Genomic DNA, 57,671 nt, shown 5'->3' with positions numbered 1-57,671 from the left:
GCCAACGGCTCAATAACTTGCGCGTTAATCACCTCGGCTTGTTGTCCGTTTTGCATCAAGGCATCAACAACAGCGGCCAGCTCTGCATGAGGCTTGCTTCGTCCCTGTAAGTAGCTGTAACCAAGCTCTCCACTTGTTAGCTTGATTACTGCGCGAGTTATGGTGACATCACCCATATTGAACTGGCGGCCTGTTGAGCCCATACGTGCACGCACTTGTGCTAAACCAATCTCTGGTTGGCGAACCATGGCGTATTCTGCGTCTAGCCCTAATGCTTCCCAGCGCGTTTTCAATTCTGAGAACTGGCTCTGCGCAAGTACTGACATCCACTTTTGTCGCTCTTTCAAAGCTGTCATTTAGTGCTCCATTACTATTTCGGTTGCGTCGGCACGAGTATTGGAACTTGAGAATTCCGCTATTACTTGAGTGCCTTTAATTACGTTGGTGGTTTTAATTTTGAGTAGCGGTGTACTGGTGCTGATTTGCAATAAACGACACTCTTCATTGGTTGGGATTTTCGCGCCCACTCGAGTCTCTTTTCGCTCTAAATCAGTCTCCAAACCACGCTGAATAAATTGGTGCAAAGAACCGTTGGTGAAGTTTTTGAGAATCGGCCACCACTCCAGATTCGGTAGGTAATGGTCAATAATGGTTCTCGGCGTATCTCCGGTTTTTCGCAGGGTACGGATATGAATAACCTTGCTCCCTTCCTCCACCTTCAAGTAGCCCCCAATCTTGGGCGATACATTGATAAGGCGAGACTGAAGCACCTCACATCGTGGCATCACTCCTTGCTCAATCAGGTTCTTGGTGAAATGTGCTCCCGAGTGAAGTCGATACTCACTTGGCTGACGAATCACCATGTTGCCTTTGCCTTGATGACGTTGAATCAAGCCCGTTGACACCAATTCATCGACTGCGCGGCGAAGCGTGTGACGATTCACAGCAAAGCGCTCAGCCAATTTGGATTCAGGTGGTAAGTAGTCACCCGGTACAAAGCGGTCTTTCACTTCCTTTTCCAGCTCTGAGGCAATATCTAAGTAAACGGGCATAAGGGTTTCCTTTCCTAAAATTCAATCACTTATCTAGACAAGTTCTTTTAAATAGACATCTAAGATGCCTAGATAAACTTCTTACGGATGATTTGAGAAACGAAATCGATAATGCTTACCGTCACGATAACAATCGCCATAATTGCGGCAGTTTGTTGCAACTGGAAACCTGAGATAGATTGCCAAAGTAGTACACCGATACCGCCCGCGCCAACCATGCCTACAACCGTTGCCGAGCGAATATTTGACTCTAAGCGATACAGTGAGTAAGAAATCCAAAGTGGCATCACTTGTGGAATCACACCGTAAAGAATCACCTCGATTGGGTTTGCACCTGTCGCTTTCACACCTTCCATTGGGCCGGGTTCAATCGCTTCGATGGCTTCTGCAAATAGCTTGGCAAGTACGCCTGTCGTGTGAATGAACAGCGCCATCACACCAGCAAACGGCCCTAATCCGACAACCACCACAAACAGCATCGCAAACACCATTTCGTTGATAGCGCGTAAGCAGTCCATCAAGCGACGAATTGGAAATGTCACCCAGCTCGGCATCAGGTTCTCTGCACTCAAAATACCGAATGGAATCGCTAACAAAATCGATAACACCGTTCCCCAAATACCCACTTGAATCGTCACCAGCATTTCGCTGAGGTACACGTTGCTTTCACTGAAATCAGCGGGGAAGAAGTCTTTGCCCAGCTGAACCATATTCTCTGGGTGTTCGAAAAACATCATTGGTGCCATTTCTGCGCCTTGCCACGCCCAGCTAAGGACCAGTAGCGCTATCACAGCAATCACGCCGTTTTTAATCGATAGCTTCGATGAAGGTTCGTAACTTTGAGTCATTGCAGTCATTGTTCTCATACTCTTTTATTGCGCCGCTCACAGCGGCGCAGGGGAATTGGATTAACCTTTCAGCGCATCAATTTCTGTTTGCAGCTGGTCGATTTCGGCTTGGTATTGCGCCATACGATCGGCTCTCACTTTCTCGCTTAGGTTGCTGTTGTTTTCAGCTTCAACCAGCTTCTTGAACGCTTCCATTTGACGAATAGGCAGCAGCTGGTTGTTATCGGTAGCAGCAAAGCCAGACCAAGCCAGTTGATTTAGGTTTTTAAGCTGCTCTGGCTGTTCGCCGTAACTGACGAAGAAATCACGCGCCTTTTGTTTCAAACCTTCGTCTAAATCTTTGCGGTAAGTAACTACATCAGATGGGATAAGCTCAGACTGCCAAACCACCTTCAGCTTGCTAAACAGCTCAGGATTCTGAGCTTCAATGCGAATAAGACTCATGGTGTGATTAGTTGCGACATCGACTTGGTTATTCGCTACGGCCATCACGTTAGCGCCATGGCTTGCGGTCACATTGCGGTGAAAGTCATTCGCGGAGATACCATTGGTGGCAAATGCTTCGAAGTTCGGGACGAGAAAGCCCGAAGTAGAGTTAGGATCGCCATTACCAAGCTTGAGTGTTTTGTGCTGTTCTAAAACATCTTCAAGTGTGTTGATATTGTCGTTTTCAGCATTAACAATCAGTAAGCTGTAATAACCCTGTAAACCATCCTCATCGATGTAACGAACAAAGGCTTCAGCGTTTGCACGGTCAACCGCTTCCATCGCCGCCTTATTTCCATAGTAAGCAAAATCAACCTTGCCAAAACGCTGCGCTTGAATGATGCCCGCGTAATCGGGGGCGAAATAGGCGTTCACTGGCATACCTAACGCTTTACCTAAGTCATTCAGAAGTGGCTCCCAGCGGCTACGCAAGTTTTGTTGTGCATCGGTCGCGATGATGCCAAAGTTGATCGAATCTTTAGCAACAGCATGACCTGCAGCGAGCGTGGTCATTAACACCGTCGCTAGTGTCACTGCCTTCTTAATTCCTGATTTCATTGAATGAAACATCTTAATTTCCCTGATATTTAAAAAGACGCAGCGAGCACGTCGTTAGATTGGATGTGGGGCGTGTTTGCCGATTTTTTCGAACGGTATAGGTCTTCAAGTTGAGGCTTAGTCAGTTCCGCACTCTTCCCTTCGTAGAACACTTGGCCATCTTTAAGCGCGATGATGTTTTCGCAGTACTTAAGGGCGTGGTCGACTTGGTGAAGTGTGACGATGACAGGAATGCCTTCCTTCTCATTGATATCCGTAAGCAGTTCCATCACGATGCGCGCGGATTCTGGATCAAGCGACGCGATAGGTTCATCGGCAAAAATGATTTTGGCTTTCTGCATCAGTGCGCGTGCGATAGCGACACGTTGTTGCTGACCGCCAGAGAGATTGCCAACACGTTGACCTGCGAAATCTTCCATGCCAACTCGACGCAATGCTTCAAGCGCCTCTTGCTGTTGCTCAACCGTAAAAATACCTGTCAGAGTGCGCCACTTCGGAGTAGAACTCAGTGCGCCAATCAGTACATTAGTCATCACGGATAAGCGGTTAACGAGATTGAATTGTTGAAAGATGTAACCCGCTTGCGAACGGATATTGCGGACATTGTTGTCTGCCTTACCATTCGCTTGTACCGTTTGACCAAGCACGTTGATTTGAGAGTCCGTGCTTTTGTCTCCAATGATTAGGCCGCTTAAATGGCGAAGCAGTGTAGATTTACCAGAACCCGATGGGCCAAGTAGCGCTGTCATCTTGCGACTAGTTATCGTCAAATTGATGCCATTCAGTGCCTTGTTCGAACCGAATGTTTTGTTGACCTTCTTAACTTCAATGATGTTATTCATCGTCAATGTCCCTGTTTGATTTAAGGCCACTTTGACGTCTGATTATTAAAGTTACGTGTCGGTTTATTTGCAGAAATGAAATATTTCAAAGAGTTAGCCAACTTGTCTAGACAAGCTTAACTCGCTGTTTTAAATGCAAAAAAATAAAGAGAATTGAATGGGAATATCAACTTATATACGGACGTAATTCACAGTAATTTGACAATAAAAAGCTCAATTAAAATGGCAACGTCTTGCTGTTCTCTGAACAATAGATAGGCATCTCAAATAGTTGAGAAAATCACATATAAAAAAAGCACCCCATGATGGAGTGCTCAAAGTGATTAAGTGTTTAATTTCAAAGCGATGTGAATACCGCCTCAGCACAACCTATGTCTGCGATAAACACGATTGAGTACGAGCTAGATGAAGCCTTGATACGGTGACTATCGAGACAAAACCAACAACAGCACTACCAAAGATACTCCACAGCACCCATTGATAACCGTCGATCTGCCAAATAACGGCGCCAAAGTAAGGTGACAAGGCAAACGCCAACAGATAAGGCACAGCCATGGCTCCTGCTAAAGAGCCGAAGTTAGACTCCCCCATCACCTCACGAGTCGTTAGAGGCTTCACTATACTCATCACTCCATAAGCGGAACCCTGCAAGAGCACAAAACCAAACACCAGATACAGCGCATTCTCAGACAGAATCAAACATAAGGTCGCACAACAGATACTCAGAAAGCACGCGACGGTGATTCGTATGATCGACCAGTGTTTATCAACCAACAACCACATCACACGCCCAGCAACCTGCATAGGGCCAATCAAAGAGATAACCAATATCGCTAAGTCATCAGGGACATTACGTTCATCCAACAATGGCAACAGATGGTTTAACACCACACCATGATTAAGCGCGAGCATAGAAAAGCCAAAAGCGAGTAACCAGAACATTGGATTAGCTAGGTAAGAAACAGAACTAAAACGATCGCTTGAAACTTGTGAGGCTACCGGAGGATTTTGTGGTAGAGCGTCGGCGTTGGAAGGCAAATTAGACCGAGCAAGCGCCCGGGTATTGATGAACAGTAACGGAGCGGCGGCGAACAAAACCACTCCAGCAAAAACCTGCAATGTCACCACTGGGCCGTAAAGCTGAGCTAAATAATGAACGGTTGGAAAGCTGATAGTACTCGCAAAGCCTGCTACCAAGGTGAGCATTGTGATCGCACGTTTGGCTTTCGTTCTCAAATTTCGAATCAGAAAGGCAAAGCAAGGTTCATAAAGGCAGCCCGCCATTGCGGTTCCCATCAATCCCCAGAGCACATAAAACCAAACAAGTTGCTCTACCAAACTGACTAGAAACAGCAGCACGCCGCCAATAACCGCCGAAACCGTCATCATCAGTGCACCATAACCTTTGTCAATCAGGCGCCCTGCAGGTAAAGCCGCAATGGCAGAGACGCCCACCGCTAATGTCAGCCCCAACATGAATTCAGAACGACTCCAGTCGTGTACTTGTTCCCAATGCAGAAGCATCGCAGGAAAAACGTAATAGAGACAACACCAGAGCAATGTCTGGCCGAGGGCTAACCCCCAAACCGCTTTGTTCATAAATCCACACTTCTAGAAAATTCGAATAATTTAAATACAGTGATAGTAAGGGATCACCTTATATAGCCACCCTATCGTTTAAAAATGACAAATTTAAGGCGTTAAGGTGAAGAGTCGGCGAAATTCGCTTGCAACCGAATTTAGAACTTGTCCTAGATCATTAAAGTATTCGAAAACGTAACCTGTGGTTTTAAATATGTAAACTTTGATGGAGTTTAAGAAATTAAACCATATCGAAGATGGTTTGGTGATCCTGTTCAAATTACGCTCTTAATTTAAGTTAAATTTTCGTTATTTGTTGATGTTTTGGACGTTTTTTACAGTTTACAGAAGTTTACTGCATCTTGTTCAAATACCACCAAAGGAGTAGATTTCAGTCATTGAGTTCAAAAATGTAAACCGAAATCATGAATGTAAAACAAGTTCGATTCACCGATGAAGACAGAGAATGTTTAAGCAATTACTTCCGCTTAGCGGACACAATTGCTGACTTGATTGGCCCTTACTGTGAGGTGGTTATTCACTCCTTTGAAAGCTTGGAAAACTCTGTCGTGAAGATCGTCAATGGTCATCACACAGGTCGTGAAATCGGCTCACCTATCACCGATTTAGGTTTACGCATGTGGAGTACATTCGAGAAAACTGGCGAAGTTTCTCCAAAGAGCTATTTCACCAACGCAGCAGACGGTTCCCTACTGAAATCGACCACCTGTGTACTGGCTGGTCCACAACAAAAGCCGATTGGTATGCTGTGTATCAACATGAACTTATCTTTCCCATTCCCAGAAATCGTCAAGACGCTGATGCCGCAGTGCAATGTGCCACAAACCATTGTCAGCGAGACCTTCAGCAACAATGCAAATGATGTGATTCAGCAAGCATTGAATTCAGCTATTAAAGAAGTTGACCAAGACGAGACGATTTCTTCTAAAGGTCGCAATAAAGCCATCATCCGTTGCTTATTTGATAACGGAGTATTTGAGCTAAAAGAGACGACTACACAAGTATCAGAGCAGCTTGGGATCAGCCGTCAGGCGGTTTACAAGTTTATCCGTGAATTTAAATCAGAATAAAACCAATAATTTAGGAGTTACATCGTGAAACAGATCATTGCCACTGAACAAGCACCTGCAGCTATCGGCCCTTACTCACAAGGTACGTCTTACGGCGACATGGTTTATACATCAGGCCAATTACCTCTCGTTCCAGAAACCATGCAGTTTGTTGAGGGCGGCATCAAAGAGCAGGCTCGTCAGTCTCTAGAAAACTTAAAAGCGGTATTAGAAGCGAGTAATGCGGGACTGGACACTGTGCTTAAGACAACCTGCTTCCTATCAGACATGGAGAACTTCGTAGCCTTTAACGAAGTGTACACAGAAGTGTTTGGTACAGAGAACGCGCCTGCTCGTTCTTGTGTTGAAGCAGCAAGATTACCAAAAGACGCATTGGTTGAAGTTGAAGCCATCGCATACAAAAAATAACCGACTTAGTTATTAATGGGTATCATAGGAGATTCTCATGAGCGTTTCATTTATTGGATTAAGCATACTGTTCTTTGGGTTCTACGCACTGCTGTCGAACTTCAAAAAGCAAAAGAAAAGTTTTAACTTCCGCGTACTGAGTGCACTTGCTGCTGGCTTACTGTTCGGTGGCGCGATTCAACTTGTATTCGGTGTCGGTAACGTTGCGACATCTGGCTTTGCTGAACTGATTTCAGTGTTCGGTAAAGGCTACATCAAACTTCTACAAATGATCGTTATCCCACTCGTATTCGTGGCAATGATCTCTTCGATCATGAACGTTGAAGGCGGCGGCGCGTTATCTCGTATCGCACCAAAAATCATCGGTATTCTACTTTTCACTTGTGCAATCTCAGCAGCCGTTGGTATCGCAAGTATTTACCTATTTGGTATCGATGCAAACGCACTAGTAAGCACAATTGGCACAAACAGTGCGATTGAAGCTCGCGGTGATTCATTGGTAGCAACACAAGATGCAATGGCGAGCAGCGGTCTATCTGGTATGGCTCTGTCTATCATTCCAACCAACATCTTCGACATGCTAACTGGCTCTCAACGTACTTCTACGCTATCAACAGTACTGTTCGGTATGTTCCTTGGTTACTGTATCCTTCAAGTGAAGAATCGTAAGCCTGAGAAAGTGCAAAACTTCGTTGATTTCATCAACTCTGCAAAAGAAGTGGTGCTGTCAATGGTTCGTGAAATCCTGAAGCTAACGCCTTACGGTGTATTCGCTCTTATGACCACGTTCATGATGACGAATGACCTATTCGCACTGGCTGAAATGGGCCGCTTCCTTCTAGCAAGCTACGTAGCAATTGGCGTGATGTTTGGCATCCATTTCGTGATGGTGTCTATGTTCGGCCTGTCTCCTGCTAAGTTCATGAAGAAAATCTGGCCAGTATTGGTATTCGGTTTCGGTTCTCGCTCAAGCATGGCAGCTATCCCACTAAACGTTGAAACACAAACTCAACGCCTAGGTGTCGACGAAGAAACAGCAAACATGTCAGCGACATTCGGTACCAGTATCGGTCAGAACGGTTGTGCGGGTATCTACCCTGCCATGCTAGCAATCATGGCGGCACAAGTGATGGGCATGCCAGTTGACCTAGGCTTCATCCTACAACTGATTGCAGTTATCGCGATTGCTTCATTCGGTATCGCAGGTGTGGGTGGCGGTGCAACGTTCGCAGCAGTAGCAGTACTTACCATCATGGGCCTAGACATCACAGTAGTAGCGATTCTGGTGTCTATCGAAGCGCTAATTGACATGGCTCGCACAGCGCTAAACATCTCAGGCTCTATGTTGTCTGGTGTTCTAACGGCGAAGAAAAACGGCTCACTAAACACAGAACAATACGACGCTGACGTTACAGCGACAGTATCAAAAGAAGCAGCAGTATAATTCTCAAACTTAATTAAGAGCACTCCAGGTGGGTGCTCTTCTGTTTTTCCTGAGTTCAGGTTATTTAGGTAGTAAATATGAAAGTTGTTGTTATAGGCGGTAGCGCCGCGGGTATGAGTTTCGCAGCAAAGTACAAACGTAATCAACCATCAGATGAAGTCATCGTTTTAGATAAGCGTAGTTACATCTCTTTTGGAGCCTGTGGCTTACCTTACTTTGCAGGTGGCATGTTTGATGACACAGAACGAATGATTTCTCGAACACCAGATCAAGCCATTAAGTCAGGCTTAGATGTACGTGTAGAAACCGAAATGGTGTCGTTCGACCGCAATGAAAAGCAAATTACGGTACGTCACCAGAATGAAGAAAGCGTCATCGATTACGATATGTTGGTCATTGCAACAGGTGCGCGACCAATCGTTCCATCATTCGGTGAATTCAATCCAGAACACGTACACACACTAACCAGCATGGAAGACGGCTTGGCGGTTAAAGAGGCGCTAAAGGATAGTAACAAGAAGCGTGTGTGTGTTATTGGGGCAGGCTTTATCGGTCTGGAAGTATTCGACGCTGCACACGGCTTAGACAGACACGTGACGATCATCGAACGTGAACAGCACATCATGAGCCGCCAGTTCAGCCCAGAGATCATTGAAGTCGTTGAAGGTGCGATTCGAGAATCCGGTGCTGACCTTAAAACCGGTTGTAGCGTGTCTGCTATTCGCGATGCTGAGCTAGGTGGTTACATCGTTGAAACTGATAACGGAAACGTAGAAGCCGATGTCGTGATCCTGTCACTCGGTTTCAAACCAAATACTGAAGCATTCGAACTGCCAAAAGCCGCAAACGGCGCTTTGCTAGTGAATGAGTATGGCGCAACTGAAGATGCTTACATCCACGCTGTTGGCGACTGTGCCGTTGTCCACCATATGGCACTAGGCAAGCCCGTTTATGTTCCTCTAGCAACCACCGCCAACAAACAAGCACGTATGATGGCGGACAAGCTAGCAGGTAAAGATACCTATATATCAGGCTTCTTAGGTTCATCGTGTTTGAAAGTGCTCGACTACGAACTTGCCTGCACTGGCGTGAATGAACTTCTGGCGAAAGAACACAGCTTGGATGTGAAAGTATCAACAATTTCAGATAAGAACCAAACGGATTACTACCCTGGTCAAGAAGACATCAAGGTTAAACTGGTTTATCACCCAGAGACTAACGTTCTTCTAGGTGGAGAAATCGTAGGTAAGAAAGGAGCAGTAGGCCGTATTAACGCACTAGCTGTTGCCATCACTGCAAAGATGACCACACAGCAACTTGGTTATATGGACTTCTGCTACGCGCCACCATTTTCCCGCACATGGGATGCACTGAACGTGGCAGGTAACGTCGCCAAATAGGTCTTGCTAGTCGCAAAGACATACAACTAAAACATCAAAGCAGAGCCTGAGCGCTCTGCTTTTTAATACCTAAACTCTACATAACCTAAAGCAAAATAAGATAACGACGCATCTAATAGTATTTGATCTTTCTTTTACCAAATTCAAGACGAAAAAAGCCCGCTGATTTCTCAGCGGGCTTTCTAATGGTGGTGGAGGGATAGGGATTTGAACCCTAGAACCGCTATTAACGGTTGCCGGTTTTCAAGACCGGTGCTTTCGACCACTCAGCCATCCCTCCAACAAATTGTCATCAACAGATTAGTACACTGTAGATGTTGTTACATGTATACACAGGTAACGATGTTTAAAGCCTGGCGATGTCCTACTCTCACATGGGGAAGCCCCACACTACCATCGGCGCTATTGTGTTTCACTTCTGAGTTCGGCATGGAATCAGGTGGGTCCACAATGCTATGGTCGCCAAGCAAATTTTAAAATTCGGAAAACTGTAATTTAAAAGTCTCTCTTCAAACTCATTCAAGGTCTCTTTGAGTCCACAAAACCCCTTGGGTGTTGTATGGTTAAGCCTCACGGGCAATTAGTACAGGTTAGCTCAATGCCTCGCAGCACTTACACACCCTGCCTATCAACGTTCTAGTCTTGAACAACCCTTAAGGACGCTTATAGCGTCAGGGAAAACTCATCTCAGGGCTCGCTTCCCGCTTAGATGCTTTCAGCGGTTATCGATTCCGAACTTAGCTACCGGGCAATGCCATTGGCATGACAACCCGAACACCAGAGGTTCGTCCACTCCGGTCCTCTCGTACTAGGAGCAGCCCCCTTCAATTTTCCAACGCCCACGGCAGATAGGGACCGAACTGTCTCACGACGTTCTAAACCCAGCTCGCGTACCACTTTAAATGGCGAACAGCCATACCCTTGGGACCGACTTCAGCCCCAGGATGTGATGAGCCGACATCGAGGTGCCAAACACCGCCGTCGATATGAACTCTTGGGCGGTATCAGCCTGTTATCCCCGGAGTACCTTTTATCCGTTGAGCGATGGCCCTTCCATTCAGAACCACCGGATCACTATGACCTGCTTTCGCACCTGCTCGAATTGTCATTCTCGCAGTCAAGCGGGCTTATGCCATTGCACTAACCACACGATGTCCAACCGTGTTTAGCCCACCTTCGTGCTCCTCCGTTACTCTTTGGGAGGAGACCGCCCCAGTCAAACTACCCACCAGGCACTGTCCGTAATCCCGATTCAGGGACCAACGTTAGAACATCAAAACTACAAGGGTGGTATTTCAAGGACGACTCCACCACATCTAGCGACGCGGTTTCATAGTCTCCCACCTATCCTACACATGTAGGTTCAATGTTCAGTGCCAAGCTGTAGTAAAGGTTCACGGGGTCTTTCCGTCTAGCCGCGGGTACACTGCATCTTCACAGCGATTTCAATTTCACTGAGTCTCGGGTGGAGACAGCGTGGCCATCATTACGCCATTCGTGCAGGTCGGAACTTACCCGACAAGGAATTTCGCTACCTTAGGACCGTTATAGTTACGGCCGCCGTTTACCGGGGCTTCGATCAAGAGCTTCGACCGAAGTCTAACCCCATCAATTAACCTTCCGGCACCGGGCAGGCGTCACACCGTATACGTCATCTTACGATTTTGCACAGTGCTGTGTTTTTAATAAACAGTTGCAGCCACCTGGTATCTGCGACTCTCGTCTGCTCCATCCGCAAGGGACTTCACTGATAAGAGCGTACCTTCTCCCGAAGTTACGGTACCATTTTGCCTAGTTCCTTCACCCGAGTTCTCTCAAGCGCCTTGGTATTCTCTACCCGACCACCTGTGTCGGTTTGGGGTACGATTCCTTACAATCTGAAGCTTAGAGGCTTTTCCTGGAAGCATGGCATCAATGACTTCACTACCGTAGTAGCTCGACATCGTATCTCAGCGTTAAGAAAGTCCGGATTTACCTAAACTTTCCGCCTACATACTTGAACCTGGACAACCGTCGCCAGGCCCACCTAGCCTTCTCCGTCCCCCCATCGCAATTGTAAGAAGTACGGGAATATTAACCCGTTTCCCATCGACTACGCCTTTCGGCCTCGCCTTAGGAGTCGACTTACCCTGCCCCGATTAACGTTGGACAGGAACCCTTGGTCTTCCGGCGAGGGAGTTTTTCACTCCCTTTATCGTTACTCATGTCAGCATTCGCACTTCTGATACCTCCAGCAGCCCTTACAGACCACCTTCAACGGCTTACAGAACGCTCCCCTACCCCACGCACCCTAAGGTACGTAGCCGCAGCTTCGGTGTATAGCTTAGCCCCGTTACATCTTCCGCGCAGGCCGACTCGACCAGTGAGCTATTACGCTTTCTTTAAATGATGGCTGCTTCTAAGCCAACATCCTGGCTGTCTGAGCCTTCCCACATCGTTTCCCACTTAGCTATACTTTGGGACCTTAGCTGGCGGTCTGGGTTGTTTCCCTCTCCACGACGGACGTTAGCACCCGCCGTGTGTCTCCCGGATAGTACTTACTGGTATTCGGAGTTTGCAAAGGGTTGGTAAGTCGGGATGACCCCCTAGCCTTAACAGTGCTCTACCCCCAGTAGTATTCGTCCGAGGCGCTACCTAAATAGCTTTCGGGGAGAACCAGCTATCTCCAGGTTTGATTGGCCTTTCACCCCTAGCCACAAGTCATCCGCTAATTTTTCAACATTAGTCGGTTCGGTCCTCCAGTTGATGTTACTCAACCTTCAACCTGCCCATGGCTAGATCACCTGGTTTCGGGTCTAATCCTAGCAACTGTACGCCCAGTTAAGACTCGGTTTCCCTACGGCTCCCCTAAACGGTTAACCTTGCTACTAAAATTAAGTCGCTGACCCATTATACAAAAGGTACGCAGTCACACCACGAAGGTGCTCCTACTGCTTGTACGTACACGGTTTCAGGTTCTATTTCACTCCCCTCACAGGGGTTCTTTTCGCCTTTCCCTCACGGTACTGGTTCACTATCGGTCAGTCAGTAGTATTTAGCCTTGGAGGATGGTCCCCCCATATTCAGACAGGATATCACGTGTCCCGCCCTACTCGTTTTCACTGATGATGAGATGTCGATTACGGGGCTATCACCCTTTATTGCGGCACTTTCCAGAGCCTTCATCTGTCTCATTAAAAGCTTAAGGGCTAATCCAATTTCGCTCGCCGCTACTTTCGGAATCTCGGTTGATTTCTCTTCCTCGGGGTACTTAGATGTTTCAGTTCCCCCGGTTTGCCTCCTGTTGCTATGTATTCACAACAGGATACTTACTTATGTAAGTGGGTTTCCCCATTCAGGAATCCCAGACTTAAAGGTTATTACTACCTAATCTGGGCTTATCGCAAGTTATTACGCCTTTCATCGCCTCTGACTGCCAAGGCATCCACCGTGTACGCTTAGTCACTTAACCATACAACCCGAAAGGGTCTCTGTTTTACTTTCACTTTTGAAAAGTGAAAACAAACTAGTATGGCAACTAACCAAGGTTTTTGGTTGTCATTAAGAAGGGTTAATTCTCAATGACTGTTTGCCGGACTCAATGTGAATCAAACTAAGTTTGATTCGAATACAAGACACTTGAATGTGTTTGTTGTGTTTACCATAAAGGTAAACATTGAGAACTTTTAAATTTGATTAACTTAATCACAGCCTTGAGCTGTTTGATTTCACTTTTTAAAGTGAAAACCAATTAAGTAATCAGTCAGCTTTCCAAATTGTTAAAGAGCAAGAGTTTCAAAGTATTAAACTTTTAACCCATTTTTAAAAACTCTCCGAGGAGAATGCTTAAAGATGGTGGGCGATACCGGGCTCGAACCAGTGACCCCCTGCTTGTAAGGCAGGTGCTCTCCCAACTGAGCTAATCGCCCATAAAGTTTTCTTTTGTCTTCACTTTTAAAAAAGTGAAAATAAAAGCCATTCTTATGGAAGGAATGGTGGAGCTATGCGGGATCGAACCGCAGACCTCCTGCGTGCAAGGCAGGCGCTCTCCCAGCTGAGCTATAGCCCCATATTTTTATTTCCTTGGGAGGAAATGGTGGGCGATACCGGGCTCGAACCAGTGACCCCCTGCTTGTAAGGCAGGTGCTCTCCCAACTGAGCTAATCGCCCACGATAGTTTTAATTCCTTCGCGGAGAAAGAATGGTGGGTCGTGCAGGATTCGAACCTGCGACCAATTGATTAAAAGTCAACTGCTCTACCAACTGAGCTAACGACCCAATGGTATCCCGTAGGGGAGTCGAACCCCTGTTACCGCCGTGAAAGGGCGGTGTCCTAGGCCTCTAGACGAACGGGACACTGGATTGAAGAACTTGGGAGTTCTTCGTCTCTTTTACTTTCTAAACCTAATCAATCTGTGTGGACACTTATCGTGAGTATCTTCGTATAAGGAGGTGATCCAGCCCCAGGTTCCCCTAGGGCTACCTTGTTACGACTTCACCCCAGTCATGAACCACAAAGTGGTGAGCGTCCTCCCCGAAAGGTTAAACTACCCACTTCTTTTGCAGCCCACTCCCATGGTGTGACGGGCGGTGTGTACAAGGCCCGGGAACGTATTCACCGTAGCATTCTGATCTACGATTACTAGCGATTCCGACTTCATGGAGTCGAGTTGCAGACTCCAATCCGGACTACGACGCACTTTTTGGGATTCGCTCACTATCGCTAGCTTGCTGCCCTCTGTATGCGCCATTGTAGCACGTGTGTAGCCCTACTCGTAAGGGCCATGATGACTTGACGTCGTCCCCACCTTCCTCCGGTTTATCACCGGCAGTCTCCCTGGAGTTCCCGACATTACTCGCTGGCAAACAAGGATAAGGGTTGCGCTCGTTGCGGGACTTAACCCAACATTTCACAACACGAGCTGACGACAGCCATGCAGCACCTGTCTCAGAGCTCCCGAAGGCACACCTGCGTCTCCGCTGGCTTCTCTGGATGTCAAGAGTAGGTAAGGTTCTTCGCGTTGCATCGAATTAAACCACATGCTCCACCGCTTGTGCGGGCCCCCGTCAATTCATTTGAGTTTTAATCTTGCGACCGTACTCCCCAGGCGGTCTACTTAACGCGTTAGCTCCGAAAGCCACGGCTCAAGGCCACAACCTCCAAGTAGACATCGTTTACGGCGTGGACTACCAGGGTATCTAATCCTGTTTGCTCCCCACGCTTTCGCATCTGAGTGTCAGTATCTGTCCAGGGGGCCGCCTTCGCCACTGGTATTCCTTCAGATCTCTACGCATTTCACCGCTACACCTGAAATTCTACCCCCCTCTACAGTACTCTAGTTCACCAGTTTCAAATGCAGTTCCGAGGTTGAGCCCCGGGCTTTCACATCTGACTTAATGAACCACCTGCATGCGCTTTACGCCCAGTAATTCCGATTAACGCTCGCACCCTCCGTATTACCGCGGCTGCTGGCACGGAGTTAGCCGGTGCTTCTTCTGTTGCTAACGTCAAGAGATGCAGCTATTAACTACACCCCCTTCCTCACAACTGAAAGTACTTTACAACCCGAAGGCCTTCTTCATACACGCGGCATGGCTGCATCAGGCTTTCGCCCATTGTGCAATATTCCCCACTGCTGCCTCCCGTAGGAGTCTGGACCGTGTCTCAGTTCCAGTGTGGCTGATCATCCTCTCAGACCAGCTAGGGATCGTCGCCTTGGTGAGCCATTACCTCACCAACTAGCTAATCCCACCTAGGCATATCTTGACGCGAGAGGCCCGAAGGTCCCCCTCTTTGGCCCGTAGGCATTATGCGGTATTAGCCATCGTTTCCAATGGTTATCCCCCACATCAAGGCAATTTCCTAGGCATTACTCACCCGTCCGCCGCTCGACGCCCATTAACGCACCCGAAGGATTGTTAGTGTCGTTTCCGCTCGACTTGCATGTGTTAGGCCTGCCGCCAGCGTTCAATCTGAGCCATGATCAAACTCTTCAATTTAAAGTTTTGATTACCTAAATTAATAGGTGTGACTCAACGAATACTGACTTCAAAACTAATATTCATTCGAAAATGAACATGTAATTCTAAAGCTATTACCATTCCAACAGAATGGTAATGAATTGACTGTGCCAAATAACCGAAGTTATTTGTATTGGTCACTCAGTTCATTGAAATCATTTTGATTCCGAAGAATCTGTTTTATCTAACGATAAAACGTTTTGATATTCATCAACGAGTGCCCACACAGATTGATAGGTTTAAATTGTTAAAGAGCTTTGCTTATCGAAACTTTCTTTTTACAAAGAAACCCTTGAAAGCGGACATGAATTCTAGCGATTTAATCTTAAGTGTCAAACACTTTTTAAAATTAATTTCTTTTGAACTTTCCGTCTTACTGATTACTGCTGAAGCCTTGTGGCGTCTGCCGTGTCAGTGAGGCGGCATTATAGAGATCATCGAAAACATGGCAACCCCTTTTTTGATAAAAATTCAAAAAACTTGCTTAAGTGGCTACTTTTACGTCAAAAGGTTCTTTCGTAGCTCAAAGCTCATACAATAATGGGCATATTACTTAAAATCTTGCGATTAGATCTTTCGAAAAAGCCTCTATATCTAGCTCAATACTCCATTTCTCACTCAGTTCTAGGATGTTATCTAGCGATTGCTGAACTGTTTTTATCGTCAATGTGTTGTTGTCTAGGTCGTATACCAGTTTTTGCGTGGTGTAATAGAAGTAAAGGACGGTCAGCGCGTCTCGGTCGCCTTGCTCAGCTTTAGGTTGAATACGCTTGATCTTACGATAAATTTGATTATGGATTTGTTTAAGGTTCCATACATAGAGCGCTTCTTTGAAGTAATCATGCCCTTTTACACGACTCGCGATAAATGCATTCAATGCGACTGATAAGATCACACCTAATACGTTTAAGTGGAAATTACCTGTCGATTCGCCTGCGATTGATTGTCCTGAACCGAATAGCTCGATCAGTATGGTTCCGAATACAATGGCGAACACGGCGAGTGAACCAACCAACGAAACCAACAGCAGGTTCATCTTCTTTCTATATTCTTCTTTATTGATCTTCTGTAACTTCATCGACTACTTCCTTCTGCAAGCCACCTAATAATTTGCGCATACTATCTACGTAAACATTGGGTCGCTTCAACCCTTACCATCTTGTAATGTGGTCATTCTCTATTTAATACGCAGAGTTTTTCTGGTTGGCGCTATACGCAACTCTATTTGACTTCATTAATAGAAAAGAGTTACATACCGCCACAATTTTGGTTATTCATCAATTCATGTTGATAAAGCCCGTTTCGCTTTATCACATACTGACAAGGTACATTCCATGCGTTCATTTGTATTACGCGCTCGCGCAGCCCCTACAGAGAGCAAACTTATCTTAGAAGGTGTTGGGCAAGATGCTCATACTGAGATTCTGGCTCATACTCTGATGAACACGATCTTCGTTGCTCAATCTCACCGTGAGAATGTCACAGTACACCTTGTACTAGAAAGTACTAAAGACTTTTCACGTACGATTACATTTGATTCAAACGAGATCACCAACATTGGTGGTTTCCACGAGTCTGCATTGTTATCAGCGGTAGTAAGAGCGGTTGACGCTTCTCAAGGTATGACAAAAGAGCAGACGCGTCAGGTTGAACCGGGCATCATTGTTCGTACGATGAGTTTTGAAAAGCTGGTTAAAGAGCTAGCTGAAGACCACCAGCTGTACATGATGGATAAGAAAGGTGACTTTATCCGTGATGCAGAGATCGCTGAAAACCCATGTTTCCTTCTAACTGACCACATCCCTATGCCGAAGAAGAGCTACAACAGCTTAAAACGTCTGGGAACAGAGAAAATCAGTTTAGGTCCAAACATGTTGTTCGCTTCTCAGTGTGTCGTGTTGATCAACAATGAGCTTGATATTCGCGGTTTCTAACTCGAAAGACACAATCACATTTAACAAAACACAGTGAACAAAGCCCGGTTATGCGCCGGGCTTTTGATTTTTTGGATACAGAGAATCACTTCTAGTTTATCGCTGGCTTGACCCGTCACATCAGATCTCGCATTAACGTCTCATATTGTTCAGACACCAATACCACCAGATGATTAAGCTCTTTTGCATCTTCCTCTGCCAATAAAAGTTGCCAATCTGTCTGTTGACCACTTTCATCTCGTCCAAGCACTTTAGTCTTCCCTTTTTCAGCTTCAAAGGACAAGTGATTAAAGTCCGTATCATGATGTTCATGAGACTCTAAAATCTCAAACTCTAAATTTCCGGTTGGCTTTACTTGAATGTGGGCATGAAAATGTTGCTGATTCTGTAACTCATATTCCCTATGTATTGCGAACATACTCCCTCCTATAAACTTCAATCTAAGCTCGTAAGCGATCTGTTATAAATTACCCGCAATTCAAAGGTTGCCACTGAACAGCAAGTATCTATACAAAGTGTAGGCTTCAGATTTCGGTACTAGAGCAAAATCAGCCTGCTGTTTGATACTAGACAAAATAGTGTTGAGTATTGTGACACTTCGATTGATCTTTCTTGACGGGTATAACCGAGAGCCAGAGCTCAATAGAACTAACCAAACAACTAATTTATAAAACTTGCGCTTCGTTCCATTTCTATTGCCTGTTGGTCTGACCTTTGCGAATAAATAGACATTTCTCTCCAACCTTTTGATTCGACAGTTATACTTCCGATAAATCCGGTGAATTAATTTAAGGGAATGTATGTCAATTTTTACCGTATTCTTCTGTGGAACAGGATCCAACTCAGAAGACAACAATCACAAAAACTATGTGTCTGGCGAATTGATTTCGACGTTAGCAAAGAATGCAACGGGCAGAGACATGATTGACTACATTCAAGTGGATGGGGTTGGTAGTGGCAATCAGAACGAGTGGTTGAAGCAAGGCAAAGATGACACCTACTCAGCAGTGAGAGGAACGCTGCAGGGCAAAGGCATTGATAGCAATATGCGCCATGTTCTGAATATTTTGCGTGGAAACCAACAAGATAAGAATGACTATATGAAGCGAGCGAAAGGATTGCTCAGTGAATCTCGACCTGCAAAATCGGCTTGGCCTTTTGCAACCAACCAGAAATACCAAGATTGGTTGAAAGATTCGCAAGAATTAGCGGCTGACCTAAAACACGGTATCGCTGCGCGCCAACAGAACATTGCGATTGAGCGCCAAAGTAAACCGATTAGCCAAGTGAACATCGTGGGCTGGAGCCGAGGTGGTGTAAGTTGCTTTGAATTGGCGAACCGTATGCTCAAAGATCCCGAACTTAGCCACATCCCAGTTAACATCTTTGCGTGTGATCCCGTACCCGGAGGAATGAACGCATTCAAGGATTACAAATCACTCGGTAAAAACGTTAAACAGATCGTGTGTGTTTTCGCGGAAGACGAACGCTCACTGGCTTTTAAAGCAAGAATGCCCCGCTTGTCCCCTTCAACTAAATACTACACAACCTACATGCCTGGTCGACACGGCACCTTGGTCGGCAATGCCAATACCTCAGGCGGGAGCAAAGGGGCAGGATTACTCACTGGTCCTGGTCTCGTCACACGAGACTTCATGGAGAAGGTGTTAACCGGTTGGGGAACCCAGCTTAAAGCGAGTACGACATTAAACTTCTCCCGACAACGCATCATCGAGTTATACGAGCAGATGCGCAGTCACGAAGAATACTTCAATAAAATGCACGGCATGACTTATACCGCGAAAAACAGACTACTTTGGACAAGCAAAGACCGAATCGGTCAGCAGAGAGAACGCCGCTATGGCATTCCAATGTATCGTTTTCAGTTCCCCGGAATCACTAACAATTATGGCGATGCAATTAATCGTCACCACTGCGATGTGTTGGCGACTAATGCTTTCGCAGCACACGGTACTTCCGCGGCAATACCAAACCCAGTCTGATACGTATGGTTTGTTAAACTCATTTCAGGACGGGACAACCCAAACAAAAAAAGAGCTCAACTAAGTGAGTAATGCCGATCAGTTAAGAAATTTGTGAGATCATTTGACCGATCCTCAAAAGGCTTCAGAATCCGATATTAGGAAACTAATATCGGATTTTTTTATGTCTTTAGAAAGCCAACTTGCCAATACTTTTCAGTCATGTAATACCTTTCACCACTTTGAAAAATACTCTGAAATTCTTAGTCCAGAGCTTATCCAGCAGGGTTTTGAGCAAGCTGGCGTCGCAACCGTTAGAAGAAGACGGTTACCTTTGGAGGCTGTACTTTGGTCCGTTGTTGGAATGAGTCTCTTTCGTCAACAATCTGTTTGGGATATCGCTAACCAACTCGATTTTGTTCTGCCAGACAAACAGCGCTTTGTTGCCCCAAGTGCTGTTGTTCAAGCGAGACAGAGATTAGGCGAAGAAGGTGTTAAGCAAGTCTTTAAGAAGATGGCTGCGCATAGCTATCAATCGTCTAACTTCGAAACTTGGTGTGGACTAAACCTTCTATCCGTCGATGGTGTCGTTTGGAGAACGACAGATACACCTGAAAATCATCAAGAGTTTAAAGCACAAAGCAATCAATCATCTGAGAATATTTACCCTAAGGTACGTATGGTTTGCTTGATGGAGCTTACAAGTCATCAACTAATCGATAGTACATTCTCTGACTATCGCACCAGCGAAATGCGCCTTGCAGAAGAACTCATTGAACAAACCCCCGATCATTCGTTGACTATTTTTGACAAAGGATACTACTCTCTAGGGCTACTTAATCGCTGGAATAAGGTAGGCAAAGAAAGGCATTGGATGCTCCCTGTGAAAAAAGACTTCCAGTATGAAGTCGTTCATAAATACAGTCAGAGTGACGCTATCGTTGATATAAAAACGACACATCAGGCAAGAAAGAAGTTCAGTGATCTCCCTGAGACAATAGAAGCAAGGTTAGTGTCGAAAATTATCAAAGGAAAGACATATCAGGTGCTTACATCAATGCGTGATGGGTTGCGCTTTCCTGGTGAAGACATCGTAGAGCTTTATCGCTATCGTTGGGAAATCGAATTAGGCTATCGGGAAATGAAGCAAACCTTGCTTGATAGTGAGTATACATTACGCAGTAAGCGCCCAGATATGGTCAAGCAGGAGCTCTGGGGAATTTTGCTCGCCTATAACCTTATAAGACAAGTCATGACAAAGGCTGCGAGTCAATTAGATAGCGTTTGGCCAAATCAATTAAGCTTTACGAGTAGTGCTATGGCTGTGACTCAATACTTCGCGGCTTTACCTTTAACGAGTCCTGGAAAACTTCCTAAACATTATGAAGTACTACTCAAGCAAATATCCATGTTTACCCTGCCACCTCGAAGAGAAGATAGAAGTTACCCTCGTTGGGTGAAACTGAAACCCAAGAAATATGCAACGAACAGAAAAAATGCCAGTCAGCTTAACTGACTGGCATTACTCAACTAAGTGAGCTCTTTTTTATTATCTATATCTTGTTATCAATCGGGTTATCTAGGAATCAGACCTGATTAACCAAAGATGAAGCTGTATAGGAAGCCTGCACCCATCGCCATGCTTAGGATAACGAATAGGAATGCTGCAATCATTTGGTTTTTGAAGATTGATTTAAGCAGGATAACTTCAGTCAAACTTGCACCCGCACTACCAATGATCAGTGCCATTACCGAACCTAACGCCATACCTTTTTGCACTAGAGCAGCACTTAGTGGAATTACCGCTTCAGCACGAATGTACAGTGGAATACCAATCACAGCCGCTACGGGAATCGCATACCACATACCTTCACCAGCGTACTCTGCAATTAGATCTGTAGGAATAAAGCCGTAGATGAATGAACCAATCGCGATACCCATCATTAGGTAAGGGAAAACTTGTTTGAAGTCTTTCCAAGTTGAGAACCAAATTCTCATCCAACGGCTAGGCTCTTTCTTCTCTACGATTTCAGCAGTCGCGCTTCCATCCGCTGAACAGCATGAAACAGAAACTTGTGGCTCTTCTTTTTTAGAATCGCAGCAAGATGTCTCTTTCGCCATTACTGGTGCAGGTTCACCACATGCACTTGTGCCACATGAAGATTCAGCTTTTACTGGTGCTGCTTTCTTAGGAGCAGAGTCACCACAGCTAGTACCACAGCTTGAAGAAGAACCAGTTGATTCATACGCTTCTGCTTTTACGTAACGCTCGAAGCCTAGTTTCTCTAGTGCGTAACCTGCCACTACAGATACTGTCATTGCTACTAGGAAGTAGAACACCGCTACTTGCCAGCCGAACGTAATCACGAACAAACCAATGATCACTGGGTTCAATAGTGGGCTACCGAATAAGAACACCATCATTGGACCGAAACCCGCTCGTGCACGCAGCAATCCTTTTAAGAAAGGAATAGTCGAACATGAACAGAAAGGCGTAATCGCACCCAGTAGCGCTGCAACCACATAACCCTTACCGTTACGCGAGCTCAGAATAGATTGAATCTTCTCTGGTGTAAGAAACTCTTGCAGAATCCCAACAATGTAGCTGATCGCTAAGAAAAGGATGATTAGCTCTACTGCTAAGAAAGCGAACATATCAAGTGCGTCTTTTAGCATTGTTAACATTTCATTGCTCATAATTAACTCCAAACTGGATTGAAGGCCGGACTCTATGAGGAAAGTAACCAACCCTTAATTTCGAATATTCTCGAATTATAGAAATATTTAGTAACAGATCAAGCTTTATTTCGACAAAAATCGAATTGAATTTCAAAAGAACTAATTTTCAATGACTTACATAATCATGCTTTTTACATTTGTATTTGGATTACATTTCGACTATTATCGAAATTAAATCTTGAGGAGTTAATATGAACTTAGAAGTCGTTGCGAAAGCACTTAAAGAGTTGGGGCACCCTATCCGCCTGACTATCTATAAAAGTGTCGTTAAAGCTGGCTACCAAGGCATTGCAGTTGGCGACCTACAAGAAGAACTCGGTATCCCCGGTTCTACCTTGTCTCACCACATTTCAAGCCTAGCGTCGGCGGGGCTAATCAGCCAAAGACGTGAGGGAAGAACCTTATTCTGCGTGGCAGAGTATGAATGCCTAGAAGGCGTGATTGATTTCTTACAAGACGAGTGTTGCGTGAATGAACAGTGCAACTAAAGCACCTTTGAATAAAGTACCTTTGAATAGGGCTTCTTTGGACTTAGAACAGGTTTGGGCTGAGTACCAACAAGCGTTAAAGTCTTTTTTGCACTCTAAGGTCGACAACGCCGCTGATGTCGACGACTTGCTTCAAGAGATCTTGATTAAGACGTATCAGAATTTAGACAAAGTCCAAGATGCAAGCAGTGTGAAATCGTGGCTATTCCAATTAGCGAATCACACGATCATCGACTTCTACCGTAAACATGCTCGCCAACAGCGTGACAGCCAAATTGATGCTGAAGATCTTTGGTTTGCCGATTTAGACCATGACTCTGAGTTTAAACAGAAGCTTTCGTTGTGTATTGAGCCGTTTATTCAGGCATTACCAGAACAAAGTTCATCGCTACTGCTTGCTGTTGATATCAAAGGCCAAAGCCAGAAAGAGATCGCAGAGGCACAAAACATAAGCTATTCAACGGTGAAGTCTCGCGTTCAGAAAAGTCGTGGGGATCTTAAGAACCTATTCGAACAGTGCTGCAATTTGTCACTGGATAAGCAAGGTAATGTGATTGATTGTGAGCTCAAGTCGGACGCCGATTGCGGTAAGTGTCAATAGAAGTACAGATAGTAACTAGCTCAAACCCGTTATTTAAATAGAACAAAGCCAGCAATTGATGCTGGCTTTGTTGTTTTCATAATCCGTAAATCACTTTGCTTAAGCTAGCTTGTTACTTGAGCGAACCAAAAGCTTGAGCGAACCTAGTGCATGTGCGAACTTAGCTACGCGACTTCCGCTTTTACGACTGGTTGATAGCGGCCCGGTTTATGGTTCATCGCCAAAATCAAGTTGGTGACTATCGCGCCCAGTACAGACAACAGAACCAATGACACATCAACGATAAACAGTGACAGCACAACAATCGTACAGTCTAGTGCCATCTGAACCTTACCCGCTCGAATTCCAAAACGTTCTTGTAGGAACAACGCCAGAATGTTGAAGCCACCTAGGCTCATCTTGTGACGGAAGATCACCAGCATGCCGGTACCAATTAAACCACCGCCAAGCAAGGCTGCATACAATGCATGGATTTCGGCAATCTGAATCACGTGATACAAATGATCCACGGCGAACGAGACAATCGAAACTGCAATAAAGGTGTTGATAGTGAAGCGCCACCCCATACGAGCGACCGACAAAATATAGAAAGGTAAGTTAAGTGCGAAGAACACTTGGCCAAAGCTCAAGTCTGTCACTTTGGTAATGAAGATAGCTAGACCAGCCGTACCTCCGGTGAGTAAACCGACCTGATTGAAAAAGATAACGCCGAGTGATACTAATGCGCTACCTAAGATCAGCGCCAGTAAGTTTTCGCGAAGGTTATGATCTTTATCCATGTGAATGACTCTCCCTGAATCTTTTAACATCGCGTTTCAGTCAGTTGAAACGATTTACGCCCAAATTTACGATGTTTAGCAGATAAGTCGAGCGAATAGCCGATCTTGCGAGGTGATTAGTTTGTATATTAGTTTTTACAGTTTTGTGAAATATCTCAATAAAGCAATCAGTTACGAACATGAAATTAAGTATCTATTCTGAATTATAGGCTTCTATCGCTGAATCAGTGAGCTTAGCGTTTTCCTATTTATTGGTCATGTTTCATCCCAATTCCAGCGACACATAAAACCATGCATATATCTATGCATAAAACGCATAGACTAAATCACAAATGGTCATTTGATACATACCTCACTCGTCATTATGATGCGCGACTTCTTACAACATAGAGCGCATGTAAACACCTTATGTTTTCACAATCTCTTTTTGCCCAACTGGCCAGAATGACGTTATTCCTCGTCATTAGTTTGGTTATTGTGCATCACAGTCAGCCATTGATTGATCTCTTGGCTCAGCATGCCGTAAGCAGTGGTTGCCACCAGCAATCAGGGCATGATCATTCTGGGCACGAACATCACCATGAGATGACTGACCAACACATGTCAGCGCAAGACCACTCACATCACCACCATTAATTTAAGAGTATTAGAATGAGCATTTTCCGTTTTCCTTTACTGGTATGGCTTGGGATCGGCACACTTATTATCAGTCTAGGGATCAGACAATCATTCGGCATTTTCATGATGCCAATTTCAGAGCATTTCGGCACGGGTCGAGAGTTTTTCAGCTTCGCTATTGCTCTACAAAACCTGTTGTTCGGTGTATTCCAACCTTTTGTTGGTATGGCCGCTGACAAATGGGGAGCAAGACGCATCATTATTGCTGGCGCATGTGCTTACGGTTTGGGTTTACTTCTTACCTCAATTTCTACCGAATCAAGCATGCTTTACGTTTCATTGGGCGCACTGGTTGGCCTTGGATTAAGTGCGACAAGTTACGTGATCGTGCTTGGCGCAGTGGCGAAAGTTGTGCCAGCAGAACACGCGGCTAAAGCGTTTGGCTTAACCACAGCTGCCGGTTCATTTGGTATGTTTGCGGTAATTCCGGGCGCACAATACATGTTGAACGAGTTTGACTGGCAGAGCGCAATGCAAGTGTTTGGCGTATTGTGCTGCTTGATGATCTCTTTTGCACTGTTCATGCGTGCGCCAAAAGCGGCATCAAACAAACAGGCACAAGCAGAAGACAATCAAACATTGAAAGAAGCGCTGTCTGAAGCGTTCTCGAACAAGAGTTACTGGCTGATTCATGCAGGCTTCTTCGTGTGTGGTTTCCACGTAATGTTTATCGCAACGCACTTACCAAGTTACTTAGCAGACAAGAATTTACCTGCGAGCAGCGCTGCGATGGCACTGGCTTATGTTGGTATCTTCAACATCTTCGGATCTTACTTCTGGGGTGTAATGGGCGATAAGTTCAGCAAGCGTCATGTAATGTCAGCACTGTATTTAGTACGCACTGTGGTTATTGGCGCGTTTGTCACTCTGCCAGTAACGGAATCAACCGCAGCTATCTTCGGTGCAGCCATTGGTTTCTGTTGGCTAGGTACGGTTCCACTCACTTCGGGTTTAGTTCGCCAAATCTTTGGTGCTCGTTACCTATCTACTCTATATGGCTTGGTGTTCTTCACTCACCAAGTAGGTAGTTTCTTAGGCGCTTGGGTTGGTGGTCGTATTTACGATTACTACGGATCTTACGAGCCAATTTGGTGGTCAACGGTGGTATTGGCATTTGCAGCAGCGCTTATCCATTTACCAATCAATGACAAGCCGATTGAGCGCATCAAATTGGTAATGGCTTAACATTTAACGCTGACTCCCCCAGCAGCGAAAAATGATAAGCAATCCAATAAGAGAGTGGATATTGAAAGGAGCACATCCTGAGATATTCACTCTCTTTTTTATTGGGCGTTGAAATCGAAATTATAACTAGCGAAACTTGCATAAAGCTCACTGAATAATAAGACTATTCCTGCCGTTTTACTTTATAGTATTCGTTCTCCCCTTTTGAACTTATTCGCAGGCTTATGGAATACCTAGATCAGACCGCTCTTATCGCGATGGCACTCATTTTTGTCGGCTCGTTTGTACAAACCGCAATCGGCTTCGGCTTGGCTATTGTGGCTGCCCCGTTGTTGTTTTTGGTCTCGCCTGACTATGTACCCGCGCCTATCTGCCTTGTTGGTCTGTTCATTTCTGTATTCAACGCGTTTAAACACCGAGCAAACATCTCTATTGGCGGATTAAAAATCGCACTATTAGGCCGTATTCCAGGCTCACTGGCAGGCGGTGCTTTGTTGGTGATGGTTTCAACGAGTGTGCTGTCACTGTGGTTAGGCTTATTGGTAGTATTCGCCGTGATTGTTAGCTTACTTCCGTTTAGGTTAGAACCGACGCCGGCCAAAATGGGCATCGCGGGGTTCTTCTCAGGCTTCTTCGGTACCAGTTCAGGCATTGGTGGTCCACCTATGGCACTTCTTCTTCAACACCAAGATGCCAATCAGCTTCGTGGCAACCTTTCTGCATTCTTTGTGTTTAGTTCTATCATTTCATTACTGGTACAGATCCCAATTGGCTTCTTCACCATGCACCATTTGATCATCACAATCCCGCTGCTTCCTGCCGCTTGGTTGGGTTACAAAGTGGCGTTATTGACGACGCAAAGCATTCCCAAAGAGAAAATACGTATCGGCTCTTTGTTGCTATGTTCTATAAGCGGCTTTACTGCCATTTGGCAAGGCTTAGCTGGCTAGTTCGAAGCAGAAGCTCGAAGAAGAAACATCGATAAAACAACAAACACACAGATCCAAGACCAAACGATGAAAGGACGTTCTATGACATACGATGAGTTCAATGCATTCTGTGAATCACAAGCAGCCACTAGCTATGTGATGCAGTGGAATAACTCTCACGTTTGGAAAGTGGGAGGGAAGGTGTTTGCGATTGGAGGTTGGGGGCCGAACGACGAACCTGCATTTATCTTCAAAGCGTCCGATCAGAATTTCGATTTTCTCAAAGAAGAGCCAGGGTATAAACCCGCACCCTACTTTGCTTCGCGCGGAATGAAGTGGATTCAGCTGTTTGAGAGCACGCCAGAAAGGGATGAGGAATTGAGATACTACCTCACTGAATCACACCGAATTGTGTCTTTAGGGCTAACCAAAAAGAAACAAGCAGAACTCGGGCTCAATCAGTAGCTAGAATTTCTGCTTGTTAATAGGCCACCCAATACTAGATAACCTTTCAAAACTTTGCCGGCTATTAAAAGCTTAAGTCGCTCTTAAAAACTTAGGTCGTTCTAAGTAACTTGGGCAATAGAGGTTCTATTTTTTGCGTTGGCACCAGTGGCACCAATAAATAGATTAAACCCGCAAAAGCAATAGACGCCGCTAAGTCTTCAGGGCGATGCATGCCAAGCCAAACTCGGCTATAAGCAACGCCGCCAGCCCAAACCAACAAACCACCCACTAAATAAAAGCGCTTCGCCTCTAAGAACAAGCCACCAAAGAACGCCAAACACACACCAACGAAAATCATGTGCCCAGACGGGAAAGAATAATCGGTTTCACCAAGCCAATGACGCGTTCGCCACTCACTGACCTTATCTTGCACAGATTCAATCGCTGCATTCTTTTCTACCAATGGCAGCTCATAAAACAGCTCTGGCATTTCAACCACTTCCTGAGTAACCAAATATTCAGAGTAAGGACGTGGACTCTCTGTTGAATGCTTTAAGAAGGTCTTTGCTGCAAAGCTAAGCACCAACAAAATGCCTAGCTGCAGACCAAGGCTGACCAGTTTTGCTTTGGAAAACTTCATCGTGAGCACGACTAAAGACAAAACAGCGAGCGTTACTAAGAATCCTTGATTACCTGCTGAGTAAGTCACGAAAGTCATGAGGGCGCCATAGAAAGGCAGAACCGCACTTCCAAGGTCGAAATCAGATCCAAAGATCAAAAAGGGTACGAGAGAATACAAACTTAAAACGAGCAGTAATAAGCCTTTGGATTTGTTAGAGAACAGAGAGGTCATGGCTAAGATCTTTTGGATAAAGTGGTCGGATGCTATCGCAGCTTAGCATCGCCAATATCAATTTTATGTCAAAACGGTCAGTGAGCCGTCATGGTGTAACAATATTCGATTAATGCGGTGCTTGAGTATTGATTCGGTGAACCATCACTTCACAATCAATAATCTTTACCATCCACTCATACGCATACCGACAGTAAAACCGACCAAAGACCAGCTGTACCTTACTAAAGACAACGGCATTGTGTTCTGCTGATAAAGTGAACACTCACCGGATTATCAGGCCAGAATCTGAAAAACTTTGCTGTCAGTCCTTTAAATCCACTATTGAAAGGATTACCATCTGGTCTGTTTTCAAAGCAAAACAGATTATTAATTTTTATTCTCAGGGCGGGGCGAAATTCCCCACCGGCGGTATGTCCTTAGCAAAATCTAAAGATAAGCCCGCGAGCGCTCGATTCGTCGAGGTCAGCAGATCTGGTGAGATGCCAGAGCCGACGGTTATAGTCCGGATGAGAGAGAATGGAAACACACTCGTTTAAGTTTGAAAGGCGTACCTATTTATTGGGTTCATGCCCCCAACTCGAACGGGTGCATTTCGTTTTGGATAAAACCATAATGAGCTAATACCAATCACAGTAAATAAATGATCAGAGATAGCGCAGGAAAAACGCTTGAGAACAAGGCAAAATTTTTCGATAAGTAGTTACTCTACAGTCAAAAATTTTAACGCCGTTATCAAGGGTTTTAACCAGCTAGAATGACCAGTTGTTTACTACGATTGGTACAAGTCGACTTGTAATGAGTTGGCTTTGTCGTGCTCGGTTGAGATCCCTCATACAGCCCTGATTCTGGTGATATTTTAGGAGTTTAACCATGAATCAGTCTTCACTACTTGCCGAATTTGGCGAACCAATCACTCGCGTTGAAAACGCACTGCAAGCTCTGCGCGAAGGTCGTGGCGTACTTTTACTTGACGATGAAGATCGCGAAAACGAAGGCGACATCATCTACTCAGTAGAACACCTAACCAATGCTCAAATGGCGTTAATGATCCGCGAATGCAGCGGCATCGTGTGCCTGTGTCTAACTGACGAGCAAGCAAACCAACTTGAACTTCCACCTATGGTTGTTGATAACAACAGCGCAAACCAAACTGCGTTTACCGTAACTATCGAAGCAAAAGTGGGCGTAACAACAGGTGTTTCTGCCGCTGACCGTGTAACAACGATCAAGACAGCTGCAAACCCAACAGCTAAGCCGACTGACCTTGCTCGCCCTGGCCACGTATTCCCACTACGTGCTCGCAAAGGTGGTGTACTTGCTCGCCGCGGCCATACAGAAGGTACTGTGGATCTGATGCAAATGGCAAGTCTTCAGTCGGCAGGTGTACTGTGTGAAGTAACCAACCCAGACGGTACAATGGCAAAAGCGCCAGAGATCGTTGCTTTCGGTAAACTACACAACATGCCAGTACTGACCATTGAAGATATGGTGATGTACCGCACTGAGTTCGATCTTAAGCTTGCATAACGTTTAGCCTTCAATGCTAAACACTTAGCATTGAAGCCAACTACACTGCGAAATGAATATTGAAAGGCCTCACTCTTACTGCTTTTGAAGTTAAAGCATATAAGGGGTGAGGCCTTTTTAATTGCTGCAGCTTGAAACGAGCCAAAAATGGATCGCCAAAGTGACTGTACTTACCGAAACCTCCCTAACCGATCGTTAGAAAAGCGTAACCTCTCAAAAAATCCTGCAAAATATGAGAAATATTCACTCGAATGGTGAAGTCATGCACCATGATTGATCATCCATAATTAGAGTAAAAACATAACTTAATGAAATATAACACTTATTTATTTTGGCACGGTGTCTGCACTACCACTAAGTAGGTATACAAATATTAGGAGTTGAATATGTTTGTAGTTATTTCAGTGGGTTTATCTCTATTAGTACTTGCAGCCCTGTTTCATTTCTCAAGGAAGAGACAAACAGCGCTATCACACAGGTTTGAAACCTTAGTTCTGCTTAGAGAGTTATTGTTGTTATCACGCAAACACCGCGCAGCAACGCATTACGCTCTGGCATATAAATTGTCTAGCGACTCGATTCGTAAAGTGAACGAGATTTACGACAACATACTTGAGGTATCTGAGCTGCTTCAATCCCATGTGTCGTTTGATAGCCGCCCTATGTATCGCATCTATCACCTTAAGCTCATCGCCATGCACAGCGACTGGCAAAACCGTAGCTTGGTGCGTAACCAATCGATTCATGGCAAAACGATTCGTCACAGCATGTTCTTGATGGATGAAGTGATGATCATCTGGCTAATTCAGTCTGAACGCGAAGACATGAGCCGTGAGTACCACATGAATTGGCAACAGATCTTGGATTGCATGGAGATCCTGACCAAGCTCAGAATGTGCATCCCAGATATGGAGAAGCCTGAGGAGTATTTAAGATTCAAATTCTACGCGTCTCAGACACACAGAAAACTCAACCAATTATCGATTATCTGCCCGATTAGCAGTGGGTCACCGGTTTGTACACGAGCGATGCATGCACTTACAGAGATTGCATCAAGTAACGAAGCGACCCAACCGGCAGATAGCATGTACGAATTAACCAGTGATATCTCTAGCGTCGTGTCGCAAGTCTACGACCAAGTATTATCCGACATTACGAGAAGCTTGTATCAGCCTTTACCAAACATCAACGAAAAGGTGATAAACACTCGATTATCCGTACATCATTATATGTAAAGACTTCGTGAGAGGAGAGCGTGCTGGAACTCAGAATTATTGAGTTCAAATCCGATATCACCATTGATATCGGATTTTTGTATTTATGGACTTTTAAATTTCTATCGCTATGTATCATTGCCTATGAAGTTTCAAACAACCCCAGACTTGATATCGTTAGTCAAAGGTGAATTAGCCGATCACTATTTGGAAAAATCGACACTGTCACTGGGCGAGATATCCTTCTTACTGGGATTCAAAGAAGCCAACTCATTTATTCGTGCGTACAGCAATTGGAAAGGGGTATCACCAGGTATCTACAGAGAACAAGTTCATTGATTTGTTCTCTGAGATTCATTCCAAACCAAAACAATGGAAACCAAAACAATGGCTCAGCTATGGCGCGAGCTAGTCGATCGGCAGGTGACCTGTTTTCACTAAGATGACTGTCTCTTCTTCCACATAAGGGAAATGCTCGCTCATGTGAGGGCTGCGCATCCATGTGTGTTTCGGATACTCGCCGTGTTCATCTTTGAAAGTGCCCGACAATACAAAGATCTCTTCACCACCAAAGTGACGATGTGGCTGAAAGCGTTCGCCGACAGGCCACTTCACTAACGCGACATGTTCGTGCTCAAACTCGTGCAGTGGCATGACTTGTAAGCCACCAATGCCCGGAAGCCATTCCGTTTCTAGTGTATTGATACGGACTTGAGTTAAGTCTCTCGCATCAAACTGATTAAGCTTAACCAAGATCGTGCAGCCGTCTTTACTCGATGGAGAGTGCGCACTACCCGGTGGATTACGGATATAAGTGCCCGCTGGGAAATCTCCGGTTTCATCGGAGAAGATACCCTCTAATACGAAGATCTCTTCACCTTGCGGGTGCGGGTGCTCAGAAAATGAAGATTGAGGATCGTACTTAACCACACTGGTTGTGTGACCTGATTCTTTCTCTTCCCTTTCTAACGGCTTACGCCACACTCCTTTTGCAGGGCTAGCGACCCAATCTAGTGGTTCGGTTTCTATAACCAATCTCTTTGAAAAGTCCATGTTGAACATAGTGGCGACCTTACTCTTGTTATCGTTTTAATTATTATTGTCTTTCTAGCTTCTATTCTACGCGAATACTCATCAAGGAGACCATCTCGTTGCTATTTACCTACGCGACAGCCACCTAAAGAGAATCCTGATTAATTGCGACCAGCGATCACACCACCATCAACATCCCAGATTGCGCCTGTTACCCAATCTGCACTGTCTGACAATAAGAAAGAGATGCTGTTTGCGATGTCTTTCGGCAAACCCACTCGACCAATCGGGTGGAATGCATTGAAACCTTCTAGTGCTTGGTCCACTTCTTCTGGCTTAATGAATGATTCGTAGATCGGCGTTTTAACGACGGCTGGAGACACCGCATTCACGCGAATGTTGTACTCTGCAAGCTCCATCGCCATATGCTGTGTTAAAGCGTGCAAGCCAGCTTTTGCCATTGAATACGCAGAAGATGGGGTCGCCTTAATAGCTTGCTTCGCCCACATAGAACCAACGTTAACCACACTGCCGCCGCCGCTCTTGATCATCAACTTGCTTATCGCTTGAGTGATGAAGAAGGTTGCTTTATTAAGCTGCATGTATTGCTCGTAATCAGATTCTTGGTGCTCAATAAACGCTTTAGGATTGAAGTAGCCAGCCGTATTAACAAGGTAACCAATGCCCTCTTTAAGTGACTCTAGATGCGCAATAAGGTTCGACACACTTGCATCATCATAAAGGTTAGCTTGCCAACCAGAAGCGTGGCCTAGTGATTGAAGTTCTGACACCGCTTTATCTAACTTAGTTGGGTTATTGCCGACAACCAACACATGGATGTTTTGAGCGACTAACTGCTTCGCTGTTTCAAAGCCCATACCACTTGTGCCACCGATTACTACCGCAATACCATTTTTAGTGAAGTTCATTTTGTTATCTCCTAAGTCATGTGAACGTGGTAATCTTAGGCTTTGAACTAACACTATGAATAGTAAGTACAAATCGGTTAGGTAGGTACTTATTGGTACATCTTTATGAAAAATCAGGAAAACTTTTTTTCAAGAAAATCGGCACCAGAGCGTTCCGCTCGTATGGTCGAAACCATCTACGGCTGTAAATGGTCGCTAACGGTTTACCAATTACTGGCAAATGGCATTAATCGCCCCGGTGAAATGGTGCGCTCGGTCGAAGGGTTATCGACCAAGGTACTAAATGAATGTTTGAAGCGAAATGTGGAGTTTGGGATTTTAGATAAGCAAATGTTCAACGAACTCCCACCAAGAGTTGAGTATCAGGTAACGCCCTTTGGTGAGAAGTTTTTACTGATTCTGGATCAGCTGGAAAGCCTACAAAACGAAATCGACGAAATGTAGCCCAAACCAGTCAAATGAATAGCAGGAACAGCAAACACACTTAGCTCACTGGCATTTGTTCAAAGCGACCTTTCACAAAATCAATGAAGGTTCGAATTCGACTGGGTTGATAGCGGTCTCGATGGTAGATCGCTGAAAAGTCCACTTTAGGTACTACCCACTCATCAAACACCTGCTCTAGCTGTCCGTCATTGAGTTCTTGTAAGCAATAGATGGTGGGTACGCGAATAATCCCGTTGCCCGACTTCGCGCCTTGCACCAACACTCGGCCATTTTTACATTGCAACCTGCCCGTCACATGCACATCGGCCGTTTTCTTGGTGTCGTCCAACGCTTGAAAGCTCCACTTACGCACAGAGCCCGTTAAGCAATCATGGTGAATGAGATCTTTAGGGTGATTAGGCTTTCCTTTACGAACGAAATACTCTGGGCTCGCGAGTGTTCCCATCTCTATGTCCAAAAGCTTTCTTGCTATAAAACCCGCGTCTTCTAGGCTTCCCATGCGAAAAGCGATATCGAAAGCGTCTTCAATCAAATCAACTCGGTTACTGCTGAAATCAAGGCTAATGCTGATGTCTGGGTAGAGCTGCATGAACTCATTGACCAGATCCGCGATGATCACCTCACCCAAATAACCGCCAACACAGTTTACTTTTATGTCACCGCGCACTTCTTCGACATCGTCCACGGCAGCAATCAAGGCTTGGTCTATATTATCTAAGGCCTGTTCGCATCTCGCGTACAGATCTTGCCCTGCGTGAGTCAGCCTCAAGGTTCGTGTGGTGCGGATAAACAGCGTCACGCCCATCTGCTTTTCTAAACTACTCACTTGGCGTGACACGTGGGAGCGAGACACATCAAGCTCCTCCGCTGCTTTAGTGAAGTTACCTAAACGAGCGATAAGCACGAAAGAACGAATATCAGATAGGTTAATTTGATTGAGCATAGTCGCCAACTTACTTGTGAAATTTGAAGATGATGAAGCTATAGAGTTATGACGCTATAAAGCTATAGAGTGAATGCTTTTATTGTTGCACCACAGCAACAGTGTTTCAAGTAAAGCGCTATATATCAACAATGCTATTTTCCTTAATATACCTCCATCGCAACGAAACAAGACAACAAGCACTTGATTCGAATGCACTTAAACAATACGTCGTAGCCAACCGACGCAATTAAAGTACAGAGGAAATAAAATGAAAAAACTAATTGTAATTACAGGTGCAAGCTCTGGTATTGGTGAAGCAATCGCTCGTCGTCTAAGCGATGAAGGTCACCCTCTGCTACTTCTAGCTCGTCGTGTTGACCGCCTTGAAGCGCTTAACCTACCAAACTCTCTATCTGTAAAAGTAGACGTAACAGATAAAGCGTCTTTTGATGCGGCAATCGCACAAGGTGAAGAGAAATTTGGTCCTGTAGATGCACTTATCAACAATGCTGGTGCAATGCTTCTTGGCCAAATCGATACTCAAGATGCTCAAGAGTGGAAGACAATGTTCGATGTGAACGTAATTGGTCTTCTAAACGGCATGCAGTCTGTACTTGCTCCGATGATGGAACGTAACACAGGTACTATCATCAACATCAGCTCAATTGCGGGTAAGAAAACATTCCCAAGCCACGCTGCTTACTGTGGTACTAAGTTCGCGGTACACGCAATCTCTGAGAACGTTCGTGAAGAAGTAGCAGCTTCAAATGTTCGTGTTACTACTATCGCACCGGGTGCTGTTGAGACTGAGCTTCTGTCTCACACTACATCTCAAGAGATCAAAGACGGTTACGATTCTTGGAAAGAAGACATGGGCGGTGTATTGGCAGCTGACGACATTGCTCGCGCTGTATCATTCGCTTACCAACAGCCACAGAACGTTTGTATCCGTGAAATCGCTCTAGCTCCGACTAAGCAACAGCCATAGGCCTTTGCTATCGCGACTAAATCAGCGATGAAATAAAGAAGCGCCACAACTTAACAAGTCGTGGCGCTTTTGTTTTGATTCAATCTAATTGCTAGCAATAAGCGAGATTAGAACTCAACGCGGTAAACTGATGTGCTACCACTCACTTCGTTGCCAACCGCAATAAAGTGGTTACCAGAGCGAGTGAAATACTTGATTGATTCTGGGCCTAAGTCACCTGCTTTCGAGTTATAGGTATCGTTGTCGCAATCACCATCTTCATCAACCTTGGTACACACTGGCTGAGTAAAGTCGCGGTTGTTTAGATAGCTGATGAAACTTGCATTCTTAGGCTGCGTTACGTCGTAAACCATGATGCCACCTTGGCGCTCAAGTCCAATAAAGGCATAGTGCTTGCCGTTAATCTCAGCGACTTCGATGGCTTCAGGTTCTACCCCTTTATCATCGCTGCGATCGTCACCACTTTGGTTGTTATCATTGGTGCTGTTGAAGTTTGCAGGATCTTGATCAAGAACGATTCGAGCAAAGTCATCACCACTATCAAACACTAACTCGCCAGACTCATCCCAAATAGAGAAAGAACGGCTACCGAATGCTTGAACCTTTTGGTCAGCAGCAAGTGTTACTTGTGGCTTAATCACTTTAAGACGAGCAAGTTGTTTGTTGTCTTTCAATGCACCAGCTAATGGGTGGTTAACATCAACATCTAGCTTCTTGCCACGTACTTCATCAACATAAGCGATACAAAAGTCTTTTTCTGTTGTGTAGTTTTCAGTGCCTTGGTAGTCGTCACCATCCCACTCAAACCCTTTATCATCACACACTTTTTGCATCGTCTTGATGCCATACTCACGACCATCACCTTCATTCGCAGTTACGATGTAGGTGTTGCCATCAACACTATAGCTAGTGATGCTGTCTGGCATGTAAAGCCCTTCTAACATTGCGTAGCTTTGTAGGTTGCCGATATTTTTGTCTTTATTCGACGCATCCAACTGAGCGGTATCCCAAGGCTTGCCGCCTAGTCCAAGAATCGCATCGACTTTTGCACTTGCCACGTCAATTGCTGCCAAGGCATTGTTCTCTTGCAAGGCAACGTAGAGTTTACCGTTATCTGCAAACGTTAGGTATTCAGGCTCTAGGTCTTGGGCAACGGTCGCATTCGGAGCTGAGATTCGAACCTTGTCGGTTAGTTCTGCATGGCGAGGCTGACCTTGATTGAATGCCTTGAAATCAATTTGAGTCACTTTTGCTTGTAAAGGACCATTAGTTAAATCAACCAGCGTCACAGAGCCTTCAGGATCAATGCTGTAATCCGCATTCGGCTCACCTTCGTTTGCTGATGCGATGTAACGGCCGTCTTTGGAAAAGCTCACCATGTCTGGTAATGCGCCAGCAGTGTAAGTGGTGATCAGCTCTAATGTATCTGAGCGATACAGAGCAATAATGCCATTCTGTTGTTTGTCAGCATTTTCAATCGCAACAGCAACTAGGCCTTGATGAGTCGATACACTGTTCGCGGCACCGATATTAATACCCGAAGCTACAGCTGCAGATTGAAGATCAATAGAGCCTTTGGAGTTTGGCAAACTGTCAGCGTTCATCGACAACACATCGACTTTCTGCGCTTGAGCGTTAACCACATAAAGCTTATCGGTACATGAATCGTAGCTGACGATTTCGGCTGCAGAAGTATCAAACGGGGCGTCTGCAATAGAGCTGCCCACCAAAGTAAGCCCACTTACCACAGCATCGCTCGCGATTGGTTCTTGGATGGATTGGCATTGAAGGCTAAAAGCATCGAGTGATGTTTGAGATGATGTTGTCGGTTTTGAAGTTGATTGAGAACAACCAACGAGAGCCGAGCTTACTGCGATAGGTAGTAATAAAGTCAGCTTATTAAATTTACGATTCATATATCCTCCATAATTTGAATCGCGATCATAGAGGCCGCTTATGACAGTTATCTTTCCCTTTTGTTAACAATAGGTGACGACAATCGGTTTCTCTTACCCATAACAACAGAGAGTTAAAATGAGCATTCCATTAACAAGCAAGCAAAAAAAAGCGCCCAAGCTGGCTGGTGCTTGAGCGCCTTTAGAAAACTGAATAGGTAGATTAGAAGTTGTAACCACCACCGATCATGAATACCCATGGGTCGATATCAACGTCTGTTTTGAACGTGTCTGTAGCCGTTTTGTATGTCGCTGTAGTACCGATGTCTGCGTACCAAACCGATGCGTTGAGGAACCAGTCCTCATTGATCATGTAGTCAATACCAATGTTTGCAGCAAGGCCCCATGAATCATCCAAAGACACATCCGTTAGGCCTGCATTTTTGCCGTTAGCATTTAATCCTTCGTCAAAGAACACAGTGTAGTTGATGCCCGCACCTACGTAAGGACGGAAGTCGCTGTTCGCTTCACCAAAGTAATATTGAACCATGAACGTTGGCGGAAGGTGTTTAGTATCAGCAATTTTGCCTAGACCGTTAACAGAAATGCTGTGAGAAAATGGGCTTGCTGCTAGGACTTCAAAACTGATGTTGTCAGTGAACATGTAACCGAAAGTAAGACCAAGTTGAGTATCAGAATCAACTGAGAATTCTAGGTCAGGATTGTTAAGTACAGCGTCACTGCTGTCGTTTGGAGATACCGTTGCTGCGCCTGCACGGATGATGAAATCACCTTCTTTATGAGCAAGAACATTCGTTGACATAAGAGCCGCAATAACCGCAATTCCACATACTGTTTTTTTCATTATTATTTCCTTTTGAGGGCTTATTCTTTATTGGTGAATGAGTAATCATTTCTTATTTTGCGTGCAAGGTAACATACAATAACCCTACTTTATTGATGGAAATCAATTTGTGAAAGGTTATGATTATTTGTGTAAATTTATATCGACCCGATCACTTTATTCCTTCATTTTATTGACAGTTTTGTAATGCGACTTTTCCGTGCATCATTTTGTTAATTCTGCCTTTTCATTTTGCTCTGATCTCTTTGGATCAAAATAGAGCAATCCAACATCCCGTACGCATCAATTTGGTGCAGCCTCGCAGAGTTCATTGTCACCTCGTTTAATATTCAATGAGTTACATTTGGCGTGGTGCTTGCAAGTCTATGTTCATAATCATAAATACATTGAGGTTCTGACTATGCAAGACACTCTAACAATCGTTCTGGCCGGCGGTGTTGGCTCTCGGCTTTCTCCCCTCACCGATAACCGCGCAAAACCTGCGGTACCCTTTGGTGGCAAATATCGAATCATCGATTTCACACTCGCGAACTGCCTGCACTCAGGGCTTCGCCAAATTCTGGTACTGACTCAGTACAAGTCTCACTCTTTGCAAAAACACTTACGTGATGGTTGGTCGGTGCTTAACCCCGAGCTCGGCGAATACATCACCAATGTTCCCCCGCAAATGCGCACAGGTGACAGCTGGTATAGCGGTACGGCCGATGCGATTTATCAAAACTTATATTTGCTGTCGCGTAGTGAAGCCAAACATGTAGTGGTCTTATCCGGCGACCACATCTATCGCATGGATTACGCCCCAATGCTCAAGCAACATAAGCAGAATGAAGCTGACTTGACGGTCGCCTGTATGGAAGTGTCGATTGATGAGGCCAAAGAGTTTGGTGTGATGGAGATAGACGAATCTCTACAAATCAATAACTTTACCGAGAAGCCACGTTACCCCGCGTGCGTACCCGGTAGACCGACCCGAAGCATGGCTTCAATGGGGATTTACATCTTTGATAAGGAAGTACTGACACAGGCATTATTAGCAGACGCAGAAGATCCAGAATCAAGCCACGATTTCGGTAAGGACATCATTCCGAAGTTGGTCGGCAATAACAGTGTTTACGCATATAAGTTTGGTGACGAAGAAGGACGCGTAACTCAAGACGCTTACTGGAGAGATGTGGGTACGATCGACTCTTATTACCAATCGAATATGGACCTGTTGAAACCGGCCTCACCTATCGATTTGTACCAACCAGATTGGGCAATTCGTACCTATGAGCCGCAACTGCCGCCCGCACGAACCATTGCTTCGGTCGAAGGTAACCAAGGGATCTTTATCAACTCGATGATCGCGAATGGCGTAGTGATTGAAGGTGGTTCAGCGCAAAACTCTATCTTCTTCCCTAAGGTGAAAGTCAGCAATGCCGCGATTGTGATTGATAGTATTCTGTTTGAAGACGTGGAGATCGGGCGAAACTGCCACATTCAAAACTGCATCATAGATAAGAACGTTAAAGTGCCAGACGGGACTCAAATTGGCATAGATAGTCTTGCGGATGCCAAGCGCTTCCACATATCAAAACAAGGCGTAATAGTGGTGCCCTCTTCTTATCAGTTTGAAGAGTGATGCTTCACTTGAAATAGCTTCTCTCTAAAACGACAAAGGCAGCGAATTCGCTGCCTTTTTATTTGGTTAGATGCTCTCAAGCCAAGCTTATTTTATCAGAGCGAACTCTTTAAAAGGGACCTAACTCAATCATTTGAGCAATCACAACCGAAACCAACGCACCCACTGACCAGAACAAGAATAACGGTAAGAAGAAGCGAACCCACTTGGTGTAAGGCACTTTTGCAATCGCTAGTACAGCCAGCAAGCCACCATTGGTTGGGTAAATGTAGTTAGAGATACCGTCACCCAATTGAGAAGCCAACGCGGCAACTTGACGAGTTACTTCACCAATGTCCGCCAATGGAATGATGATTGGCATGGTGATAACCGCTTGACCACTGCCCGACGGAATAAACAGGTTAATTGCAGCTTGCGAGAAGTAGATACCCGCCGCAGCAACAAGCTTAGAACTTCCTGAAATGATCTGCGCAAGATAGTAGATGATCGAGTCGACAATCTTCGCGTCTTCCATAATGGTCAACACTGAGCGTGCGAAGAAGATGATTAATACAGCAACCAATACATCGCTGACACCTTTGGTCCAGTATTCACAAATCTTGTTAGGAGACAAACCCGCTACCAAGCCCGGAATGATCGCCATCGCCACAAACGCACCCGCAATCTCAGTAAAGCCAAAGCCCATAGTCAGGGTACCGAAGATCATGTAGGCAAACACGCCTAAGAATGCGATACCCGCGAACTTTTCACGCGTGGTCAGTGTTTTCGCTTCAACATTTGATTCATAGTGGTACCCCGTGCCGTGTAACAAGCCTTTGGTTGGGTCTTGCTTTACTTTGCGTGCGTAACTCAACACATACCAAGCACCCGTCAATAGCATGAACATGCCGACAATAAAGCGGTACCACATGCCCGAATACATAGGCAGTTCAGCAATAGTGTGTGCAATACCCGTGAAGAATGGGTTTGCCAACGCGGCCGCGAAACCTGCGCAACTCGCGAGTAGGACTACACCAAGAGCCGTGATCGCATCATAGCCAAGCTTGATACAGATAGGGATCATCAGCGAGATGAAAATGACATCAAGCTCACGCATCCCCGTGAAGGTTACGTTGAAGAAGATCGCTGTCATGATCACAGGTGCAATCACGTACAAGCCTTGTTTCTTAAGCTTAGTGGTGAGCGCAACAACCGATGCGTCTAGCAAACCCATGTGTTTGATAATACCGAAAGCACCACCAACAAATACCACAACACCCATCACGCCAGAAGCGGATTTGAAGCCTTTAAAAAATGATTCGAAAAAAGAGGCTAATGTTGTTGGATTGCTCGCTAATAGTGTGTAGCTGTCTGGGTCGATAACCGTGCGACCATTCATGACCACTCGTTCAAATTCACCAGCAGGGATAAAGTAGGTTGCGATTGCTGCAACAATTACCATGATGACCAAAGAAAGAAACGGGTGGTTTACTTCTTTCTCTGTCGAAGCTGTATTACCAGCTGGAGATGTAGGTACGGACGTAGATACCGTAGACGTCATATAGACTCCTTACTTGTCAGCAACCAAGAAGTACTTGGCCGCCAAGGGGGATTTTTGGGAAAACGAAACCCTTCACGCTGAACTAAGTTCGCGCTAACTAGGCTGTTTCTAAAAGGCCTTTGATAGATGGTGCTCTCAAATGTACATAGTGAAGTAGCGAGAACTACTCTCTTTGCGTCCGAGCAAAATGCAGATGTTCAGCCAAGTCAGGCCAAACTGAATGAGGTCATTACAAGCAGATAAACAGAAAAAGACTGTTTGGGTAATGCGTTTTTTATCAATTACAAAGACAAGCGGCGCATACTAGCACAACAGGCGGTAAAATGTCAGGAAAGCGTGATTTTTGTCACATTTTGTTGAGCCATAAAAAAGCGCCCTGTAAAACAGCGCGCTTTTATAAATATATCGAGAGACAGATCTAATCTGTTATTTAGTTGCTAGCTCGTAGTTCTCTTGCATTTCATGAGGGGCAATCCCGTACTCATAATCCGCTAAGTAACCGTCCTTATAAACCTTCATTCCCTTTTCATCCCAGCTCACTTTAATCACCGCAGTTTTGCCATCTTCACTACCCATCAGCTCTAACATCTCAGCATCGATCTTAATCGCTTTGATGGTTTTAATGCGCTTAAACGGCTTAAATTCTGTGGTCGATGTTGGCAGTGAACCATAGCTGCTGATCCACGTCTCTTTTGGCACCAACCATTGGTTGAAAACATCATCAACAATCGCTTTCGGCATGCTTGCAATAACCACATCGTCTGACATTACATTATTGGTTTCTAAGCTATAACCACCCTTTCCATCTGAAACGTAGGTAGGAAAATCAACGCCAATTTCAGATTCAGCAGGCAAACGGCCTAACGTCACCGACTTCTTAACGTAAAGTTCTGCAGTTTCAAATTGCTGCATGATCTCTGGAATTTTCTGGAACTCAACAGGCGCAGCAAAAGCATTAAAAGCGAAAGAAAGTGAAGCTGCGATGGCAGCCAATTTAACAGGCATTTTCATGGTAACGGATCCAAGTTTAACGAAGTTGTTATGGTATCCCGTACTAACAAATACCTCAATAAACTGCAGCGGCTTATATTGCTAATTGTGATATTGAGTGACGAAATCATCAGTAGTTAGTGTGTTACTCGGATCTATCTGAGTTTGGAGACAAACTTCAATATGGAGTGGGCAATTGAGTGTCTATAAATTCACAACTTGAGCACAGCTTTTTATCAAAACCAAAGATATTCACTAAGTGACAAGTTCGGAATTATAAAACTGATAAAGAGAGATTCACTGGGATTGGGCTCTGAGTTAGAGCAAATTATCAAGGATGGGGTATTTTTGAACATGTCTTTAAAACACGAAACATAATATGCGATCAGTTATTCGGACTTTCAAGGGAGGAAGGAGAGATTATTTGATAACACTGAAGTCAATCACACATGTGTACTTTCTCTATTGGTTAATCTATCCGATGTTTGCTACGTTTAAATGACACAGTCATTGGAAAGGTATGATTTATGAAAATAAACGTTCAAACACATCACGTATCAATTAACGACGACTCACGTAAAGACATCGAAGGTAAATTCGAAAAGATATCTAACCATTTTCCATCACTGATTAGCTGCGACATCATCATTACAAAAGAACATGGTCAACATCAGGTTGAAGTGTTCACCAACTACGAAGGTGTACGTGTAAACGCAAAAGCTACAGATGACGTTATGTATCCGGCTATCGCATCAGCGATTAAGAAGCTAGAAGCAGGCCTAAGTAACCGTAAGGGACAATTAAAAGCAGACCTACACGAGAAACCAACAAGTACCAAGCCAGAGATTGCTTCGGACATCATCCAAGAGATGAAACTGGTATAATTCCTCAAGTAGCTCGAGCTTACTAACGAATAGAAGCTTATAAAGAATTGCAAAGCCAGCACACGTTGCTGGCTTTTTCGATCTTGGGACTCAATCATCCCCTCTCGTGACCAAATCGCTATTTCAGCTCAAATCCATATCGTCTTAAATCTCTTAAGCCTCTGGTTGCTATAACAATCATCAATGGTATTTGATACAGTGATAAGCATAAATCTAGACCAAAACGGAATATTTGTTATGAAGAAAGTCGCGTTGATCCTTTTCCTAGCCACTCAATTAATGGCTTGTACTGAGGTTGGTAGTGAAGCTTGGTGTGCGGATATGAAAGAAAAGCCTAAGGGTGACTGGACGGCGAATGAAGCGGGTGATTTTGCGAAACACTGTATTTTCTAAGCGCTAGCTTTCCGTTGAATACAGTTAAATACAGAACACACCGCATAAAAAAACGACCGCTAGGTAGAACGAATTACCTAGGGTCGTTTGAGCTTTAAAATGCTAGATAGACAAGCTCTCAACTTTCACACGAAACACATGCCATAAAAAACATAGTAAACACAACACACCGATTAGATCAGTTTGTTACGGATATGGATAACCACCGCTTCTGCAACGATAACCACGGCGAAGATACTCACTAATACCATTGAAACTTTTTGCCATTCAAAAAGGTTTTGCGCATCATTTAGCACAACACCAATACCACCAGCGCCTACCAAACCTAGTACCGCAGATTCACGCACGTTGATGTCCCAACGGAATAACACTATTGAGTAGAACGCAGGCATCACTTGTGGCCAATACCCTTTCAGTAAGATACTCATCCACGAAGCACCCGTTGCGCGTAAAGCTTCAATAGGCCCCATGTTCACTTCGGCAATGGCTTCCGCTAACAGCTTCCCTACAAAGCCGATACTGCGAATTGCAATTGCCATGATGCCTGCGAGAACACCGGGGCCAAACAATGCGATAAACAGTAATGCCCAAACCAGCGAGTTCACTGACCGTGAAGACACGAGGAAGAATTGAGCGATCCAGTTCAACGCTTTATTCGGTGTAATGTTTGGTGCGTTCAACAACGCCAAAGGAATCGCAAATACCAAAGTAAACAGTGTCCCCAACGTCGCGATGTGTAATGTTTCTATCATCGCCGCATGGATCGATTCTGGGTAGAAACCATAGTCCATTGGCACCATTCGCTCGAACATATCCGCAAACTGAGCGGGCGCGTCATAAAGGAACTCAGGGATCACTTCTACTGTCTGCCAAGACCACACGATGGCACACACTAGGCTGAGGTAAACGGCGAATCGAGCCACACGTTCGTTGGGTGTAAAGCGCTGCCACTCTCTATCGATAGATGCTGTTGTCATTAGAAGATTCTCCTAACAATGTTGGAAAGAAATTCACCGACAAGAATCAGTGCGATAATGGTGATCAAAATAGCGGCGACGAAGTCGTAATCGAAACGTTGGAAGGCAGAGAAAAGTGTCCCGCCAAGGCCGCCCGCACCTACGATGCCAACCATAGTTGAGTTGCGAAGATTGGAATCCAACTGATAGCTTGCAAAACCAATGAAGCGCGTGAAAACCTGTGGCATAACGGCATACAAAATCACACTGATGAAGCTAGCGCCGGTCGCTTTAATTGCTTCAACCGGTTTAAAAGAGATCTCTTCAATCGCTTCTGCAAACAACTTGGCGATAAAGCCAATCGATGCAAACACCAAGGTCAAAATCCCAGCCAGCGCACCAAAGCCCACTGCTTTAACAAACAAGATAGCGATAATCACTGGGTGGAAAGAACGGCACAAGGCAATAAAACCACGTATAGGCGTTGATACGATTGACGGCATCATGTTTCTCGCGGCAAGCAAGCCTAAAAATAGCGAGATAACGATGCCGAAGAAGCTCGAGATGATCGCGATCTGTAAGCTCTCTGCTAAACCACTTAACAACAAGCTGGTACGCGAAAAGTCAGGCGGAAACATTCGAGATAGTAATCGCTCACTTTCACCGAAGCCGATGATCAAACGATCAAACGTCAGCCCTAGTGTCGAAAAGCTATAGAACAGGTAAGCGATAATGCCAGCGATGATCGCACGATTCGTCCATGACACCTTGAATGGATTTTCATGGTTCGCTGGCGATGTGTTTGACGAAACGCTTGGCGATGAGCTTGGGTTTAGTCTAGCCATGACTCACCCCCATAGATAATTTTCAGGTCTTCCTCTGAAATGCCTTCAGGACTGCCATCGTAATGCACCTTGCCATTACACATGCCGATGATGCGTTTGGCATAACGCTTGGCTAAGTTCACATCGTGGATATTCACCAACACTGGGATGTTTTTCTGTTCGGCAAAGGTTTCCATCAACTCCATGATCTCAACCGCGGTTTTCGGGTCAAGTGATGAGGTTGGTTCATCAGCAAGAAGAATATAAGGGTCTTGCATTACTGCACGAGCAATACCAACACGCTGCCTTTGACCGCCAGATAAGCTGTCGGCACGTTGGTTTGCAAAGTCTTGTAGGCCAACAAATTCCAGTAACTCAAACGCTTTTGCTAAGTCTTGCGCTGAATAGTTACGACGCCACGCGTTCCAAGCGGTCATGTAGCCTAAGCGACCACTCAACACGTTTTCGATAACCGTTAAACGCTCTACCAAGTTGTACTCTTGAAATACCATGCCGATATGACGGCGCTGTTTACGAAGTGCTTGACCTTTTAGTTGAGTCAGGTCGGCACCATCAAAAATGATCTCTCCTTGGCTTGGGTCATTAAGGCGGTTAATACAACGCAGAAGCGTACTTTTACCGGTACCCGACGGGCCTATAATCGCGATGATTCCTGGTTCGTCGATATCAATATTAATGCCTTTAAGGATTGGCTTGCCTGCCACATATTCATGAAATAGGTTGTTGATCTTTATTCCGTCATAGCTTGCTACGGCCATACTGCATTTCCTTGTGCGAATTTTAGAATGATCTATGCCCTACCCGCGAGGGCATAGATATTTAATTGAAGTAAGTGTTCTGGGAGACCTAGGCTTTATATGAAGCCTAAGTCTTCTTTGGAGCTAAGAGTTAGCCGTTGTTTGCTTGTTTCGCTAACTCAGCGGCTTTTTTCTTTGCACGTTTAGCGGCGTCTTTTTCAGCCAGTTTTTTCAGACCTGCTTTGGTGTAAGCCGTGCCTGTCGCGTGGGCGATATCACGAATCACGTCCCACTCTTCTTTGTAGCTGATTGGCGAGAAACGGTCTGCACCTTTGAATGATGCACTCATCTCTGGTGTGAAGCGATAGCTGAAGAAAGCTTCGTTGATCTTCTCAACTAGCTCTGGTTTTAAGTTGTAAGCGTAACCAAAAGCAGACGTTGGGAAGCGTGGACTGCGGTAGATAATCTTAAGCTCAGAATCATCAACACGGCCTGCTGCCACCATACGGTCGTACACATCAGATGCCACAGGTGCTGCATCATAGTCTCCATTGAAGACACCTAAAATCGATTGGTCATGCTTACCTGAGTAAAGCACTTTGTAGTCTTCATCTGGCACTAACCCTTTCGCTGGAAATAACGCACGAGGAGCTAGGTTGCCAGAGTTTGATGATGCAGAAGTATGTGCAACCTTTTTGCCTTTCAGATCAGCCATGGTGTTGATGCCACTGTCTTTACGCACAATGGTGATCAGATTGTAGCCTTGGAAACCAGACTCATCGCCTTTTACTGCAATTGGAACGTAACCCGCTAGGTTAACCGCATAGCCAGTTGGGCCCGTAGAGAAACCAGCAACATGCAAACGACCAGAACGCATCGCTTCTACTTGTGCAGAGTTCGAGTGCACTGTGTAATAGATCACTCGCTTGCCCGTGATTTTACTTAGGTGAGCTTGGAAGTCGGCAAACGCATCTTTGTACAGCGCAGGGTCCTCTACTGGTGTGTAGGTGAACACAAGCGTACTTGGGTCATTCCACTCATCTGGATTCTTTGGTGAATCTGCCACCAAGTCTTGGTTTTCATCACAGTATCGATCGTCTAACACACCACGGCTAGAGCAGTCGCTTGCCATAGCCATTGAAGGAAGTAGTAATGAGCTAGCGATTAACAGTCCTTTAACACTGATTTCCATATTCAAACCTTACTTTTACTTATTGTTGAAAGTCACCTTCACCATTGCAGCCTTTGTGCCATGTTTTTATTTATTTAAATTCAACAACTTAAATTAAAACTCAAATCCAACAATCTATTTTGAGTCATTCATGTCCAACCCAAAAGCTTGCATTTGGGTCATTTATGTCCCATCGATTTTGATGGTAAAAAAAGAGCCCGAAGGCCCTTTGGTTCACTGCTTTTTCTCTTATTATTCTTCAATAATCCAGATAACTTAGGCGTCGCTGTCCATGCAGTTTGCGTAGTAAGTTACCGTTGCTGGCCAGTCACTGAATACGCCCATCACGCCAACATCTTGTGCCAACACATCGAGCATTTTCATCATGTCACCATCATTGTTGATGCCATCTTTTACGCTCTTGTAGTACCAACCACCACCTTGCGCTAATGGGCCTGAACGCTCCAGAGTCCATGCGATGATGTCGAGGTCTGCACCTTTGGCGAGCTTGGCGTAATTAGACGCAACCATTTCGTTGTTCTCATCTAAATCAACCAACGCAAACAGAGGTGGCGCTATAATGTTTACACCCACATCGTGCAGCTCTTTCATGTTCTCAACAGACGCGACAAAGTCCGCTTGCTCGTAAACACGGTCATCAAGATACACGGCTTGTTTGCCGAATTTTGGTGCTGATTTAATCCAGTACTTCACATCATCCAAGTTGAACGATTGCAAGTAAGTCTCTGAAGGTGCAAAGCCCGCTTCTTTTAGTTCATCCACCAGCTTTTGCGCGTACATCTCTTGGCTGAAGCCATTGAAAGGCATTATAACCGCTGCCGATTTCAATTCAGGTGTCACTTTTACACCATGCTCTTTAAACAGTGCCGCACTTTCTGCGTGTGTCATCAACGTTCCACTCTGGCTGTAAAGATCAGTTCTCCAACCCGGAGTGCCGTTCATGTACTCTTCAACTGTGGTGGCTTTCGGGTTCGCCCCGTCCATTTTGCCTTTTAACGTCTTAAACTCCGCTAGCGTAAAATCGGAAGTACGACACTCAACCTGAGCATCTTCACCTGTCGCTAAGTTCGCAGGTTTAAATGGAACCGAACACTTCTTAGCAAGCTCTGGGTGAGCCAACACATCAGTTGTGGTATGCAGGTCACTTTGAGAATGTCGACACACCAATTCCTTATCTTTAGTGAAGGTCACATCACACTCTACGACACCGGCTCCCATTTGAATCGCCGCTAAGTAAGATTCTTTTGTGTGCTCCGGAAACTGCATTGCAGCTCCACGATGCCCAATAGAAAAATCGCTACGGTGAAAAGGCCCTTCGCTACAACTCAGCAGCTTGGTTTTCAAAGGGCTCTCGTCCATATTGTTGACTAAAAAGAGGGGACGAGGTCCTAGGTTTGCTGACTCTGTCGCCGCCCATGCGGTCATTGAGCTAACGCCGAGTATCAGAGCAATCGAACCTTTCAGTATTTGCTTCATGTTTGTATCTCCTTGCAACAAGCAATTATTTTTCTAATTTCCTTAATCCGGTCATTTCTACTTTCTGTGAGATGACCTCATGTGGGCTGATGCCACAATGTAGGGATTGCACGCTTTGTGCCAAATGTTAAAATTCTTTTATTACAATCACTTGAAACAGTTAATCATTCGACTGAATGATAAATGGGTCATTGTTGTCTTGTGCTTTTGTCTTCTGCTTTGTCTTCTGGTTCAGGTTTGCTATTTGATAACCAACTTAGCGGGCTAAGCTTTAAAACTCTCTTTGTCCAACTGGTGTTTCTTCATTTTTCGATAAAGCGTTTTGCGGGGCAGATTAAGCTTACTCGAGACCTCATTGATATTCCCTGCGCTCTCTATCAAGGCTTCGGTTAATACATTTCTCTCGTACTGCTCCATCTGCTTTTCAAAGGCGAAGTCTTCCCCGGTTGATTCACAAATGGGTGATTGAAGATCAAAGCCATCGCCGACAATACCGAGTACAAATCGATCGGCAACATTACGTAACTCACGCACGTTTCCAGGCCATTCATGTCGGCACAACTGCTGTATCTGTTCGGGATAAATCGTCGAAGGACGCGTCTTGTACTTTTGGCTCGCTTGAATTACAAAGTGGCGGAACAACACCTGAATGTCCTCTTTGCGTTGGCGCAGTGCTGGAAGGTTTAAGCTGGCGATATTTAAGCGATAGAAGAGGTCGGCTCTGAATTCACCAGATTCACTGAGGCTTGCGAGGTCAACTTTACTCGCGGCAACCACCACTATATCGACAGGTATCAATTCATTACCGCCAACACGCTCGATCACTCGTTCTTGAATCACGCGTAGCAACTTAATCTGCACTGCAATCGGCATGCTTTCAATTTCATCAAGAAACAGAGTGCCGCCATTGGCTTGTTCTATTTTTCCGATGCGTTTCTTATTGGCACTGGTAAACGAGCCCGCTTCATGACCAAACAGCTCACTCTCAATAATGCTCTCTGTCATGCCACCACAGTTTATTGCGACAAACGGCTTTGCCTTACGACGACTAAATTGATGCAAGGCGCGAGCAATCACCTCTTTGCCAGTGCCTGTCTCACCGTTAATGATGGTGTCGACGCCAGTATGAGAGAGCGCAAGCACTTGCTTACGTATGGTGTCCATCGCTTGGGATTGCCCGATAACCACAGATTCAATCGGTAGTTCTGTATCCTGATCGTCGTCTAACGTTGCAGGGCTACTGTGCTGACATTGTGCCAACGCCAAATCGAGTTTTTCTACCAACTCACTGGCATTGAGTGGCTTTTCTAGAAAGTCGAACGCACCCAACTTCATCGCCTCTATCGCCATCGGAATATCACCATGCCCGCTCATCAGTAACACCGGAACATTGGCTGCGCGATGTTGGATTGAACTCAACAACGTAAGCCCATCCACTTGTGGCATCCGAACATCACACAACACCACCGACTGACTGTTTGCGTTCAGGGACTTTAGACCAAGGTTTGGGTCGGTAAAGCTAGTGACACGAAAACCCTCGAGCTCCAACATTTCGCTCACGGCTTCAACGACGTCTGTTTCATCGTCGATAAGAACTATGTGTTTTTCTGAAGTCATGAGTCTGTGCCTTTTGGTAGAGTGACGATAAAAGTGGTGCCTTGGTGTTCAACCGATTCGACGTGAATCGAGCCGCCAAAGTCTTTAATTATGTTGTATGCGATAGACAAACCGAGTCCGAGCCCTTTGCCTGTGGTCTTGCGGGTATAAAACGGGTCAAACAGATAAGGAATGTCCTCTTCGGGTATCCCTAATCCATTGTCTTTAACTGATATCTGAATGGTGTTCTGGTGTTCTTGAGTGGAGATGTTGAGCTGAGGCAGCTCCCTGTGTTCAACGGCATCCAACGCATTGCTGATCAAGTTCACCAGCACCTGCTCTAAGCGAATACTGTTGGCTCGCACCATTTGATCGCTTTGTGGGGAATAATGAATCAACACCCTACTCTGTCTAGTTTCAAAGAGATCGATCGCATCACCAATCACCTTATCAAGCTCGACATTATCAATTTTGCCATCGCTCTTGCGCGAAAATGCCTTCAAGTGACGTGTAATCGCAGCCACTTTATCTAATAGGATCTCGATCTTTTTCAGATTCTCTTCTGCCCTATCTGGCCTTTGTTTACCTAACCACAGTTGCGCGCTTCGAACGTGACTGTTTACTGCGGTCAGAGGTTGATTGATCTCGTGAGTAATGCCGACACTTAACTGCCCCAACGCGGCCAGTTTTCCAGCTTGAACGAGCTCATCCTGAGTAACACGCAGCTTGGCCTCGGCTAAGGTACGTTCTTCCACCTCTGCCTCCAATTTGCGGTTGGTTTGCTTGACGACTTTGGCTGTCGTTTGAAATACCTTTAGGTACTTCGCCATTTGCGTCACTTCATCTTTGCCACGAATCGCGACTTCGGTATCTAAGTGGCCAGTCGAGATCGCGAACATGTTGTCTTTAAGCTGTAATAGCCGTTCTAAAATACTCTTGCGCACATAGAACCATGAGATAGCCGCGGCAGCTAACACACTGAACAGTGAAAGGAAAAGTGATAAACGTTGGTTCGATTGCAAAGAGTGTTGCGCCTGCTGAATCGACTGATCAATATTGCGGTTCACTTGGCTGGTATTACGTTCGATTTGCACTGTTAACTGATTCAAATGCTCACGGCTGTTTTGTAAGAAATACTGCTCTTGATAGAGATGGTCGAGCGCTTTGTTTTTCAGCCCATACAAGCTGCTATCACTTGAGGCCAGGTTGTAAATTACGGTGAGCTGATGGTCTAGTGTTGGAAATTCACTTCTTAGATCGCCACTTACCCAAAGCTGCCACCACTCTTCTCCAACCTGCTCGAGTCGTAAGCTGGTGTAATCCAGCTCATTAAAGCTCGAGTCGTTATACAGTTTTTCTACCAAGCCTAATTGGTAGTACAGCAGAGACTTTAATTGCGTGTATTGAACCTGCTCTTTGGCTGAATTAGGCAAGCTATCGAGTGAATCACTGGCTTGCTGCAATAAGGGGTAAAAGCCTTCGAGTAGATTACGAAGTTCTTGGTTGAGCTGTTCAGATTCAATCTCACTTTGGTACAACAGACTGAGGCTATTGTTAACTTGAGCAATAAGATCTTTAAAATAGGAGTGATAATCCGGGAATTGCACCATAACGCTATTCATGACTGAAATAGCGTCTTCAATTTTGAGCATCGCTTGTTTACGCTCTAAATTGGATTCCGCATCACTAAGTTGTGATGAGGTGGTGATAATCACTCGCACCATGTCATTGAGGCGAGCTGCGTTATCTAAAGCGGGGATTTCACTCTCTTTGAGCTCAACAAGGCGTTGATTTAGGTTATCAAAGGTGAAACTGGAAACGACTGAGAGGAAGATGGTGGTCATGGATAACATGGCTAGCGCTAACACCAAACGCAGCTCTATGCCTTTCCAGCCAAACCACTTACGATGCGGAATCTTGATCGGAAATGGACGTTCAAAACGGTCCTTGTTGTCTATCATCTCTGAGACACGACTACTCACTCGCCCTACCCTCTTCTCATCAAAAACCAACAGTAAAGGTCAATGATTCAATCAGTTAGGTGGTTAGCCTGACTTAAAGCCACTTCAAATAGTTTTAGTGAAACTATGAAAATAAGAGTAATCATTAACATTTCACATAAAACACCATAACAATTATTTTATAAACCCCAGACTGTCTGTTTTGAGAGAGAAGAAAGTGACTTCACCGACAGAAACGTGATTACTCTATCAATAAAAAAATCGCATAGGCTTTCACCTATGCGATTTCATTAGTATTACTTCAATTTAATGGTCGAGACTCAACGAGTTAAAGAATGATCATCCCATCTTGATAAGTCAGTGCTGGCGACACGTCTTGACCAAGTAATACAGGACCATCGAGGTCGACGATTTCTGATTGCACAGCGATAGGCAGCGCTGCACGCATGGCCAGTGAAGTACCGAGCATACAGCCCGACATAAGGGTAAAACCAAGCCTTTTCGCTTCTTCGGCAAGTGCTAATGCTTCTGTCAAACCACCGGTTTTATCAAGCTTGATGTTGACCATTTCATACTTACCCAACAACGAAGACAGTTGAGAAGTGGTATGGCAGCTTTCATCAGCACACAGTGGGATAGGATGCTTGATGTGTGCCAACGAGGCATCATGCTGTTGTGGTAAAGGTTGCTCAATCATCGCGATATCAAACTCAGTCAGCTGATTGAACAGCTCTTCAAGGTTCAGCCCAGTCCACGCTTCATTGGCATCCAGTACAATTTTAACTTCGGGAGCTGCTTCTCGGACAGCGCGTACACGCTCTACCACTTGCTCACCATCAAGCTTCACTTTTAGAAGTTTCGCACCATTCGCCACATAATCACGAGCTTGTGTTGCCATCGCATCTGGTGTGCCAATCGAGACTGTCATTGCGGTAACAATCTGCTTAGGTAACTCGAACAAGCTATTCGGAAAGGTCTGCTCGTTCTGCTGCGCTTGATAATCCCAAAGCGCACAATCGATAGCATTACGCGCAGCGCCTCCAGTCAATGAAGACTGAAGATGATCTCGTAACTCTTCAGGATCGGTCATGCCACGCTCAAAGGCCGTTTCGAGAGAGCTCGAAGCTTGTTGAATTTGCGCCAACACAGACTCGGATGACTCACCATAACGCGGGTAAGGCGTGCACTCGCCTTGAGCTTGTTTACCATTATGCTCAATGTAAACGCGAACAACATGACACTCTGTTCGGCTGCCTCGGGAGATGCGAAAAGGCGTTTGCATCGCGATAGTAATAGGTTCTGCAGTAATCTTCATAATTTCACTCGGTTGATGTTCGCTTTAACAAATGGAAGCGTAGAAATGATGAAATCGTTAAAGTGAATGTCGCAAATGATCAGTAATGTGTTGTACACCAAATCGCACAGGATCCGTCACTGGCACTTGATAAAGTGTGGTCCATTCTTGGCACAATATCTCAGCCTCTTCAATGCTAATCGCCGATGTGTTCAGGCAGATACCCACTAGCTTCACATCTGGATTTGTTAATCGCGCGGCTTGTAAATTTGCATCAATCGTCTGTTCTATCGTTGGTAATTTGGCATGCGGAAGGTTACGAATATGTGCTCGCCCTACTTCATGACATAACACCAACGCGTCAGCTTGTGCGCCATGCAACAAACCCAAACTTACGCCAGCAAAAGACGGATTGAACAAAGAACCTTGCCCTTCAATGATGTCCCATTCGTGGTCGGTAAATTCAGGGCTGATCGCTTCAACCGCTCCCGAAATGAAATCCGCAACTACAGCATCAATCGAAATACCGCTGCCTTCAATCAAGATACCTGTCTGCCCTGTCGCTTTAAACTGAGCAGATGTTCCCGCTTCTTTAAGCGATTTTTCAATCGCCAACGCCGAAAACATCTTTCCTACCGAGCAATCGGTTCCGACCGTGAGCAGGCGTTTACCTTGACGAGGCTTGCCAGTACCAACGTTTAGGACACCATCAAAATGGCGTACATCATGAAGCTTAGTCAATCCTCGCTGCTGCATGTCAGCAAGCGGTGAAAATTCGTTCAAGCGCTGGTGCATGCCGGATGCAATCTCAAATCCCATTTCTGCAGCGGCTAATATCGTAGGTTGCCATGAGTCAGGAATAACGCCGCCTGGGTTTGCAGTGCCAATCACTAGCGTCTTCGAACCCTGTGCTTGTGCCTGTTGTAGGGTCATGTCGGTTAAGCCTAGTGAAACGGTATCGCTAGTTAAACGTAATTGCCCGAGACAGATTTCTGGTCGCCATTGGTGAATCCCGCGAGCGGTTTTTGCGGCCAGAGGGTCAGTAACATCCCCAAGAAAAAGAAGGTAAAGTTGAGCGATAGACATGAGCATTCCTAATTAATAAGTCCTTGTATGGATTTACTTTAATTAAGAAGCTGAGCACTGCCGAATGCCTATTTATCACGAGCCTATAACATGATGTTATAGGTAGCTGATGTTATGGGTAGCAATCGGAGACAGTAAACTTATGAGCGAACGGCTCTTAGCTAATAACATGAGTGCTGTAGTGCTGAAATGAACTGTTTAGCTGCAATCGACTGTGGCGTGTGTTCAGCGCATAAAGTCGATACTGAAAATGGAATAGCTGGCTGCAGTGGCAATACACAAACTGAATCGTCATTTTGGTATTGCTCTGCTGTCCACGGGTCAACAATCGCAAAACCTGCTTGGTGCTTAACCAGCTCCGCCGCAGCGCTGTATCCACGTACCGATATCGGATGATGATAATGCTCATCTCGCGCAATCAAGCTTTGATGGAGCAGTAAACCCAGTGGGTCACGACTATCAAGCCCAATGATTGGCAACGAATAATTTATCAGGTCATCAAGGATTAATTCTGTCGGTAACTGATCAACAGTGTGGGATGGAACCAGAACCTTGAGTGATTCGGTTAATAGCGTTTCAGACAATATTGCTGGCGGTGCCTCGTCTCCAAATGCGATAGCAATATCGAGCTCATGCTTCAATAAACCAGCACACAGTTCGTCGCGATTAGCAGTCAACAACTCAAAAGAGAGCTCTTGTTTATTGGAATATTGCTCACGAGACAATTGGGCGATCACTGGAGTCAGCAATTTGGTCGCTAGAATCGGCGGCGCACCAATACGTAAATGCTGATGCCCTTGCTTCACTTTGTTAGTCAAAGAACGAAATTGGTCCAATTGCTGATACACCTTCTCGGCTTCTGGTAGCAAGGTTTTCGCTTCAATCGTTGGCACCAGTCGTCCTTTGACACGCTCGAACAAACCAAATCCCAACTGCTGCTCGGTGTGCGCCAAAATGCGCGTCACATTAGGCTGGGACACATGTAAGCTACGTGCGGCTCCAGATACGGTTCCGGTCTGCATTATGGCGTAAAAGACTTCCAGTTGTCTTAGGTTCAAATTGATGTCCTTTGGTTCACCGAACAGGTTTAGTGCTTAGATTCCGTTGTATTAACTAAACTGTCTATCTATCAACTTAGTTGTCTACATGAATTTAGCTATCTACGTGAATTTATTTTAGTAACTCAGCTATCGTAGGTTGAAGCACCCCAGCCCAAGCTTGGTAAGCTTTAGCATTCAAGTGCAAGTCATCGCACGAGTACTCATTCGACAAAAGTTTGTTAGGTGACAATACTGAATTCACATCTAAGAACGCAATGCCTTGTTGAGAACAGTACTCGCTTATTTTGCTATTGAGCAGTTCTACCGAAGGGTTCAAGCTTTGCAGTTTAGCCCCTACATAAAGCGTTGATTGCACCAAGATTCGAATATCGTTTTCTTGCCACACCTTAAGCATATCAATGTAGTTCTGGTAGATATGCTCGACATCGTAACCTTGCGCTAAATCGTTTATCCCTGCCATAAAACACACCAGTTTTGGATTCACATTCAACGTGGTATCAATGCGGCGCAGCATGCCGGTTGTGGTATCCCCTGCTAGGCCGCGATTGACCATAGAGATATCACGGAAAATATCCGCCCACGGTGCCCATTCAGTGATCGAATCACCAAACATGACTAAGTCTGCATTCGGAGAAAAATGACGATGATTATCTGATGTCATGATGTAACGGCTCATGCTATGGCCTCGTTGCTGGATCTCAGACTGAAGAGCAACCGCCTTGAGGATTTCACTGTCCGATGTGGAGCTGTCGAACTGAGCCAGTAACCCTTCGATGTGAGGCTTAAAAGGACTGAGACGAGTGCTCAGTTGATGGTGTTCTTTAAGGGAAGATAACCTCTCTAACAATACGTACAGAGAGCTGTTTTGACCAACTTCTTGGAATAACTGATATAGATCGAGGACAGGCTGTTGTTGTAGCGCAGCAAGTAATTGCTTGTCTTCCATAGTGTTATCTAACCCTTCAATTATCTGGTGATGAACTCAAGATAATATCCGATCGCGTACGGGATAGATAACATTAGAAGCAGAGATTTACTTTTCTTTGATCAGCAGATGATTACGGTTATCACGGCTTTTCTTAATAAGCTCGTTGCTCTCATCCATTTCATCAGATTTAGCAAGACGATCGTAAAGTAGCACATTCACGGTTGCAGCCAAGTTCATGCAACCTACCGTTGGAACGTACACAACGTGATCAGCTCTATCGGCAACGTCTTGAGAAATAGAACCATCTTCCGGACCAAAGATATAGATAGCGTTTTCTGGGTGTTTAAAACGCGGCAGTGGCGTAGCACCTTCTGCGAGTTCTACACAAACGATCTTAGTTTCTGAATCAAGATTGTCTAAAAACGACTCGACACCGGTCAGCGGGATGGTACGTGCAACACTCTTTGTATCGGTGTGAAATTTCGCGGCTTTTTCGTAGCGTTGCCCTGTGTATTTAACTTCGTCGACTTGGTAACAACCAGCCGCACGCATAACAGCACCAACGTTTGTCGGGCTCTTTGGGTTAGTTAAACCAATAGTCACATGGCTTTTGTTCATGAATCTTTCTCACTTAACGAATAGACATAGCAGGGTGCTACAAAGCGTCGCATTCTAACAAAGCAGCGTCGAATTCAAAAGCATCGATACACACTCACTTTTTCGCGCTTAAGCCTCTAGTTGCAAGGCTTCTCACCCAAAAAATCTAACCGCCATCATATTTATAAAACAAAAACACTCTAGGGTAACAATTAAACAACAAGCCCATTTACATTTTGAAACCACATTAATAATGTGTTGAAAATTGCATGAGACAATCACACAGGAAGCGTGACATGACCCTAACCATCAAAAACCGCCTTTATATTCTCTCTTTCATTCCACTGCTACTGATGGCAATTGG

The 57,671-nt window shown here is 45.1% G+C and carries 52 protein-coding genes, 6 tRNA genes, 3 rRNA genes and 1 riboswitch (2 of these 62 running past the window's edge); of the genes, 22 read left to right on the top strand and 39 right to left on the bottom strand.

The window, feature by feature from the left end:
- From phnG to L0992_23035, 6 genes are all read right to left on the bottom strand, one after another.
- Positions 1–356, bottom strand: partial view of a phosphonate C-P lyase system protein PhnG gene (phnG, locus tag L0992_23060; GenBank protein XGB69263.1) — the 5' portion only. The gene continues 91 nt to the left of window position 1, outside the view; the window shows 356 of its 447 coding nt (coding positions 1–356); it begins with the start codon at positions 354–356; the stop codon falls past the left edge of the window.
- The gene (gene phnF / locus L0992_23055) at positions 357–1,052 is read right to left on the bottom strand and encodes a phosphonate metabolism transcriptional regulator PhnF (protein XGB69262.1); all 696 of its coding nucleotides are present in this window, start codon (positions 1,050–1,052) and stop codon (positions 357–359) included. It lies immediately after the preceding gene.
- A 68-nt stretch (positions 1,053–1,120) separates the two neighbouring features.
- The gene (gene phnE / locus L0992_23050; GenBank protein ID XGB69261.1) at positions 1,121–1,909 is read right to left on the bottom strand and encodes a phosphonate ABC transporter, permease protein PhnE; all 789 of its coding nucleotides are present in this window, start codon (positions 1,907–1,909) and stop codon (positions 1,121–1,123) included.
- Positions 1,910–1,960: 51 nt separating this feature from the next.
- Entirely contained in the window at positions 1,961–2,956 is a 996-nt protein-coding gene (gene phnD, locus L0992_23045; protein XGB69260.1) for a phosphonate ABC transporter substrate-binding protein, read from the bottom strand.
- A gap of 17 nt (positions 2,957–2,973) precedes the next feature.
- Positions 2,974–3,786: a phosphonate ABC transporter ATP-binding protein gene (gene phnC / locus L0992_23040; GenBank protein ID XGB69259.1), complete on the bottom strand. Its 813-nt coding sequence runs from the start codon at positions 3,784–3,786 to the stop codon at positions 2,974–2,976.
- Positions 3,787–4,155: 369 nt separating this feature from the next.
- Positions 4,156–5,385, bottom strand: coding sequence for an MFS transporter (locus L0992_23035; protein ID XGB69258.1), 1,230 nt, complete (start codon positions 5,383–5,385; stop codon positions 4,156–4,158).
- A 407-nt stretch (positions 5,386–5,792) separates the two neighbouring features.
- On the opposite strand from L0992_23035, the gene L0992_23030 reads away from it, so the two are divergent.
- From L0992_23030 to L0992_23015, 4 genes are all read left to right on the top strand, one after another.
- A complete protein-coding gene (locus L0992_23030; GenBank protein XGB69257.1) occupies positions 5,793–6,458 on the top strand; it encodes a PAS domain-containing protein in 666 nt (221 codons plus the stop codon).
- 24 nt (positions 6,459–6,482) lie between these two features.
- Positions 6,483–6,866: a RidA family protein gene (locus L0992_23025; GenBank protein XGB69256.1), complete on the top strand. Its 384-nt coding sequence runs from the start codon at positions 6,483–6,485 to the stop codon at positions 6,864–6,866.
- Positions 6,867–6,903: 37 nt separating this feature from the next.
- Positions 6,904–8,310 carry a cation:dicarboxylase symporter family transporter gene (locus L0992_23020; protein ID XGB69255.1) on the top strand — a complete coding sequence of 469 codons (1,407 nt, stop codon included), beginning with the start codon at positions 6,904–6,906 and terminating at the stop codon, positions 8,308–8,310.
- Positions 8,311–8,387: 77 nt separating this feature from the next.
- Entirely contained in the window at positions 8,388–9,710 is a 1,323-nt protein-coding gene (locus tag L0992_23015; GenBank protein ID XGB69254.1) for a CoA-disulfide reductase, read from the top strand.
- 189 nt (positions 9,711–9,899) lie between these two features.
- On the opposite strand, the gene L0992_23010 is transcribed toward L0992_23015, so the two are convergent.
- From L0992_23010 to L0992_22965, 10 genes are all read right to left on the bottom strand, one after another.
- A tRNA-Ser gene (locus tag L0992_23010) sits at positions 9,900–9,990 on the bottom strand.
- Positions 9,991–10,061: 71 nt separating this feature from the next.
- A 5S ribosomal RNA gene (rrf, locus tag L0992_23005) occupies positions 10,062–10,177 on the bottom strand.
- Between the two features lie 92 nt (positions 10,178–10,269).
- Positions 10,270–13,161 (bottom strand): 23S ribosomal RNA (locus L0992_23000).
- Between the two features lie 381 nt (positions 13,162–13,542).
- Positions 13,543–13,618: transfer RNA gene (locus tag L0992_22995), tRNA-Val, on the bottom strand.
- A 64-nt stretch (positions 13,619–13,682) separates the two neighbouring features.
- Positions 13,683–13,758, bottom strand: a tRNA-Ala gene (locus L0992_22990).
- A gap of 25 nt (positions 13,759–13,783) precedes the next feature.
- Positions 13,784–13,859 (bottom strand) — tRNA-Val (locus L0992_22985).
- Between the two features lie 32 nt (positions 13,860–13,891).
- Positions 13,892–13,967 (bottom strand) — tRNA-Lys (locus L0992_22980).
- A 2-nt stretch (positions 13,968–13,969) separates the two neighbouring features.
- Positions 13,970–14,045, bottom strand: a tRNA-Glu gene (locus L0992_22975).
- 89 nt (positions 14,046–14,134) lie between these two features.
- A 16S ribosomal RNA gene (locus L0992_22970) occupies positions 14,135–15,689 on the bottom strand.
- The 16S, 23S and 5S rRNA genes sit together here with 6 tRNA genes alongside, the layout of an rRNA operon.
- Positions 15,690–16,263: 574 nt before the next feature.
- Complete coding sequence (locus tag L0992_22965) at positions 16,264–16,788, bottom strand: DUF3087 domain-containing protein (protein ID XGB69253.1); 525 nt, start codon at positions 16,786–16,788, stop codon at positions 16,264–16,266.
- Positions 16,789–17,044: 256 nt separating this feature from the next.
- On the opposite strand from L0992_22965, the gene trmY reads away from it, so the two are divergent.
- Positions 17,045–17,644 carry a tRNA (pseudouridine(54)-N(1))-methyltransferase TrmY gene (gene trmY, locus L0992_22960; protein XGB69252.1) on the top strand — a complete coding sequence of 200 codons (600 nt, stop codon included), beginning with the start codon at positions 17,045–17,047 and terminating at the stop codon, positions 17,642–17,644.
- Between the two features lie 115 nt (positions 17,645–17,759).
- Here trmY and L0992_22955 read toward each other — a convergent pair whose 3' ends face one another.
- Positions 17,760–18,062 carry a hypothetical protein gene (locus L0992_22955; protein ID XGB69251.1) on the bottom strand — a complete coding sequence of 101 codons (303 nt, stop codon included), beginning with the start codon at positions 18,060–18,062 and terminating at the stop codon, positions 17,760–17,762.
- Positions 18,063–18,444: 382 nt separating this feature from the next.
- Here L0992_22955 and L0992_22950 point away from each other — a divergent pair, with 382 nt between their 5' ends.
- Both L0992_22950 and L0992_22945 read left to right on the top strand, forming a co-directional pair.
- Complete coding sequence (locus tag L0992_22950; protein XGB69250.1) at positions 18,445–19,647, top strand: hypothetical protein; 1,203 nt, start codon at positions 18,445–18,447, stop codon at positions 19,645–19,647.
- A 163-nt stretch (positions 19,648–19,810) separates the two neighbouring features.
- Entirely contained in the window at positions 19,811–21,142 is a 1,332-nt protein-coding gene (locus tag L0992_22945) for an IS4 family transposase (protein XGB69249.1), read from the top strand.
- A gap of 80 nt (positions 21,143–21,222) precedes the next feature.
- On the opposite strand, the gene L0992_22940 is transcribed toward L0992_22945, so the two are convergent.
- On the bottom strand, positions 21,223–22,323 hold the full coding sequence (locus L0992_22940; GenBank protein ID XGB69248.1) for a permease: 1,101 nt from the start codon (positions 22,321–22,323) through the stop codon (positions 21,223–21,225).
- A gap of 233 nt (positions 22,324–22,556) precedes the next feature.
- Here L0992_22940 and L0992_22935 point away from each other — a divergent pair, with 233 nt between their 5' ends.
- Both L0992_22935 and sigZ read left to right on the top strand, forming a co-directional pair.
- Positions 22,557–22,853: a metalloregulator ArsR/SmtB family transcription factor gene (locus L0992_22935; protein XGB69247.1), complete on the top strand. Its 297-nt coding sequence runs from the start codon at positions 22,557–22,559 to the stop codon at positions 22,851–22,853.
- Entirely contained in the window at positions 22,837–23,454 is a 618-nt protein-coding gene (gene sigZ, locus L0992_22930) for an RNA polymerase sigma factor SigZ (GenBank protein ID XGB69246.1), read from the top strand. The genes L0992_22935 and sigZ overlap by 17 nt, the downstream gene beginning before the upstream one ends.
- 164 nt (positions 23,455–23,618) lie before the next feature.
- On the opposite strand, the gene L0992_22925 is transcribed toward sigZ, so the two are convergent.
- Positions 23,619–24,233 carry a YitT family protein gene (locus L0992_22925; GenBank protein ID XGB69245.1) on the bottom strand — a complete coding sequence of 205 codons (615 nt, stop codon included), beginning with the start codon at positions 24,231–24,233 and terminating at the stop codon, positions 23,619–23,621.
- 408 nt (positions 24,234–24,641) lie between these two features.
- Between L0992_22925 and L0992_22920 the strand changes: the two genes are divergently transcribed.
- The 4 genes from L0992_22920 (at position 24,642) to L0992_22905 (ending at position 27,490) form a co-directional block, all read left to right on the top strand.
- Complete coding sequence (locus L0992_22920; GenBank protein ID XGB69244.1) at positions 24,642–24,869, top strand: hypothetical protein; 228 nt, start codon at positions 24,642–24,644, stop codon at positions 24,867–24,869.
- Positions 24,870–24,884: 15 nt separating this feature from the next.
- On the top strand, positions 24,885–26,096 hold the full coding sequence (locus L0992_22915) for an MFS transporter (protein ID XGB69243.1): 1,212 nt from the start codon (positions 24,885–24,887) through the stop codon (positions 26,094–26,096).
- Between the two features lie 224 nt (positions 26,097–26,320).
- Positions 26,321–27,046, top strand: a complete 726-nt coding sequence (locus L0992_22910) for a sulfite exporter TauE/SafE family protein (protein ID XGB69242.1) — start codon at positions 26,321–26,323, stop codon at positions 27,044–27,046.
- Positions 27,047–27,127: 81 nt separating this feature from the next.
- Complete coding sequence (locus tag L0992_22905) at positions 27,128–27,490, top strand: MmcQ/YjbR family DNA-binding protein (protein XGB69241.1); 363 nt, start codon at positions 27,128–27,130, stop codon at positions 27,488–27,490.
- 91 nt (positions 27,491–27,581) lie between these two features.
- Here the strand turns inward: L0992_22905 and L0992_22900 are convergent, their stop codons facing one another.
- Positions 27,582–28,325 carry a phosphatase PAP2 family protein gene (locus L0992_22900; protein ID XGB69240.1) on the bottom strand — a complete coding sequence of 248 codons (744 nt, stop codon included), beginning with the start codon at positions 28,323–28,325 and terminating at the stop codon, positions 27,582–27,584.
- A 374-nt stretch (positions 28,326–28,699) separates the two neighbouring features.
- Positions 28,700–28,850: riboswitch (FMN riboswitch) on the top strand.
- Positions 28,851–29,198: 348 nt separating this feature from the next.
- Between L0992_22900 and ribB the strand changes: the two genes are divergently transcribed.
- From ribB to L0992_22885, 3 genes are all read left to right on the top strand, one after another.
- Positions 29,199–29,855, top strand: coding sequence for a 3,4-dihydroxy-2-butanone-4-phosphate synthase (gene ribB / locus L0992_22895; GenBank protein XGB69239.1), 657 nt, complete (start codon positions 29,199–29,201; stop codon positions 29,853–29,855).
- A 386-nt stretch (positions 29,856–30,241) separates the two neighbouring features.
- A complete protein-coding gene (locus L0992_22890; GenBank protein XGB69238.1) occupies positions 30,242–31,090 on the top strand; it encodes a hypothetical protein in 849 nt (282 codons plus the stop codon).
- 123 nt (positions 31,091–31,213) lie between these two features.
- On the top strand, positions 31,214–31,408 hold the full coding sequence (locus tag L0992_22885) for a helix-turn-helix domain-containing protein (GenBank protein ID XGB69237.1): 195 nt from the start codon (positions 31,214–31,216) through the stop codon (positions 31,406–31,408).
- 69 nt (positions 31,409–31,477) lie between these two features.
- On the opposite strand, the gene L0992_22880 is transcribed toward L0992_22885, so the two are convergent.
- Together L0992_22880 and L0992_22875 are read right to left on the bottom strand one after the other, a co-directional pair.
- A complete protein-coding gene (locus L0992_22880) occupies positions 31,478–32,131 on the bottom strand; it encodes a cupin domain-containing protein (protein ID XGB69236.1) in 654 nt (217 codons plus the stop codon).
- 131 nt (positions 32,132–32,262) lie between these two features.
- Entirely contained in the window at positions 32,263–33,030 is a 768-nt protein-coding gene (locus tag L0992_22875; GenBank protein XGB69235.1) for an SDR family oxidoreductase, read from the bottom strand.
- 105 nt (positions 33,031–33,135) lie between these two features.
- Here L0992_22875 and L0992_22870 point away from each other — a divergent pair, with 105 nt between their 5' ends.
- On the top strand, positions 33,136–33,474 hold the full coding sequence (locus L0992_22870) for a helix-turn-helix transcriptional regulator (GenBank protein ID XGB69234.1): 339 nt from the start codon (positions 33,136–33,138) through the stop codon (positions 33,472–33,474).
- 40 nt (positions 33,475–33,514) lie between these two features.
- Here L0992_22870 and L0992_22865 read toward each other — a convergent pair whose 3' ends face one another.
- The gene (locus tag L0992_22865; GenBank protein XGB69233.1) at positions 33,515–34,420 is read right to left on the bottom strand and encodes a LysR family transcriptional regulator; all 906 of its coding nucleotides are present in this window, start codon (positions 34,418–34,420) and stop codon (positions 33,515–33,517) included.
- A 250-nt stretch (positions 34,421–34,670) separates the two neighbouring features.
- Between L0992_22865 and L0992_22860 the strand changes: the two genes are divergently transcribed.
- Entirely contained in the window at positions 34,671–35,390 is a 720-nt protein-coding gene (locus tag L0992_22860; GenBank protein ID XGB69232.1) for an SDR family oxidoreductase, read from the top strand.
- A 107-nt stretch (positions 35,391–35,497) separates the two neighbouring features.
- On the opposite strand, the gene L0992_22855 is transcribed toward L0992_22860, so the two are convergent.
- Complete coding sequence (locus L0992_22855; GenBank protein XGB69231.1) at positions 35,498–37,306, bottom strand: choice-of-anchor I family protein; 1,809 nt, start codon at positions 37,304–37,306, stop codon at positions 35,498–35,500.
- A gap of 202 nt (positions 37,307–37,508) precedes the next feature.
- Positions 37,509–38,150: an outer membrane protein OmpW gene (gene ompW, locus L0992_22850; protein ID XGB69230.1), complete on the bottom strand. Its 642-nt coding sequence runs from the start codon at positions 38,148–38,150 to the stop codon at positions 37,509–37,511.
- Between the two features lie 400 nt (positions 38,151–38,550).
- Here ompW and glgC point away from each other — a divergent pair, with 400 nt between their 5' ends.
- Positions 38,551–39,771, top strand: coding sequence for a glucose-1-phosphate adenylyltransferase (gene glgC / locus L0992_22845; GenBank protein XGB69229.1), 1,221 nt, complete (start codon positions 38,551–38,553; stop codon positions 39,769–39,771).
- 109 nt (positions 39,772–39,880) lie between these two features.
- On the opposite strand, the gene L0992_22840 is transcribed toward glgC, so the two are convergent.
- Together L0992_22840 and L0992_22835 are read right to left on the bottom strand one after the other, a co-directional pair.
- Positions 39,881–41,311: an AbgT family transporter gene (locus L0992_22840; protein XGB69228.1), complete on the bottom strand. Its 1,431-nt coding sequence runs from the start codon at positions 41,309–41,311 to the stop codon at positions 39,881–39,883.
- 426 nt (positions 41,312–41,737) lie between these two features.
- On the bottom strand, positions 41,738–42,322 hold the full coding sequence (locus tag L0992_22835; GenBank protein XGB69227.1) for a hypothetical protein: 585 nt from the start codon (positions 42,320–42,322) through the stop codon (positions 41,738–41,740).
- 506 nt (positions 42,323–42,828) lie between these two features.
- Between L0992_22835 and raiA the strand changes: the two genes are divergently transcribed.
- On the top strand, positions 42,829–43,185 hold the full coding sequence (gene raiA / locus L0992_22830) for a ribosome-associated translation inhibitor RaiA (protein XGB69226.1): 357 nt from the start codon (positions 42,829–42,831) through the stop codon (positions 43,183–43,185).
- Positions 43,186–43,422: 237 nt separating this feature from the next.
- Entirely contained in the window at positions 43,423–43,578 is a 156-nt protein-coding gene (locus L0992_22825) for a DUF3012 domain-containing protein (protein ID XGB69225.1), read from the top strand.
- A gap of 173 nt (positions 43,579–43,751) precedes the next feature.
- On the opposite strand, the gene phnE (L0992_22820) is transcribed toward L0992_22825, so the two are convergent.
- From phnE (L0992_22820) to L0992_22765, 12 genes are all read right to left on the bottom strand, one after another.
- Positions 43,752–44,555 (bottom strand): phosphonate ABC transporter, permease protein PhnE, encoded by an 804-nt coding sequence (phnE, locus tag L0992_22820; protein XGB69224.1) that lies wholly within the window; start codon positions 44,553–44,555, stop codon positions 43,752–43,754.
- Positions 44,555–45,379 carry a phosphonate ABC transporter, permease protein PhnE gene (gene phnE / locus L0992_22815; protein ID XGB69223.1) on the bottom strand — a complete coding sequence of 275 codons (825 nt, stop codon included), beginning with the start codon at positions 45,377–45,379 and terminating at the stop codon, positions 44,555–44,557. Before phnE (L0992_22815) ends, phnE (L0992_22820) begins: the two co-directional genes overlap by 1 nt.
- Positions 45,367–46,137: a phosphonate ABC transporter ATP-binding protein gene (phnC, locus tag L0992_22810; GenBank protein XGB69222.1), complete on the bottom strand. Its 771-nt coding sequence runs from the start codon at positions 46,135–46,137 to the stop codon at positions 45,367–45,369. The genes phnE (L0992_22815) and phnC (L0992_22810) overlap by 13 nt, the downstream gene beginning before the upstream one ends.
- Before the next feature lie 130 nt (positions 46,138–46,267).
- Entirely contained in the window at positions 46,268–47,308 is a 1,041-nt protein-coding gene (phnD, locus tag L0992_22805) for a phosphate/phosphite/phosphonate ABC transporter substrate-binding protein (protein ID XGB69221.1), read from the bottom strand.
- Between the two features lie 255 nt (positions 47,309–47,563).
- Positions 47,564–48,784 carry a glycerophosphodiester phosphodiesterase gene (locus L0992_22800; GenBank protein ID XGB69220.1) on the bottom strand — a complete coding sequence of 407 codons (1,221 nt, stop codon included), beginning with the start codon at positions 48,782–48,784 and terminating at the stop codon, positions 47,564–47,566.
- 264 nt (positions 48,785–49,048) lie between these two features.
- Entirely contained in the window at positions 49,049–50,401 is a 1,353-nt protein-coding gene (locus L0992_22795; protein XGB69219.1) for a sigma-54 dependent transcriptional regulator, read from the bottom strand.
- Entirely contained in the window at positions 50,398–52,341 is a 1,944-nt protein-coding gene (locus L0992_22790) for an ATP-binding protein (protein XGB70413.1), read from the bottom strand. Before L0992_22790 ends, L0992_22795 begins: the two co-directional genes overlap by 4 nt.
- Positions 52,342–52,669: 328 nt before the next feature.
- Positions 52,670–53,656: an L-Ala-D/L-Glu epimerase gene (gene ycjG / locus L0992_22785; GenBank protein XGB69218.1), complete on the bottom strand. Its 987-nt coding sequence runs from the start codon at positions 53,654–53,656 to the stop codon at positions 52,670–52,672.
- A 57-nt stretch (positions 53,657–53,713) separates the two neighbouring features.
- On the bottom strand, positions 53,714–54,721 hold the full coding sequence (locus tag L0992_22780) for a DUF1611 domain-containing protein (GenBank protein ID XGB69217.1): 1,008 nt from the start codon (positions 54,719–54,721) through the stop codon (positions 53,714–53,716).
- Positions 54,722–54,882: 161 nt separating this feature from the next.
- A complete protein-coding gene (locus tag L0992_22775) occupies positions 54,883–55,779 on the bottom strand; it encodes a LysR family transcriptional regulator (protein ID XGB69216.1) in 897 nt (298 codons plus the stop codon).
- Between the two features lie 112 nt (positions 55,780–55,891).
- The gene (locus L0992_22770) at positions 55,892–56,728 is read right to left on the bottom strand and encodes a GDSL-type esterase/lipase family protein (GenBank protein ID XGB69215.1); all 837 of its coding nucleotides are present in this window, start codon (positions 56,726–56,728) and stop codon (positions 55,892–55,894) included.
- Positions 56,729–56,815: 87 nt separating this feature from the next.
- On the bottom strand, positions 56,816–57,328 hold the full coding sequence (locus L0992_22765; GenBank protein ID XGB69214.1) for an RNA methyltransferase: 513 nt from the start codon (positions 57,326–57,328) through the stop codon (positions 56,816–56,818).
- A gap of 275 nt (positions 57,329–57,603) precedes the next feature.
- Between L0992_22765 and L0992_22760 the strand changes: the two genes are divergently transcribed.
- On the top strand, positions 57,604–57,671 hold the 5' end (the start) of the coding sequence (locus tag L0992_22760) for a methyl-accepting chemotaxis protein (GenBank protein ID XGB69213.1). It continues 1,594 nt past the right edge of the window; the window shows 68 of its 1,662 coding nt (coding positions 1–68); it begins with the start codon at positions 57,604–57,606; the stop codon falls past the right edge of the window.

The sequence above is a fragment of the Vibrio pomeroyi genome (genome assembly GCA_041879425.1).
GTDB lineage: Bacteria > Pseudomonadota > Gammaproteobacteria > Enterobacterales > Vibrionaceae > Vibrio > Vibrio pomeroyi_A.
The sequence above is the reverse complement of the archived record's forward strand: the minus strand, read 5'-3'. Positions and strand labels throughout refer to the sequence as shown.

Coding starts and splice junctions, on each gene's coding strand:
- L0992_22905 (XGB69241.1), top strand. CDS start 27,128: ATGACATACGATGAGTTCAATGCATTCTGTGAATCACAAGCAGCCACT.
- phnE (XGB69261.1), bottom strand. CDS start 1,909: ATGACTGCAATGACTCAAAGTTACGAACCTTCATCGAAGCTATCGATT.
- L0992_22890 (XGB69238.1), top strand. CDS start 30,242: ATGTTTGTAGTTATTTCAGTGGGTTTATCTCTATTAGTACTTGCAGCC.
- L0992_22870 (XGB69234.1), top strand. CDS start 33,136: ATGAAAAATCAGGAAAACTTTTTTTCAAGAAAATCGGCACCAGAGCGT.
- L0992_22925 (XGB69245.1), bottom strand. CDS start 24,233: ATGGATAAAGATCATAACCTTCGCGAAAACTTACTGGCGCTGATCTTA.
- L0992_22940 (XGB69248.1), bottom strand. CDS start 22,323: ATGAGCAATGAAATGTTAACAATGCTAAAAGACGCACTTGATATGTTC.
- L0992_22965 (XGB69253.1), bottom strand. CDS start 16,788: ATGAAGTTACAGAAGATCAATAAAGAAGAATATAGAAAGAAGATGAAC.
- phnE (XGB69224.1), bottom strand. CDS start 44,555: ATGACAACAGCATCTATCGATAGAGAGTGGCAGCGCTTTACACCCAAC.
- L0992_22880 (XGB69236.1), bottom strand. CDS start 32,131: ATGTTCAACATGGACTTTTCAAAGAGATTGGTTATAGAAACCGAACCA.
- L0992_23020 (XGB69255.1), top strand. CDS start 6,904: ATGAGCGTTTCATTTATTGGATTAAGCATACTGTTCTTTGGGTTCTAC.
- phnE (XGB69223.1), bottom strand. CDS start 45,379: ATGGCTAGACTAAACCCAAGCTCATCGCCAAGCGTTTCGTCAAACACA.
- sigZ (XGB69246.1), top strand. CDS start 22,837: ATGAACAGTGCAACTAAAGCACCTTTGAATAAAGTACCTTTGAATAGG.
- L0992_22945 (XGB69249.1), top strand. CDS start 19,811: ATGTCTTTAGAAAGCCAACTTGCCAATACTTTTCAGTCATGTAATACC.
- L0992_22955 (XGB69251.1), bottom strand. CDS start 18,062: ATGTTCGCAATACATAGGGAATATGAGTTACAGAATCAGCAACATTTT.
- L0992_22790 (XGB70413.1), bottom strand. CDS start 52,341: ATGATAGACAACAAGGACCGTTTTGAACGTCCATTTCCGATCAAGATT.
- phnC (XGB69259.1), bottom strand. CDS start 3,786: ATGAATAACATCATTGAAGTTAAGAAGGTCAACAAAACATTCGGTTCG.
- L0992_22800 (XGB69220.1), bottom strand. CDS start 48,784: ATGAAGCAAATACTGAAAGGTTCGATTGCTCTGATACTCGGCGTTAGC.
- L0992_22885 (XGB69237.1), top strand. CDS start 31,214: ATGAAGTTTCAAACAACCCCAGACTTGATATCGTTAGTCAAAGGTGAA.
- L0992_22765 (XGB69214.1), bottom strand. CDS start 57,328: ATGAACAAAAGCCATGTGACTATTGGTTTAACTAACCCAAAGAGCCCG.
- L0992_23030 (XGB69257.1), top strand. CDS start 5,793: ATGAATGTAAAACAAGTTCGATTCACCGATGAAGACAGAGAATGTTTA.
- trmY (XGB69252.1), top strand. CDS start 17,045: ATGCGTTCATTTGTATTACGCGCTCGCGCAGCCCCTACAGAGAGCAAA.
- L0992_22910 (XGB69242.1), top strand. CDS start 26,321: ATGGAATACCTAGATCAGACCGCTCTTATCGCGATGGCACTCATTTTT.
- ribB (XGB69239.1), top strand. CDS start 29,199: ATGAATCAGTCTTCACTACTTGCCGAATTTGGCGAACCAATCACTCGC.
- L0992_22825 (XGB69225.1), top strand. CDS start 43,423: ATGAAGAAAGTCGCGTTGATCCTTTTCCTAGCCACTCAATTAATGGCT.
- L0992_22935 (XGB69247.1), top strand. CDS start 22,557: ATGAACTTAGAAGTCGTTGCGAAAGCACTTAAAGAGTTGGGGCACCCT.
- phnD (XGB69260.1), bottom strand. CDS start 2,956: ATGTTTCATTCAATGAAATCAGGAATTAAGAAGGCAGTGACACTAGCG.
- phnF (XGB69262.1), bottom strand. CDS start 1,052: ATGCCCGTTTACTTAGATATTGCCTCAGAGCTGGAAAAGGAAGTGAAA.
- L0992_22920 (XGB69244.1), top strand. CDS start 24,642: ATGTTTTCACAATCTCTTTTTGCCCAACTGGCCAGAATGACGTTATTC.
- L0992_22770 (XGB69215.1), bottom strand. CDS start 56,728: ATGGAAGACAAGCAATTACTTGCTGCGCTACAACAACAGCCTGTCCTC.
- L0992_22835 (XGB69227.1), bottom strand. CDS start 42,322: ATGAAAATGCCTGTTAAATTGGCTGCCATCGCAGCTTCACTTTCTTTC.
- L0992_22860 (XGB69232.1), top strand. CDS start 34,671: ATGAAAAAACTAATTGTAATTACAGGTGCAAGCTCTGGTATTGGTGAA.
- L0992_22780 (XGB69217.1), bottom strand. CDS start 54,721: ATGTCTATCGCTCAACTTTACCTTCTTTTTCTTGGGGATGTTACTGAC.
- ompW (XGB69230.1), bottom strand. CDS start 38,150: ATGAAAAAAACAGTATGTGGAATTGCGGTTATTGCGGCTCTTATGTCA.
- L0992_23015 (XGB69254.1), top strand. CDS start 8,388: ATGAAAGTTGTTGTTATAGGCGGTAGCGCCGCGGGTATGAGTTTCGCA.
- L0992_22915 (XGB69243.1), top strand. CDS start 24,885: ATGAGCATTTTCCGTTTTCCTTTACTGGTATGGCTTGGGATCGGCACA.
- L0992_22865 (XGB69233.1), bottom strand. CDS start 34,420: ATGCTCAATCAAATTAACCTATCTGATATTCGTTCTTTCGTGCTTATC.
- phnC (XGB69222.1), bottom strand. CDS start 46,137: ATGGCCGTAGCAAGCTATGACGGAATAAAGATCAACAACCTATTTCAT.
- L0992_22950 (XGB69250.1), top strand. CDS start 18,445: ATGTCAATTTTTACCGTATTCTTCTGTGGAACAGGATCCAACTCAGAA.
- L0992_22900 (XGB69240.1), bottom strand. CDS start 28,325: ATGACCTCTCTGTTCTCTAACAAATCCAAAGGCTTATTACTGCTCGTT.
- L0992_22875 (XGB69235.1), bottom strand. CDS start 33,030: ATGAACTTCACTAAAAATGGTATTGCGGTAGTAATCGGTGGCACAAGT.
- L0992_22855 (XGB69231.1), bottom strand. CDS start 37,306: ATGAATCGTAAATTTAATAAGCTGACTTTATTACTACCTATCGCAGTA.
- phnD (XGB69221.1), bottom strand. CDS start 47,308: ATGGAAATCAGTGTTAAAGGACTGTTAATCGCTAGCTCATTACTACTT.
- glgC (XGB69229.1), top strand. CDS start 38,551: ATGCAAGACACTCTAACAATCGTTCTGGCCGGCGGTGTTGGCTCTCGG.
- ycjG (XGB69218.1), bottom strand. CDS start 53,656: ATGAAGATTACTGCAGAACCTATTACTATCGCGATGCAAACGCCTTTT.
- L0992_22840 (XGB69228.1), bottom strand. CDS start 41,311: ATGACGTCTACGGTATCTACGTCCGTACCTACATCTCCAGCTGGTAAT.
- L0992_23035 (XGB69258.1), bottom strand. CDS start 5,385: ATGAACAAAGCGGTTTGGGGGTTAGCCCTCGGCCAGACATTGCTCTGG.
- L0992_22795 (XGB69219.1), bottom strand. CDS start 50,401: ATGACTTCAGAAAAACACATAGTTCTTATCGACGATGAAACAGACGTC.
- raiA (XGB69226.1), top strand. CDS start 42,829: ATGAAAATAAACGTTCAAACACATCACGTATCAATTAACGACGACTCA.